Annotated in this window: 27 protein-coding genes and 1 pseudogene (2 of these 28 running past the window's edge); 13 read left to right on the plus strand and 15 right to left on the minus strand. The window is 72.6% G+C overall.

From position 1 onward, the window contains the following. From OHB09_RS29700 to eccD, 10 genes are all read right to left on the minus strand, one after another. A protein-coding gene (locus OHB09_RS29700; protein WP_328922824.1) for an RICIN domain-containing protein crosses the window boundary here: on the minus strand, positions 1-337 show its 5' portion. The gene continues 779 nt to the left of window position 1, outside the view; 337 of the gene's 1,116 nt are visible here — the first part of the coding sequence; its start codon is at positions 335-337; its stop codon lies beyond the left edge, outside the window. A 45-nt stretch (positions 338-382) separates the two neighbouring features. After that, the gene (locus tag OHB09_RS29705) at positions 383-24,208 is read right to left on the minus strand and encodes a lonely Cys domain-containing protein (RefSeq protein WP_328922825.1); all 23,826 of its coding nucleotides are present in this window, start codon (positions 24,206-24,208) and stop codon (positions 383-385) included. An 18-nt stretch (positions 24,209-24,226) separates the two neighbouring features. Further along, positions 24,227-24,592 carry a hypothetical protein gene (locus tag OHB09_RS29710; protein ID WP_040894216.1) on the minus strand — a complete coding sequence of 122 codons (366 nt, stop codon included), beginning with the start codon at positions 24,590-24,592 and terminating at the stop codon, positions 24,227-24,229. Between the two features lie 7 nt (positions 24,593-24,599). Beyond that, positions 24,600-25,049, minus strand: a complete 450-nt coding sequence (locus OHB09_RS29715) for a YbaB/EbfC family nucleoid-associated protein (protein ID WP_006138581.1) — start codon at positions 25,047-25,049, stop codon at positions 24,600-24,602. 131 nt (positions 25,050-25,180) lie between these two features. After that, positions 25,181-28,660 (minus strand): AAWKG family protein, encoded by a 3,480-nt coding sequence (locus OHB09_RS29720; protein WP_328922826.1) that lies wholly within the window; start codon positions 28,658-28,660, stop codon positions 25,181-25,183. Positions 28,661-28,736: 76 nt separating this feature from the next. Next, a complete protein-coding gene (locus tag OHB09_RS29725) occupies positions 28,737-29,186 on the minus strand; it encodes a type VII secretion system-associated protein (RefSeq protein ID WP_006138584.1) in 450 nt (149 codons plus the stop codon). Positions 29,187-29,307: 121 nt separating this feature from the next. Next, positions 29,308-29,631 (minus strand): WXG100 family type VII secretion target, encoded by a 324-nt coding sequence (locus OHB09_RS29730; protein WP_006138585.1) that lies wholly within the window; start codon positions 29,629-29,631, stop codon positions 29,308-29,310. Between the two features lie 133 nt (positions 29,632-29,764). Continuing rightward, positions 29,765-30,103 carry a hypothetical protein gene (locus OHB09_RS29735; protein WP_040894218.1) on the minus strand — a complete coding sequence of 113 codons (339 nt, stop codon included), beginning with the start codon at positions 30,101-30,103 and terminating at the stop codon, positions 29,765-29,767. Positions 30,104-30,336: 233 nt separating this feature from the next. Continuing rightward, a complete protein-coding gene (gene eccB / locus OHB09_RS29740) occupies positions 30,337-31,968 on the minus strand; it encodes a type VII secretion protein EccB (protein ID WP_191892269.1) in 1,632 nt (543 codons plus the stop codon). 81 nt (positions 31,969-32,049) lie between these two features. Further along, on the minus strand, positions 32,050-33,453 hold the full coding sequence (eccD, locus tag OHB09_RS29745) for a type VII secretion integral membrane protein EccD (RefSeq protein WP_006138588.1): 1,404 nt from the start codon (positions 33,451-33,453) through the stop codon (positions 32,050-32,052). Between the two features lie 360 nt (positions 33,454-33,813). On the opposite strand from eccD, the gene eccCa reads away from it, so the two are divergent. Beyond that, on the plus strand, positions 33,814-37,737 hold the full coding sequence (eccCa, locus tag OHB09_RS29750) for a type VII secretion protein EccCa (RefSeq protein WP_191853802.1): 3,924 nt from the start codon (positions 33,814-33,816) through the stop codon (positions 37,735-37,737). A gap of 84 nt (positions 37,738-37,821) precedes the next feature. Here the strand turns inward: eccCa and OHB09_RS29755 are convergent, their stop codons facing one another. Further along, positions 37,822-39,072, minus strand: a complete 1,251-nt coding sequence (locus tag OHB09_RS29755; RefSeq protein WP_191892270.1) for a S8 family serine peptidase — start codon at positions 39,070-39,072, stop codon at positions 37,822-37,824. 20 nt (positions 39,073-39,092) lie between these two features. Then, entirely contained in the window at positions 39,093-42,434 is a 3,342-nt protein-coding gene (locus tag OHB09_RS29760) for a right-handed parallel beta-helix repeat-containing protein (RefSeq protein WP_191892271.1), read from the minus strand. Positions 42,435-42,810: 376 nt separating this feature from the next. Here OHB09_RS29760 and OHB09_RS29765 point away from each other — a divergent pair, with 376 nt between their 5' ends. The 9 genes and pseudogenes from OHB09_RS29765 to OHB09_RS29805 all read left to right on the plus strand — a co-directional run bounded on the left by OHB09_RS29765 (position 42,811) and on the right by OHB09_RS29805 (position 52,819). Beyond that, entirely contained in the window at positions 42,811-44,376 is a 1,566-nt protein-coding gene (locus OHB09_RS29765) for a hypothetical protein (RefSeq protein ID WP_328922827.1), read from the plus strand. 150 nt (positions 44,377-44,526) lie between these two features. Continuing rightward, entirely contained in the window at positions 44,527-45,588 is a 1,062-nt protein-coding gene (locus OHB09_RS29770; protein WP_093600427.1) for an ABC transporter substrate-binding protein, read from the plus strand. 80 nt (positions 45,589-45,668) lie between these two features. After that, entirely contained in the window at positions 45,669-46,703 is a 1,035-nt protein-coding gene (locus tag OHB09_RS29775; protein WP_176945244.1) for a FecCD family ABC transporter permease, read from the plus strand. Then, a pseudogene (locus OHB09_RS29780) lies at positions 46,700-47,479 on the plus strand (ABC transporter ATP-binding protein); the annotation flags it as partial. The gene OHB09_RS29775 and the pseudogene OHB09_RS29780, both read left to right, overlap by 4 nt. Positions 47,480-47,686: 207 nt before the next feature. Then, complete coding sequence (locus OHB09_RS29785; protein WP_006138597.1) at positions 47,687-48,556, plus strand: hypothetical protein; 870 nt, start codon at positions 47,687-47,689, stop codon at positions 48,554-48,556. 152 nt (positions 48,557-48,708) lie between these two features. Beyond that, on the plus strand, positions 48,709-49,323 hold the full coding sequence (locus OHB09_RS29790; RefSeq protein WP_006138598.1) for a sigma-70 family RNA polymerase sigma factor: 615 nt from the start codon (positions 48,709-48,711) through the stop codon (positions 49,321-49,323). 291 nt (positions 49,324-49,614) lie between these two features. Further along, positions 49,615-49,875: a hypothetical protein gene (locus OHB09_RS29795; protein WP_006138599.1), complete on the plus strand. Its 261-nt coding sequence runs from the start codon at positions 49,615-49,617 to the stop codon at positions 49,873-49,875. After that, a complete protein-coding gene (locus OHB09_RS29800; protein ID WP_328922828.1) occupies positions 49,875-52,232 on the plus strand; it encodes a heavy metal translocating P-type ATPase in 2,358 nt (785 codons plus the stop codon). Before OHB09_RS29795 ends, OHB09_RS29800 begins: the two co-directional genes overlap by 1 nt. Continuing rightward, entirely contained in the window at positions 52,229-52,819 is a 591-nt protein-coding gene (locus OHB09_RS29805) for a copper chaperone PCu(A)C (RefSeq protein ID WP_318295384.1), read from the plus strand. The genes OHB09_RS29800 and OHB09_RS29805 overlap by 4 nt, the downstream gene beginning before the upstream one ends. A 28-nt stretch (positions 52,820-52,847) precedes the next feature. Here the strand turns inward: OHB09_RS29805 and OHB09_RS29810 are convergent, their stop codons facing one another. The 3 genes from OHB09_RS29810 to OHB09_RS29820 all read right to left on the minus strand — a co-directional run bounded on the left by OHB09_RS29810 (position 52,848) and on the right by OHB09_RS29820 (position 55,204). After that, entirely contained in the window at positions 52,848-53,117 is a 270-nt protein-coding gene (locus OHB09_RS29810; protein WP_328922829.1) for an SCO5389 family protein, read from the minus strand. Between the two features lie 144 nt (positions 53,118-53,261). Next, positions 53,262-54,224, minus strand: coding sequence for an ATP-binding protein (locus OHB09_RS29815; RefSeq protein ID WP_006138603.1), 963 nt, complete (start codon positions 54,222-54,224; stop codon positions 53,262-53,264). A gap of 206 nt (positions 54,225-54,430) precedes the next feature. After that, positions 54,431-55,204 (minus strand): MBL fold metallo-hydrolase, encoded by a 774-nt coding sequence (locus OHB09_RS29820; RefSeq protein WP_167796176.1) that lies wholly within the window; start codon positions 55,202-55,204, stop codon positions 54,431-54,433. A 248-nt stretch (positions 55,205-55,452) separates the two neighbouring features. Here OHB09_RS29820 and OHB09_RS29825 point away from each other — a divergent pair, with 248 nt between their 5' ends. The 3 genes from OHB09_RS29825 to OHB09_RS29835 form a co-directional block, all read left to right on the plus strand. Then, complete coding sequence (locus OHB09_RS29825; RefSeq protein WP_006138605.1) at positions 55,453-55,875, plus strand: PPOX class F420-dependent oxidoreductase; 423 nt, start codon at positions 55,453-55,455, stop codon at positions 55,873-55,875. Between the two features lie 115 nt (positions 55,876-55,990). Then, on the plus strand, positions 55,991-56,161 hold the full coding sequence (gene fxsA, locus OHB09_RS29830) for an FxSxx-COOH cyclophane-containing RiPP peptide (RefSeq protein ID WP_006138606.1): 171 nt from the start codon (positions 55,991-55,993) through the stop codon (positions 56,159-56,161). A gap of 7 nt (positions 56,162-56,168) precedes the next feature. After that, positions 56,169-57,671 carry the 5' portion of an FxsB family cyclophane-forming radical SAM/SPASM peptide maturase gene (locus OHB09_RS29835; RefSeq protein WP_328922830.1) on the plus strand. It continues 882 nt past the right edge of the window, so the window shows 1,503 of its 2,385 coding nt (coding positions 1-1,503); its start codon is at positions 56,169-56,171; its stop codon lies off the right edge, out of view.

Here is a 57,671-nt window from a genome sequence, read left to right on the forward strand (position 1 = left end):
CCCGGGACGGACGCCCGGAGGGGCGGGCGTCGGCGGTGGCCTCCTCGGTGCCGGCGGTGAGGCGGTCGGGGGTGTCGGCGGTGGCCGCGGTACCGGTGGCGGCCTCGGCATCGGCGTGCGGCTCGGGGTCCGCGACGGATGGGGTCGTGGTGACCGACGCCGTCGCGGGGATCGCCTCGGCTTTCGGGGCGGGAGCCGGGGCATCGGGGACGGTCTTCTCCGGTGCCGGGACCGGGGCCGGGGCCGGGGCCGGGGCCGGTGGCGGTTCCGCGACGGGTTCCGCCGCCTGCGCGGCAGAGGAAGGGGCGGGCTGCCGGGGGTCGTTCGTGCCGGACATGGGGTCCTTCCGGATCGGTGCGTGGGGGGAGGGGCCGCCGGACGGTCAGTCGTCGTCCGGGGCGGGCGGAGTGGTCGTGAACCGGTCGCCGTCGAAGTACACGGTGAGGGGAGTGCCCCCGGCGGGACCGAACTCGCGGACCTCGCCGCCACCGGGCGGCACCAGGCGGATCCGCCTGCCGGTGTCGCGGGCGACCAGGGCGGCCAGGGTGAGGACGTAGGCGAGGGTGTCGGGGTTCGCCAGTACCAGGGCGAGGCGGGCGGCGTCGTCCAGTCCGGCCTCCGCGACGGTCAGCGAGCCCTGCAGGATCGCCTGGGCGCGCAGTTGGTCGTCGTCGAGGACCTTGAGACGATCGAGGTCCTCGTAGCTCACGTCCGTGTCGCCATCGGGCAGTGCCGCGTCCGCGGGGACACCGCGGTCCGCCGCGTCGGAGAGCGCCCACCCGCGGAGCGCCTGCTGCGGGTCGCGGGCGCCGGCCCACGCCGGGGCGGTGCCGGGCCCGGTGAGGAGGGAGGCGAGCGAGGCCACGAAGGAGTCGGGGCGCTCGCCGTAGGAGACGGGAGCCGGACCGTCGTCCTCGCCGCGGGAGCCGTCGCCGACCGACCCGACGCTACTCCCCTCCATCGTGGGCGTGGGCGGCTCCATCGAGTCCTCGCGTGCGGACGAGAGGCTGGAGGGCGGGCCGGCCGTCGGCGGTGCCAGGGAGAGGTGCGTGGCCGCGGCGCTCGCGCTGTAGTGGTTCAGCCCGGTGTAGTGCACCTCCAGCGCGGGAGTGTGCGAATCGGGACCGTACCGGATGACGAAGCCCAGGGTGCCGCCTTCCGCGACAGGCCCGGGCGCGTGCGTGAAGACGTCGATCGGCGCGTCGAGGGTGTCCGCGAGGAGCGGCAGGAAGACGTCGCCCATCAGGCTGTTCCACTCGGTGGACCAGTTCCGCACGGCCCGGTTGAGCCTGTTCGCCTCGGGGGTGGTCAGTGGCACGGTGCTGTGGTGGTACTCGGTGATGAGCAGCTCCCGGCGCTGTTCCGGCGTCAGGTTCGGGAGCGCCGGAAGCGCGTTCCTCCGGCGCAGGTAGTCGAACATCTGCACGTTGCTCGGTGATTCGCCGGCCGCGGGGTGCGGCGCGTCCTGCCGGGACACCTCCACCGCGTAGAGGGTCTGCAGCTCCGTCGGATCGAGGTCCTCGGGCCTGGCCAGTCCCCCGATGCCGAACTGAATCAGCCGCGCGTCGACCCAGGCGTCGCTCTCGTCCCGCACCTGCGCCGCGAACTCGGTGACGAGGAGGCTCCGGAGCTGGCCGAGTACCTGGGGCGACAGCGGACGGGTGCCGTCGATCGCCGCCGCCAGCCGATTCTGCACCAGGTTCTGCAACTGGTCCTGCACGGTGCGCAGATGACGGGCGTCGCGGCCGCCGCCCGACTTGAGGGCCACGCTCCTCAGGGTCTGCTGAACACCGGTCGGCCGGCCGAGCCAGGTCGCGACCCTCGGGCCGACCGGCAGGCCGGCCTCCTGCAGCCGGGTGCGGACGAGCTGGGGTGCGCTGCCGATGACGGCGGACAGGAGACAGCGGTTGTCGCCGGGCGTCGGAACGAGGGCACCACGGGGCGCGATGTAGGGGGTCTCGCGCGTGACGGGCGCCGCGGCCGCCTCCTTGCCCTTGCCGGTCGCCACGGTGCCCGAGTGCGCGGGCATCGTGTGTGTCGGCTTGGAGGTGCCCGTGCGCGTGATCTTGGGGATGTCCGGGTGCGTCGGCTTGGCTGTGCCCGTGCGCCCCAGCTTGAAGGTGCTCTTGCGCGTGATCCTGGCCGGGTCCGTGGTGACCCTCGGGATGGCGGAGTGACTCTGGCCGGCGGCCGGGAGGGGGGCGAGACGGCCACCCGGCCGGGGCCATCGGGGCGAGGTCGTGGCGAAAGTGGTTCGCAGCGACTGCTCGGGGGCGGGGGCGTTGTCCCGGACGGCGGTGGACAGGTCCTCCAGCGCCTCGGTGGCGGAGGAGTGGTCGGACAGGGCGCGTGCCCGTGCGTCCGCGGCGGTGGCGAGTTGGTCATTGCGGCGGAGGACCTTGGTCTCGGCCCGCTCGACCCGCTTCTCGGCACGGCTCTCGCGCAACCGGGCGATCCGCACGTCCTCGCCCCGGCTGACCACGGCGGCCGCGTCCCGGCCGGCCTGTTCCACGGCCTCGTCGCGGGTCGTCTGCGCCTCTTGGACTCGCGCGGGCCCGTCCGTGACGATCTTCTGGGCCTTCCTCAGCTTCCCGCTGTTCTCCTCCAGTTGCTTCGTGACCTCCTGGAGGGCGTTCTCGGCGGCGGTGATCGCCGGGAGCACCGCACGCACCCGGGGATCGTCGGCGACATCGGCGGCGGGCCGGCCGGAACGCGGCGCCCCGGTGGCAGCGGGGCTCTCCGACGGGGCGGGCGGCGAGGGCCGCCCGGCCGGCGGAACGGCACTTCCCACGCCCTGTGCGTCCTGCCCGGTCCTCGTCGAGGAACCCTTCGCCGCGGCGGCCGCACGCTCGGCACGTACGATGTTCTCCACCTGCGTCAGCCGGTCCAGCGCCGTGCGCAGATCGCGGCGCGCGTCGGCGGCCGTCTTCTCGTTCGCGGCGATCACCGGCGGCAGTGTCGCGACCGTCTGCTGGGCGGTCTTGAGTCCCTGCTCCAGGGTGCCGACCAGCTTCCTGTGCTGTCGTGCGGTCTTGATGGAGAGGGCGGCTCTGGCCTTCGCCCTCTCCTCGGCGGTGATCGCGGTCCGCACCATGTCCCGAGCGCTCTCCAATGCCACCACGGCGTGGGTGAGTGCGTGGTCGGCGTGCCGGAGGGCCATGGTGAGCCGGCGCAGCTGGCCGGGGGCGTCGGCGAGAGTGAGGGTGGCGGAGTGCAGGAGCTGGGCCTGGGCGTGGAAGGGGGTCCACGCCTCGGTGAGCTGGGGATCGTCGGTGACGAGGGAGCCCTCGGAGTTGAATTCCCAGCGCCGGATCCCCTCCGGACCGCGGGTCATCAGCTCCACGGGACGGTTGCCGAGGACGGCGGCGCGGGAGGCTCCGTAGAGGACCCGGCCGAGCCGGACGCCGTCCTGGTCCGGGCCGAGGGACACCCACAGCTGCACCCCGTCCACCTCGGTGTTGAGTGCCGAGTGGAGGCGTTGAGACAGGTCGGACAGCTCGCCGGTGTCCCAGTCCGGGACGAGCGAGGGCAGGTCGCGCACACGGGGAGGGGACTCCTCCTCGGTGATCAGACCGTGGCCGAGCAGATCGCGTTCCTCGACGCGGAGCGTGGCGGTGCCGGTGACGTGACGGGTGCCCTCCGGACCCTCCACCAGCAGGTGGACGTCCGCGTCGATCGCGTAGCTGCGGGTGCCCCGGGCCCCGTCGCCGGGGGCGGAGGTACTGCCGTGCTTGAGCCAGTCACGGCGGCTGCCGGTGACCGTGCCTCCGAAGGAGGTGGGCTGGGCCGGACGCTGGACGAGGGGAACACTCATTCCGGCGAGCTGATGGCCGTCGGCGTCGGCGCTGAGGAGCTCGGTGAAGCCGACGGAGAACGTGTGGTCGGCTCCCGCCGCGGTGCTCAGCGTGTCGGTGACGTTGTGGAGCTGGTCGAGGGTGACGTCGTCACCGTGCGTGGCGCGGCGCGGGTTGTAGAGCGTGATCGTGAGCGACGGCGGCTGCGTGGGAGGCCCTTCGAGGGGCCGTGAGCCGGGCATGCGTCGGAGGAGGCCCGCGACCAGCCGGGGCCGGTCCAGGGAGATCCGTCCGGCCTGGACCAGCTGCCCGAGGCGTGCCGCCCGGCCTTCCAGCGATGCACCGGTGAGCTGCACGTGCCAGCCGCCCTCGCTGATCGGCGTCACCTCGTTCAGCGCGGTCTCGAGGTGGGCCCAGCCGTCGAAGTGGAACACCGGGGTGGGCCCCGTCGGGCTGAACATCTGGCTGTCGGTGAGGTACGGGGTGGGCGGGGGACCGGGCAGCAACCTGTTGCGCGGGTCGACGGTGGAGACCGCCGCCGGGGCGGTCACCGAGGCCGGCGTCGTGCGGGTGTTCGTCTCGGTGCCGGTGAACCGGAGAGCCAGCCGAACCGGGGTGGAGCGGGTCTGCGGACGCCCACGCTCCAGCAGTTCGTCCAGCCACCGCCGCGTGTTGACGCTCGCCTGTTCCCAGGCGATCACGCCGTTCTGGATCAGACCGCCGAGCACATTGGGCGGCCAGTCCATGACCAGTACCGAACGGACGGAGACCACGTAGTCGTACTCGAGGCCGTCGAAGTCCGCCCCGTTGTCGGTGCGCAGCCAGAACCGGTTGTCGGCGGTGGTCGCCCGCCGGGACGACTTGCTGGTCGCCGCCTGCGGGGTCAGCACCGGTGCTGACCGGTCCACCCGCGACTGGCCGGGTGGCTGGTTCCGTCGGAGGTGACGCGTGGTGAGGTTGACCCCCAACTGCTTCTGCCGCACCCACGACTTGGACGTGGTGCGGCCCGCGGCGGTGTGCGACTGCCACTGCTCGAATCCCGAACCCGGGTGCGAGACACCCCGGACGCCGGCCAGGTCCTGGGAACGCCGGGGCACCGCCGCCAACGCGACCTCGACCAGGCGTTCACCACCGAAGCCGTGGTGGCGGAAGTGGAAGCGGGTGGTGGCCCGGCCGAAGGTGCCGCCCGGGCCGCGTCCGGGCAGGCTGCGCAGTCCGGCGGTGGAGGTGATCTGCGCGATCCGACTGTGTACACCCGACTGGTAGCCCGGGTGCCCCGGGGTGGTCGCACCGGGGGCTTCGATCTCCACCAACTCCACCATGTCACGGTAGACCTGGCCGCGCCGCTCCCGCGGGGTGACCGGGCCCAGCGGTATCGCCGGGGTGGATGCCGGGGCGGCTGTTCCGGAGGTGGCGACGGGGGCGGGGGCGGCGGGGGGTGCGGCAGGGGCGGGCCGCTGGTACTCGATGACCGAGAGCACGGTGCCGAGCCCGAGTTCACGGTCGCGTGTGTACGACGACGGCAGCCCGGCGGTCAGCTTCGGCGCGGACTCCGCGGTGAGCCCCCGCACGGAGCTCATCCACCGTGCGTCCCGGAGGTGCTGCCCCCGTGTCATGAGGAACTCCAGTCCACCAGGGACGTCCGCGGCGAAGGTGACGGGGTCGATCGTGCCGAGTTCGCCGGGGCCGTTGAACGCGGTGCGGGAACCGGCACGGAGGGTGAGTACGTAGGTCAGGCCGGATTTCACCCGGTGCTTCTCACCGCTTTCCGTGGGGACCCGGTTGACGGCGGTGCTGGAGGAAAGGGCGTCCGACTCATCGGTGCGGAACGTGTAGCCGAACCGCGCGGACGGGTTGAACAGTCCCACGAACCGCTTCGTGCCGGCGCGGTTGGTGACCCCGATCGTCCCGTCGATCTCCGGGTTGACCAGCTCGGGCGAGTTCTCGTCGTTCTCCGGCACGGGGGGCGGGTTCTGCGAGGCGAGCCCCGTGAAGCCCACCTGGTGGGACTTGCCGAGGGACTTCGACTGCTGCGCGGTGTCGACCGCGCCGGCACCCGTCTCCGTGTACTGCTTGTCGGTGCCCAGGAGCTCGGGGTCGTGCGCGATGGCCCGCAGCTCCAGGGTGTACTGGCCGTCCGAGAGCGCGCCGGACAGGGTCAGCCCCTCGACGACGTAGGTGTTCTTCAGGAGCTCGTGCCCGTGGGCGATGAGACTGCCCGGGGTGGTGGCGGCGTACCGGGACTCGGCGGCGCGTGTCCTGGTGTCCGTCAGGCCCTGTCCGGCGAGCGGCGAGGTCCACTTCCTGGACTGCCGGCCGTCGCCGGTGCCCGTGGTCCTGCCGGCGTCGGCGGTGGTCAGCGGGAGGATCGGGCCGGTGCCCGAATCGTCGGCGGCCGTCTCACTGGCGCGCACCTGCCGGCGGATCTCGGCCGCGGCCCGCTGGAACAGCGAGTCGACCACGGCGGACCCGCGCATGACGTCGATCAGCGCGTCGTCCGGCACGCGCACCAGATTCGGGAGCGGGGCACCGGTGGCGTCGGTTCCCTCGAGACGAGCCATGTCGGTGGGGTTGGGCCTGCGCGGTACTCCGCCGGCGTGTCCCGCCCGCGGCCTGGGCGCGGGTTTCGGCGCGGGCGCCCGGGTGCGGCTGTGCGGAACCGCGAGCCACATCGAACCGGAGACGGTCGGCGGCGCGGGGGCGGCGGACGCGGTGGAGGCGGTCGGGACGGCGGGGGCCGCGGGCGTGGCGGCAGCGGCCGCCGCCGCGTTCACCTCCTCCCCGAACCGCACGCTCGGCCGGTCGCCGTCGTCCGCGAACAGGTCGAGGGCCAGCCGCACGGGGACCTCGAACTTGTGGGTGTCCTGTGCGGTGCCGATGAAGAACTGGTCGTGACCGGTGCTGCCGCCCACGCCGTCACCGTCGGTGTACTGGTGGACGTACTGGTAGTCACCACCGAAGCCGAAGCCGCCCCAGTTGCCCAGCGGCCCGCTGACACTGCCCAACGGTCCGGCCCCGCCACCGTAGGACTCGCCGAGCTGTTCGCTGTCACTGCCGACGCCCAGGGCCAGACCCATGACCTGGATGCCCGGCAGGACCTTGTCGTGGCGGCTCTCACGTGAGGTGTCCCGCTCCGCGGTGAGCTGCAGCCGGACCCGGCGGACGCCGGTGTCGGTGCCGGTGGGGATCTCGAAGTGGAGGGACTGACCGCCGTCGATCATGGAGTCGGACCCGGCGCGCCGCCCGACGCGGGAGCGCGCGTCGCGCAGCTTGCGCAGGTTGTTGAGCTGGGCGTGCAGCCGGATCTGGTGCTCCGGCTCGTGGTCGCGCGCCAGCTTCTTCAGCTTCGCGCCGAGGCCCGTCGCGGCCGGCGTCCCGGGGGCGGGCGGCAGGAAGCCCTCCCGGCGCAGCCACGCCTCCGCACGGTCGTAGAGGGCCGCCGTGCCGGTGACGTCGAGCGGCGCGGCGCTGAGACCGAGGCCGTCCAGGTGCTCCAGCGAGTCCGGCAGCTCCCGCAGTTCCTCGTCGGAGGGACGGTGGCCCTCGGCATCGGCCTTGGACAGGACGCGCAGGTCCATGCCGTGCTTGGGGGAGAACACGGGCGCGGGCGACTCGGTGCCGTCGGGCCGGATCAGGGTGACCCGGTAGCCGACGGCGGCCGGAGCGAGGAGGTGACTGCGGTTGGTGCGGACCGCGTGCATGGTGCCGGAGGAGCTTTCGGCGCCGTAGGTGTTGGAGACGTTGATCTGGGCCTGTCCGCGCGCGCCCGCACTGCCGCCGATGGTGTCCGCGGAGTGGGGGTGGCCCTCCGAGTGGTCACCCGTGAGGGCCGCGGCGACGTTGCCGGTGATCGCGATGCCGCTGGTGTACTTCGAGGAAAGGCTCACCTTGGAGTAGTTGACCACGTGGCTTTCGAGGTTGATCTGCCCCTCCACGCTCTGCCGCTGCGCGGGAGCCACGACGGGGGTGGTCTCCAGACGCAGCATGCCCACCACGTTGCCGCTCCCGTCGGTGATGACGGGGGAGTGCAACCCTTCGTCGATCTGCATGGGGAGGGTGCCCCGGAGGACCTGCTCGGAGAGGAAGGTGGAGACCTGCTCCGCGGCGGTGTCGTCGAGGTCGGCGCGGAAACTCTGGTGGACGTGCTCGTAGAGGGCCCCGGGGTCGATGACGGAGTCGACGCCGTACAGGGGGAGTTCGTGCAGGTCCGCGGGCTCGGGGAGGGAATCGGGGGCGGGGTCGGCGGCGGTGAGGTGGCGCGGGAACCAGATGGTGGTGGGGCCGTGCGACTGCGGGGCGCTCCAGCCCTCGGAGGCCACGCTCGTGGGGGCGGGCGTGCCGGTCCTGGCGGCCGACGCGGCGGCCTCGGGGACGTTGGGGGCATCGCGACGGACACGCCAGTGGGTGTCGAACTCGATCGGGTCCGAGGGTTCGTTGGAGCGCTGCGAGGTGGTGGTCTGGACGGAATACGTGACGGTGGCCGAGTCACTGGCCTGGTTGTGCGTGATGGAGGCCGTCGCCGCACCGTCCACGGCCCGTACCGCGGTCCCGGCACCGATGGGCCAGGAACCGGTCCAGGGTGCCTGGAAGGTGCGGTAGGTGCCGGAGGGCTGCCCGGAGTAGGTCTCACGGGTGCCGAAGCCGCGTCGCTCCACGTGCTTGTCTGGATCACGGGTGTCGAAAAGTCCCTGACGCGTGGAGGGACGCGGATGGGAGAGCGTGAGCTGAACGTCGATGGTGTGGTCGGTTCCGTCGACGCGGATGGTGACCCGATGGCCGCCGGCGCTGCGCACATAGGCCAGATTGAGCGCGAGCTGGGCGCCGCTCAGGCGGTCCTCCACCTGCTCACGCACGTCGGCGGGCGGGTTGTCCGGGTCGACGCCGAGTTCGCTGTAGACCTGCTCGTGCAGACCGGCCAGCACCTCCGGGGAGAAGGCGGGCAACTGGACCAGGCCGACCGACCCGTCGGGCAGCGCGCCGTAGCGGCGCACGTAACTCGACTCGACCTGCGTGCGGGGCGGCGGCGCAACGGTGGGGGGAGGGCCCTCCTCCGACAGCAGATCGGTGTGGTCCGCCACGTACCCGTCCTCGGCGTCGCTGTCGGGAGCCGTCGGTCCGGCCGTGGTGACCCCGCCGTCGGAGGACACGTACGGCAGACCGGCCGTGGGGGCGGCGGAATCGGTCGGGGTGGTCCCACCGGCATGGGTGGGGGGCGGCGGTGCGGCCGATGTGGTGGCGTTGGAAGCCCAGAAGTCGGGGAACACGGGGACGAAGTCCGAGGCCGCCTTCGTGCCTGGTGCGTCGAAGACACCGGTCAGCGACAGATGCCCGGTGCCCGGGAACTGGCGGACTTCGCTCGTGCCCTTGGGCGCCCACACGGTCCGCCCGGTGGCGAGGGCGACGGCGTGCTGAAGCGGCATGGTCGGGGCGAGAGGCGGCGGGGCGGTGGCCAGCGGGTCGCCCGCCGGCGCCGGGCTGCCGCCGGTCCGGGAGACGTTCAGCACGACCTGCGTCGTGGTCGCGTTGCGGCGGAGGAGGTCCGGATCGAGAGCGAGGAGTTCCGCCAGTTCGGCCCGCGGCACGTCGACATGCTGCCCGCCGCGGAGCGTGACCCGGTAGCGGCCGTGGCCGTTGTCCTTGGTGGACACGAGATAGGGATCCGTGTCCGGGCCGGCCCAGGGCGCCGTGTCCGGACCGCTCCGGGCGTAGCTGCCGTCGGCCCGTTGGGTCAGGGTGACCAGCGCGGAGCTGTCCAGCTGCTGGGTCTGGTGGGGGCGCTGCCTTCCCCAATTGCGGCCGACGACGCGGCCGGAGGGGTCCACGTACCGGGAGTGCGGGTCGAAAGCACCTCGCAATGTCAGTTGGAACGCGGCCAACTGCAGCAGGTTGTACGCGTCGTGTCCGGCGGCGAACGCCGTCGTCGCCAGATCGACCAGCTGCAGGCCCCGGGACGGCGAGGAGTCGGGCGCCGGAAGGTGCAGTGCTACGGCAGCGGTGGTACCCCTGTCCGGCAGCGACTGGAACCATTCGGAAGCCTTGACGAACGCCCAGTACGCCTGCGTCATCTCGGTCGTGCCCACCGGGGCCGAAGGGGGCAGCTGCAGCGCTCGTCGGGCGAAGGCCGCCGGGTCCCGCATCGTGCGGAACTGTCCCGCCACCCATACGGGCATGGGAAGCGTCACGAAGTCACTGAGGGCCGTGCCCGGCGGTGCGGTGACCGCCCTGGCGAGGAACGCTCGGTAGGCGTCGGCGCTGAGGAGGATCCTGCCGTCGCCGTGGTCCCGGCGGTTGGCCGCGGCAGCGCGCTTGAACAGGTCCAGGGTGAACGGAGCGACGTCCTTGAGCTGCGGATCGTCGCTCCGCATCCTCTCCACGGCCCCGATGCCGCGCACGAGGTCGTGGTAGGAGGGGTCCTCGCCGACGCGGGGACCGAAGGTCTGGCGCAGGGCGCGCACCAGGCGCAGGGTCGTGTCGAGGGTGTGGCCGGGCACGGGGTCGGGCCCGGTGTGCAGGCCGGCGGTGCGGGCGAGATCGGCCAGTTCCGTGTCGAGCGGCTCGGGATAGTACTCCACGGTGTGCGCGAGCCCGCCTCGCACGTCGTCGAAGACGAACCAGCGGGGTTTGCCGGTGTCGGGATCGAGGTCGTAACCATTGACGCGGTCGCCGGCCCGAACCCGCTTACGGGTGCCGTTGGCGACGACCTGGGAGAGGGGGATCGTGGTGAGCGGGTCGACGGCCCGGGGGAGGGGGGCGTCGGAGTGGGTCCGCTTGTACGCGCCGTGGCGGTAGGCGCCGCCGGTCCAGCAGGCGTCGAAGTTGATCCAGCCCCGGTCGCCCAGACGGCTCACGCTCGGTCGGCGCTTGAGCCAGCCGGTGATCTCCTCACCCGAGGCCGGGTAGACGGAACCGTCCTTCTGCGGCACTTGGACGTACTCCGGCGTGCCGTGCATGAAGACGTGATGGACCGGCTCGCCCGGTGCGGCGCCGACCCGTGGACGAACCCCCTGCTTCAGCGCCCTGGCGGAGGAGACGTAGCGGTGGAGCAGGTAGTCCTGGTTCAGCTTGCGGTAGGTGGCTTCCCGAGTGGCGAAGTCACTCGGGTCGAGGACGGCTCGTCCGATCTGCAGGGTGGGGTCGTCGTCCGCGACGACGGTGTAGCTGACCATGTCGCGTTCCCAGGCGGGCACGTCGGTGGTCTGCGTGGTCGGGTCGCTCATGACCTCGTCGGGACGGCTGGGGATCCAGTCGCCGACGGGCAGGCCGGTCCGCTTCTCGAGGAAGACGCGGACCTTTCCGTCGTCGGCCTTCTGGGTGTCAGGGTTGCCGCTGGTGGACCAGACCGGCCGGTTGAGCCGGTGGGCCAGGGCGCGGGGCAGCTCCAGTTGCCGGCCACCGGCGTGGGGGACCAGCAGTACGACCGGTACGTCCGGCGGCAAGGCGGTCAGTGCCGGGTCCAGGGCGAGCAGTTCGGCGAACACGTCCACCGGCACCGTCATGCGGTCGTCGTTCGGCGTGGTGACGGTGAGGGCGTAGGGGCTGCCGCCGGTCTTGATGACGTAGGGACGCGGCTTCCCCGCGGCCGGGCGCCACGGTGCCGGACGGGGATCCGTCGTCCGGGACCGCCCGGACTGCGCTCCGTTGTCCTGCCAGACCGAGTCCAGATCCAGGTCGACCGTCCGGTCGGCGGCCGCGCCGCTTCCCCAGTCGCGCCCGTACCGGGTGCCGTCGGGGGAGGTGAGCGCCAGCCCTCCGGACAGGGCCCCCCGCATGGCGAGCCCGATGGCGGCGATGGTGGCGAGACCGGAGGCCTGCGCCGCGCCCGGGGCTCCGGCGAACAGGAGTGCCATGTCGTAGTGCTCGGTGGTCAACGGCGTGGCCGCGTCCAGCACCAGCACCCGCCGGGTCACCGCGTCCAGGTCCAGCGGTCCCTGCCGCAGCGCGGGGTCGCTGTCGTTCGCCCGCAGCGTGTCAAGACGTCCCACGGCGTCGTGCAGTTGCTGGTATCGGGGGCTCTGGACGATGTCGGTGCCGAAGCTTCGGACCAGATGGTCCCGGTACGGGTCCTGCGGCTGGGACGGCGGTTGCGAGGTGACCGAGCCGTCGGAGTGGGTCGGTGCCAAGGGCGCGGCCGACACCGCGGCGGCCGGGATCCAGAAGTCGGGAGACGTGGGGACGAAGTCGGCGGCGGCCGTGGTGCCGGGCGTGTCGAATATGCCGGTCAGCGACGAGTGCCCGCTGTTCGGGAGGGGAGCCACCTGAAGCCTGCCCTGGGGCGCCCATACCGTCCGGCCCGTGGAGAGAGCGACGGCGAACCGCAGCGGCAGCGACGCGTCGATGGACGGCGGGACGGGAGGCATGCCGGTGGCCGGAGCCGTGCTGCCCCCGGAGCCGTGGACGGCCAGCACGACCTGCGTGGTGCGCAGGTCCCGAACGGCCAGCGCCGGGTCGAGAGCGAGGAGTTCGGCGACTTCGGCGTTCGTCACGTCGACGGGCGGCATGCCGGGAAGCGCGATCCGTACCCGACCCGGGCCGGCGTTCTGAGCGGACACGACGAAGCCGTGCTTGCCCTGGTCGACCCAGGGCGCCTGGGCCGATCCGGTGAGGCCGTAGGTGCCCTGGGGCTGTCGGGTCGCGGTGAGTACCGCGGAGGAGTCGACCACCTGGCCCGGTTGCGGCGCGCTCCAGTTGCGGCCGACGGGTCGCCCCGAAGGGTCGAAGTACAGCGAGTGATCGCCGAGAGCGCCTCGCAGGACCAGGTCGAAGGCTCCCAGTTCCGCCGGGTTGCGGGGATTGAGTCCGGCAGCGATCACCGCGGTGGCCAGCTCGACCAGCCGGCCCTGCAGTGCGGGGTCGGGTGTGGGCAGGTGCAGTGCCGCGGCAGCGGTGGCACCGATGTCGGGCACCGACTGAATCCATTCGGCCGCCTCGACGTACGCCCAGTACAGCCGGGTCATCTCCGCCGCCCCCACCGGGGCCGAGGGTGGCAGCTGCAGCAACCGTGTGGCGAGGGCCGCCACGTGCGGCAGGTTGCGCAGTTGATCCGCCGCCCGTACGGACAACGGTATCTGTACGAAGTCGCTCAGAGACGTGTTCGGCGGTGCGGTGGCTGCCCGTGTGAGCAGCCCTCGGTAGGTGTCGGCATCGAGGACGTCCCTGCCGTCGCCGTGGTCGCGGCGGTCGGCCCGGGCCGCGCGTGTGAACAGCTCCAGGGTGAACGGGGTGATGTCCCTGAGGTGGGGGTCGTTGTCCCGCATCTTCTCCAGGGCGCCGATGCCGTGCAGGAGGTCCGGGTAGGTGGGGTCCTGGCGGAAGCCGGGGCCGATGCCCGGGCCGAAGGCGTGGCGCAGGGCGCGCACCAGGCGCAGGGTCGTGTCGAGGGTGTGGCCGGGCACGGGGTCGGGGCCGGTGTGCAGGCCGGCGGTGCGGGCGAGATCGGCCAGCTCCGTGTCTAGGGGTTCGGGCCAGAACTCCAGGGCACGCGAATCGTTCCCTCGTGCGTCGGCATGCAGGAGGAACCGGGGAACGCCGGTGCTGGGGTTGACGGCGTAGGCGCTGACGCGATCGGCTGCTCGCACGCGCTTGCGGGTGCCGTTGGCGACGATTTGGGCGAGGGGAGGCTGGGCCAGTGGGTCCGTGGCCGGGGGGAGCGCGACGTTGGAGCCGATGAGCCTGGCCGCGCCTGGACGGTAGGCGCCGCCGGTGAAGCAGAGGTCGAAGTCGATCCAGTCCTGGTCGCGCAGACGCTTGACGCTCGGCCGACGCTTCAGCCAGCCGGTGATCTCCTCGCCCGAAGCCCTGTAGGTGCTGCCGTCCTGTTGCGGCACCGAGACGGCGTCAGGGGCGCCGTGCATGAGGACGTGATGGACACGCTCGCCCGGCGCGGCCCCCACCGTAAGGGGAGTCGGCGCCGTCTCCTTCCTGATGGCGGGGTAGAAACGGGCGTACAGGCGCGCCCGGTGGATCGTGCGGTAGATCGACTCCCGAGTGGAGAAGTCCTGCGGGTGGAAGGCGGCTCGTCCGATCTGCAGGGTGGGGTCGTCGTCCGCGACGACGGTGTAGCTGACCATGTTGCGTTCCCAGGCGGGCACGTCGGTGGTCTGCGTGGTGGGGTCGCTCATGACCTCGCCGGGACGGCTGGTGATCCAGTCGCCGACGGGCAGGCCGGTCCGCTTCTCGAGGAAGACGCGGACCTTTCCGTCGTCGGCCTTCTGAGTTTCCGGGTTGCCGCTGGTGGACCAGACCGGCCGGTCGAGCCGGTGGGCCAGGGCGCGGGGCAGCTCCAGCTGTCGGCCACCGGCGTGCGGGACCAGTAGCACGACCGGAACGTCCGGCGGCAGCGCGGTCAGTGCCGGGTCCAGGGCGAGCAGTTCGGCGAACACGTCCACCGGCACGCTCGTGGTGGCACCGTCGAGCGTGGTGACGGTGAGGGCGTAGGGGCTGCCGCCGGTCTTGATGACATAGGGACGCGGCTTCCCCGCGGCCGGGCGCCACGGTGCCGGACGGGGATCCGTCGTCCGGGACTCCCAGGACGGCGCTCCGTTGTCCTGCCAGACCGAATCGAGGTCCATGTCGAGTGAGCGGTCGGCGCCCAGGCTGCTGCCCCAGTCACGTCCGTACGGCGTGTCGTCGGGGGCCTTCACCGCCATCCACGTGGACATCGCTCCGCGCATGACCAGCCCGACGGCGGCGATGGCGGCGAGGCTGGGTGCCTGCGCCGCGTCCGGGGCGGTGGTGAAGCGGAACAGGGCGTCGTAGTGGCCGGTGCTCAACGGTGTGCCCGGGGGCAGCACCAGCACGCGCCGGGTGACGGCGTCCAGGTCCAGCGGACCCTGCCGCAGCGCGGGGTCGCTGTCGGTGCCGCGCAGGGTGTCCAGTCGTGCCAGGGCGTCGTGCATGTCCTGGTAGCCGGGAAGCTGCGTGACACCGGGGCCGAAGATCTGGATCAGGTTGCCTTCGTACGTGTCGACGGGAGCCTGGGGGTCCCCTCCGACCGTCGTCACGGTGAGGGGCGGTGTGTCCAGGCCCGCCTCGACCTGCGCGATGCGGAGCGTGGTTTCGAGGAGGTTGTTGAAGTCGTTGTAGGCGTCGAGGGCGTCGTCGGTGATGCCGCTGGTGGTCGGGATGGTCTGCAGGGCGCGGTCCACCGTGGCGTGGAAGTCGGTGAGGCCGGTGAGGGCGTCGTCGGGCAGGCCGGTGGGGAGTGGGGTGATGCGTGGCGTACTGGTGGGGAGGTCGCCGACGAAGCGGGCGATGCGGCCGAGGTTGCGGTCGCGCAGACCGCCTTGGGCCATGCCGTCGCCGGTGAGGGTGGGGCGTCCTTCGGCTGCTTCCCGTTCGTAGGTTTCCAGTTCGGCGGGGTCGATGGGCTCGTTGTAGCGGCCCATGAGGCTGCCGGAGATGTTGATGCCCTGGACGGGTTCGATGTCTTTGCTGGTGGACTTGTCGGTGTATTCGTCGGGGAGGCCGACTTGGTGGCCGAATTCGTGGGCGCCGATGCGGGAGCCCGCGCGGAGGTTGACGGGGATGCGGTGGTGCGAGGGGCGTTTGCCGGGGGCGGGTGTGTAGACGTCGGCGAGCCAGTCGGTGTCGGGGTCGCCATGGGCGACGCGGACGGGGGTGACGTGGAGGATGTCGCCGTTGGGGAGTTTGTGCCCGGGAGTGTTGTAGACGGCGTCGATGTCGGCGGACAGTTCGGTCCACAGGTCGGCGAGTTGCTGGGCGGTGAGCGGGTCGCGGGTGGTGAGGGCGGTGCGGACCTCGATGTCGGTGTAGTTGACGTCGTTGTGGGTGAAGCGGCGCACGCGGAAGGTGCCGTGGACGGTGGTGGGCTGGAGAACGCCGTTCATGTCCGGCGTCTGCCGGTTGACACTGGTCCAGGTGTGCTGACGCAGGACGGGGTCGCCGGCGGCGGCGCGCGCCCGCCACCAGTCCTGGCCACCGCGTTCGAGGACGCTCGTGGCGACCGAGTTGTCGACACCGTAGGGCACTCCAGGCGGGGGCAGTGCATCGAGCCCGCCGTCCGGGCGGGGGGTGGTGGCCGGGATGGTGAGGTCGGGGTTCGTGTCCGAGGTGTCGGTGGGTGCTTGCGGATCTCCGCCGGTGTTGGCGTTTGACATGCTGTGGATCAGCCAGCGCAGGCCGTTCCACGAGTCTTCCGGGTAGCCGTAGGCCTGGTTGTAGGGCTGGGAGAATTCCCGCAGCCAGGGCAGGGTGAGTGTTCCGGTGCCTCCCGCGTCGGGCCGCTGGGCGTCGATGGTTCCCAGCGCCTGCATGGTCGGGTCGAAGCCGGGGCTGCCGGGTCCGAAGTCCGGACCGTAGATCTCCCGCGCCGCCCGGAGCCAGGACAGCAACTGCTCGGGTGTCGGAGTCTGCTGGAGCCCGCCGCTGATCCGTTCTCCTATCTCGAGGAGCGCGTCGTGACTGGGCTCGGGGTAGGCGTAGTGCCAGCTGACGTCGACGGGATTGCCGATGTCGGCGGTTTCCAGAAGGTAGCGGTCCGGCTTGCCGTCGCGGGCCGGGGTGGCGAAGATCGTCTTGTTCACCGCGACGATGGGCTGGTCCACGCGGTTGCTGATGTGCTGGATGCCGCGGGGGAAGTGGAGGGGGTCGTTGGTTCCCGGCGGGTAGTCGGAGACCTCGCATGCCTCGGCCAGCACCATGTCACGGGGGCGCAGCCGTCGGAAACTTCCGCGGCGCCCGAAGAACCCGGCGATCTCGCCCAGTGACGCATACGTGACGTCGTCGTCCGTCGTCGGCACTTGTCCGCCCATCGACGTGCCATGGAAGCTCATGACGTAGGCCGGATCGAACGGCAGCGGATGCAAAGCCGACTCGCGAACGATGGTGCTCTCGCCGTTCGGCCCTTCCCGCACCTCGGCGTAGGCGAAGTGCCTGATCTTCCCGTCCAGTCTCCCCTGCTTCGCCCTGACGGGGTCGCCGGGTTGCATCATGCTGCGCCCGTAGGAAGTCTGCCCGTTGGGAAGGGTCATCGTCGTGGAGGCGATCTCACGGTCGTCGATCCGCCTACCGTGGATGTCGGTCACCCCACCCGGGACGGCACGGGTGCGCTGGCCGGGCCTGTTCGACACCCACACGATCGCCGTGCCCCCCACGCGCATCAGCGGGTCACCGCTGGTTGTCCGCCCGCTCCAGTCGACCGTGCCGTGCGTCGACCAGGTCCGTACCCCCAGAAGGTCCGAGACCGTAGCGGGTCCCTCCAGTGCCTGCGAGCCTGCCTGGGGCACCGCGATCACCAGATCACCTCGCTGCTGCCACGCCGGATCGTGACGCAGGAGTTCGGCGAACTCATCCCAGCCGTTGGGCACGAGTACGTTTCCGTCACGGTCGTTCAACCACGGCCCCTCGGGGCCGCCCTCGGCCGAGACGATCCACTGCCGCTGCTGCGGCCAGGGCGCGTCGACTCTGGTCACCCTGCCGCTCGGGCTCACCTTGAGATACCGGTCCACTCGCGGCCGGCCCGCACTCCCTGTCCAGTCACGGCCCACTCGACGCCCGCCGGTGTCCCGCACCAGCCACTGATCGTCCAGCGCACCACGCCGATCCAGGTCGAACGCACCGATCGCCGCCAGGCTCGTCGCACGACCCGCCCTGTCCGCGGCCACCACCAGCTCGTACAGCCGGTCGATGGTCGCCGTGTCGGTCGGCGCGCCGTAATCCAGATGCAGCAACCGCCTCGCCAGAGCATCAAGATCCGGCTGCTCGCCGACCAGATCCGTCAGCACATCGTCGGCCCAATCCGCCGTCTCCGGCGACACACCGGTGTAGGTCGCGTCATACGACTCGTACGGATCACCAGGAGCCTGAGGATCACCACCGACCGTCAGGGGCCTGCCCGTGCTGGGCGTCGGGTCCGAGTCGTTCGACGTGGTGGGCGCGGGGCGCGGGCCGTCGGGGGCGGTGCCCGGCGAGAAGGAGGACCGGATGCCGGAGGAGGTGGACGGATCGGAGCCGAGTGGGTTCGGGGCGATCGAACCCGCGCCGGGGGACTGGGTGGGTACGGAGTAGGGGGACGGAGCGGCGACCCAGTCGGCGGCGGCCGTGGTGCCGTTGACGGCGGGCAGACCGGCCAGCGCGTAGGGCCCGTTGCTCCCGATCCGGGCGACCATGCTCGCGCCCTTGGGAGCCCAGACGGTCCGGCCGGTGGAACGGGCGATGGCGGGTTGCAGCGGCGGGGGCGTGTGGGGCTGCGCCGTGTCGCCTCCGGAGTAGGACATGTCCAGCGCCACGTCCGTCGTCTCCGGGTTCAGCTCGTTGAGATGCGGATCGTTCGCCAGGAGTTCGGCGACCTCGACGTAGGGCACGACGAACTGGCGCCCGCCGGGCACCGTGATCCTGACGTGGTCCGCTCCCGCGTCCTCGGCCGACACGACATAGGCCTGGTTGCCCTGGCCGATCCAGGGTGCAGTCTCCTGGCCCAGGTTGTCGTACGTGCCGTCGGGCCGCTGGGCCAGGGTGTGCACGGTGGAGAGATCCACACGTTCGCCCGGTGGGACGGGTGTCCGCCAGTTACGACCGTTGGGGAGGCCGGAGGAATCGTAAGTCAGCGACTGGTAACCGAGAGCGCCTACTTCCTCCAGGTGGAAGGCCGCGAGCTGGACCGGATTGTACGGGTCGCGCCCGGCGGCGATCGCCCTGGCGACGAGCATGCCCACGGGCGCGTGGGGGTCGGGCGCCGGCAGGTGCATGACTGCCATGGCCGCGGCACCGATGTCCGGTACGGAATCGATCCACTCGGACGCCTTCACATTCGTCCAGTACAGCCAGGACACCTCAGCCGGTCCCACCGTGGCCGAGGGTGCCAGAGGCAACACGCTCGCCGCGGTGGACGCGAGGTCCGGCAGGCTCCGGAGCTGCTGTGCCACTTGGGTGAGGACGGGGATGCGGACGGCGTCGGTGAGCCGGGTGCCCGGAGGCGCCCCCGTCGCCCACGCGAGCACGGCGCGGTAGGCATCGGTGTCCAGGGCGGGGGCGCCGCCGTGGAACTGCCGGTGCGCCCGGGTCACTCGCTCGAACAGATCGAGGGTGAACGGGGTGAAGTCCCTGAGGTGGGGGTCGTTGCCCCGCATCGTCTCCAGGGCGCCGATGCCCCGCAGGAGGCCGGGGTAGGAGGGGTCCTGGCCGATGCCGGGGCCGAAGGTGTGGCGCAGGGCGCGTACCAGGCGCAGGGTCGTGTCGAGGGTGTGGCCGGGCACGGGATCGGGGCCGTTGTGCAGGCCGGCGGTACGGGCGAGGTCGGCCAGTTCCGTCTCGAGGGGCTCGGGCCAGTACTCCATGACCTGGCCACCACGCGCCTGGCCGTCGGTGATCACCTGCATCCAGAGGTCCGGGTCGTCGTTGAACCCGTAGCCGACGGAGCGGTCACCCGCCCGTACCCGCTTACGGGTGCCGTTGGCCGCAAGCTGTGCGATGGGTATCTGGGCGAGCGGGTCGGGAGGCGAAGGCAGGGCGACACCGGAGTGGTAGGCCCGCCCGTCGCTCCGGTAGGAACCGCCGGTCCAGCAGGCGTCGAGGTAGATCCAGTCCTGGTCGCGCAGGTTGCGCACGCTCGGCCGCCGCTTGAGCCAGCCGGTGAACTCCTCCCCCGAGGCCTTGTAGACCGAGCCGTCCTGCTGCGGCATGGCGACGATGTGCGGGGCACCGTGCAGGACGACGTGGTGGGCCCGTTCGCCGGGCGCGGCCCCCACCGTCAACGGCTTCCTCCCCAAGCCCGAATAGGTCGCGGGGTGCAGGCGCTCCAGGTCCTTCGCCAGGTGCAGGCGGCGGTAGTGCTTCTCGCGATCCCCGGCGAACTCCGACGGATGGAACGCGGCCCTCCCGAGCCGCATGGTGTTGTCCCCCTCCGCGACGAGGGTGAAGCTGACCAGGTTGCGTTCCCACGCGGGAACGTCGGCCGCGCGCGGGTCGGTGTCCTGCGGGACTTCGCCGGGATTGCTCGGTATCCAGTCGCCGTCGGGGAGACCGGGCGACTTGCGGAGGAAGAGTGTCACCGTCCTGTCGGACCTGACGCCCGGGACGGGGTGCCCACTGGTGGACCACACCTGCCGGTTGATCCGGTGGGCCAGGGCACGGGGCAGCTCAAGCTGCCGGCCGCCGCCCTCCGGAACGAGCAACAGGACCGGCACGTCCGGAGGCAGGGCGGTCAGCGTCGGGTCCAGGGCGAGCAGCTCGGTGAACACGTCGATCGGCAGGTCCGTGCGGGTGTTGTCGCTGGTGGCGACGGAGACGGTGTGAGGTCCGCCGTCGGCCATGATCACGTAAGGGCGCGGTCGGCCCGGGGCGGGACGCCAGGGCGCCGGGTGGGGGTTGGTCGTCTGCCGCTGGCCGGCCGGCCGGCCGGTGTGGTCCCAGACGGTGTCCAGGACGAAGTCGAGTCCGTGGCTGTCGCCCGGGTCACCGTCCCAGTCCCGTCCGTAAGGGGTGCCGTCGGAGGCGGTGATCGCATGCGGCTGGGACAGGGCTCCGCGGAGCACCAGGCCGTATGCGGTCAACGAGGCGAGACTCCGCGGTTGCTGCGTCGCCGGGTCGAGGGCGATGCGGAACAACTGGCCGTACTCGTTGCTGCCGACCTGGGCGGCCGGGTCCAGGAGCAGTACCCGTCGTGCGACGGCGGCCAGGTTCAACGGCCCTTGTCGCAGTGCGACATCGCCGTCACCACGCCGTAGGAAGTCCAGGCGCGCGGTCGCGTCCCGCAGTTGCGGGTACACCGGGTTCTGGATGATGTCGGCACCGAAGGCACCGACCAGGAGGTCACGGTGCGGGTCCGGCAGTACGGAGTGCGGGTCGGGATGCGGAGCGACGGTGGCCCCGTCACCGTGCGTGTCGACGGACATGGCGGAAGGTTCGGGTGCACTGTCCGAGGTCAGGGGGCCGGTCGGGGCCGGGCTCGACAACAGGTGGACCGTGGGTACGTTCGAGGGGCCGACCGGGTTGGTCACGTGAGCCGGCGCCGCCGCGGTGACGGTGGGCACCGTCGCGTGCGTGGGAGGCGCGACCTCCGGGGGTGCCACCGGATCGGTGGTGACCGCGGGGGCCGGCGCGTTCGACGTGGTGGGGACCGGCTGCGGGCCGTCGATGGTGGCCGTCGACTCGGGCGCCCCGCCGCGGACCCGGAAGGGCAGGCCGAGGTCGGTGCGGAGTTGGTCGGCGCGGGTGACGGCGGCGGGGCGGCCGGAGCCGCCCGCCAGCAGGTCCGCGACCTGGCGCACCGCGTCCCGGAACGGGCCCGTGGTGTAGCGGGAGTCGGCGCGCACCGGGTGGAGTTCCAGCGGCAGGACGAGGCCGGTCGCCCTGTCCCACGCCTCCCGGGCGGACCGGGGATCGGTGCCGGGTGGCAGGGAGCCGGTGAAGTCCTCGTAGGAGTCCTGCCAGATCCGCCGGGAGGTGTCGGCGGCGACGGTGTCCAGGGACTGGGGCCACGGTCCCGGGCGGTTCATCAGGACCTTCACCTGGTCCACGGGGTCCAGTCCGGTGTCCCTCAGGGACACCTCCCCGTTGTTCAGGGCGAGTTGCGTGTGCAGGGCGGGGCCCACGGTCACGCCCGCGGCGGTCAGGTCCCGCAGGGTGACCGTCGTGTGCGGGTCCAGCCCGGTCGGCAGCCCGTCCGGGAGATCGTCGGCGGTGACCTGGGAGGCGATCCACTGGCGCTGGTCGCTGTCGCGCTCGACCACGGGGGCGGGGTGCGGGAACGATTCCGGGGCGTGGGGGTCGATCCCGAGGTCCCGCAACCGGTCCTCGCTGTCGTGCAGGTGCTGCTCGGCTCGGTCCACCCGCTGCTGTGCCGCGTCGAGGGCGTCGAGGTCCCGGCTGCCGCCCTCACCGGCGTCGATCCGCGTCCTGATGCGTGCGGCGTCGTCGGTCGCCTGCTTGAGTTCCCGTACGGCGTCGATGTGCTGATCGCGGGCCTCGGAGACGTCGAGGTCGGAGACGTCGGCGCCGCGGGGACCGTCGGGGGCGGTCGTGGTGCTCGTGGTGTCGGTGTCGGTGCCGCGGCCACTGGTGTCGGTGTCCGAGGAGGTGTCCAGGGCCTTGCCCTTGTCGTGCACGTCCTGCGGGGTGCCATTACCGGTGCCGGTGGTCGACGGGGCGCCGCGTCCGGTGGTTGCGACGGGGGCCGGCGCCGGGGCGGGCGCGGTGCCGGTGGTGTCGACGGGGGAGCCGGTGTCGCCGCCCTCGGTACGGGTGACGTCTCCCGGGGTGTTGCCGATCGGACCGCCCTTGAGGTCCGTACCGGCGGTCGTGCCGGGGTCGTTCGCACCGGACGTGGTGTCGATGCCGGACGTGTCGGGCGTGTCCGTCGCCTCGTCGAGGTCGGTGGCGCCGTCCGTCCCGGTGGCGTCGGTCGTGCCGTCCGTGTCCGGAGCCGTGCCGTCCGTCCGCACCGGGGCGGGCGGACGGGTACCGCCGCCGGTAGGGGAGGACGAGGGGGACGAGGAGTTCGGGGCGCCGGACGACTGACCGCCCGTACCCGCCCCCGTGCCGTTGGCGTTCGAGGCGTTGCCGGGGGCAGGTGCGGGGGAGCCGGTGGGCGAGGTGACGTGCGGCAGGGGCGCACCGGTGGTGGGCAGGGGAGTACCGGAGGTGTCCCCCGGGTCCGGGGTCCCCTTCGTGTGGTCGGTCCCCGGTCCTGCGGTCTGCGTGACGGCGTCGTCGTCGCCGAAGAGGCTCTCGGTGTCGCTGTCGCTGTCTCCGGGGTTTCCGTCGAAGACGCTGTCGATGTCGGTCTCGGTGTCGCTGTCGTCGAAGAGGCTGTCGTCGTCGTAGACGCTGTCGGCGTCGTCGAACGTGTCGTTGTGGTCCTGGTTGTTCCCCTGGCCCTGGCCCTGCGTCGATGTCGAGCCGGGTCGGATGCTGCCGGGGGCCGTCCCGTTCTGGGGTGTGCCGTTCGCGGGTGTTCCGGTGTCCGCGTGCTGTCCGTTGCCGTCGGTGCCCGGGGAGGTCTTCGGCGGGACCGTGTCGAGGTGGCCGGGGTCAAGGTGTCCGGCGCCGGGCCGGGGTCCGTTGAGTTCGAGGTCGTCGAGGTCGACGCCGGGGACCTCGGTGGTGATCCCGTTGCCGTCGGCTCCCGTCTGCGAGGAGCCGGAACCCGGACGGTTCTGCCCTCCGCCGGGTGCGGAGGACGTCGTGCTCGGGGGCACGGTGAGGGAAGACCCCGGCCCGGGAGAGGGGGCGCCGCCGCCGGGGCTGTCGGAGGAGCCGGACGACGAGGAGGAGGTGTCGTCGTTCTTCGAGCCCAGGATGTCGTCGGGGCCGACGGTGTTGACGTTCGGCGGCTTCTTGAAGTTGAACTTGCCGCCCAGCCACGAGGCGCCCTGGCCCAGGTGGCGCTCGCTGACCGAGCTGAGACCGCCGCCGAGGAAGGTCGTCAGGCCCTCGGTGGGGAAGTGGAAGATGGCCGCCGTGGCCAGCTCACCCAGCGCCTCCGCGCCGCCCTCGGTGAGGAAGTGCCCGGCGTCCTCGCCCAGTTCGTGCTTGAACCGGTCGATCGGGCTCAGTTTGACCGGCGTGAAGGACGGAGGCGGCACGGAAGTGAGATCCGGGTGCGGGTTCGGCCTCGGCTCCGGACCCGGGTGGGGATCGGCGTGCGGGTGGGGAGTCGGATTCGGCGAGTTGTTGTTGTGCGAACCGTCGATCTTGATGTCGAACTTGTTGTTGCTACCGGGAACGTCCTTGAACAGACCACTGTTCGACAGGTTCTTGAAGTTCTTCTTGAGACCCTTGAGGATGTCGTTGAGGAATCCGTAGAAGAGTCCCGTGAACGCGCCGAAGACACCGTCCTGGACGATCTGATTCCAGTCGAAACCGTCCGGCCGCCGCCCGGGAGGCGCGCCCTTCATCATGGCCAGACGCACGGCGAAGGTCTGGAACGCCTCCTCGAACATCTCCGAGACCGCCGGCACGGCATGGGTACGCTTGTTCAGCTCATGCATCACCGTCAGGATGGCGACCGTGCTGCGCGCCCTGGCCACCGCTGCCTGGCTGGAGGCGGTGCCGCCGGTGAACGCCGACAGCACCGCGATGACCATGAGCTCGATCAGCAGCCGGACCAGTTCGGCGATGATCTGCCACTTGGCCTCCATGATGTCCATGCCGGACTTGACACGTGACCGCTCCAGGTCGTCGAGCTGCTTGGCGAACGCCTTGAGGTGGTTGACACCGCCGTCGTCGAGGAACATGTGCATCGCGCGCACGTAATTGTTCCCGACCCGCGGGGGCAGTGACCGGCCCACGCCCCCGGCGACCGCCCCGATCAGGTCCGACAGTTCCCGCATGCGCCGGGCCAGCCGCCCGTAGGGCTTGCCGTTGGCGTCGGCCTTGTCCTCGTCCCCCTGCAGCATCCGCTCACCGATCAGCACGAACAACAAATTGTTCAGCTTCTCGGAAACGTGAATGCTCATGGGACGAGGACCGTGCCGTCAGTGCTTGCCGCTGTGCGTGCCGTTGTTGCCGTCACCCGTGTTGATGTGGGAGTTACGGATGCCGTCGAGCACGCCACCCTGGGTGCCCACGACGTTGTGCAGGTTCGCCATCGTGCCGTCGCCGATGGCCACGAGCGCGTTCACGAACTCCCTGCAGGTCGAGATGGCGCCCTCGCGCCCTTCCCGCTCCTTGGGGATCATCTGCTTGGCGTAACTGTCGTCCTTCCCCGGCCAGTCGGACGTCGCCGACACGTCGGTGATGAATTCCTCGAGCATATTGACGGCGAACTGGCTGATCTGCATGACCTGCCGAGTCCCGTTCGCCAGGCCATCGGGACTGGCGAAGTACGCGTTTTCCGACATCGTTGCCTCAGTCCTCCGGGTCCTCGCTGATCTCGTCACGGAGCCGGCCGGCACCGCGACGTCGGTCACTCCTCGGACCCTCCAGCACACCGGGTCCGAAGATCTTGTTCCAGTCCACGTCGAAGCCGCTGATCTCGGGTGCCTCGGGGTTCGGCTTGGTGAACGGTTCGAACGTCGCCATGACCTTCCGCGCCATCCGTGCCCGCGCCTCCTGAACCGCCTCCAGAACACTCGCCGCCAGCTGACCTGCAGGCATATTACGGTACTTGCCGTCGAGAAAGGTCACGGAAGTGAGGTCACCTTGGGCGGTGACCGTCACCTCCACCGCTCGGTCGGACGAGCGCACCGTTGCCTCCGCGTGCGCGAGTTGACCCTCGGCCTCCGCCACCGCGGCCTCCGTGGCCTCCAGTTGGGCCATGGCCTTGGCCAGCCGCTTCTCGATCGACTCGCTGTCCATCGCGCACCCTCCCCGTTCGTTCTGGGTCGTTCGCTGTAGTTGGCTGTTGTCCGGCGTCTGCCGGGTCCGTGAACCACGCCGCGCGGTGACGGACGGCCACATGCCGTCCGTCACCGCGCGGGAGGTCTGCGTCAGCGGCCGAGAACCGCGGGCGCACCGCCCTCGTCGGTGCCCCAGACGTCCTCGTCCTCGGCGAGCCATGCCTCCCGGGCCCGGTCGCCGCTCTCCGTGGACCGGCCGTTCTGGCCGGCCGCGCCGGGTCCACCCACCGGATACGGGGAGCTGGACGTGGTCGGCCGGGTGTACACGATGTCCTCGTCCTCGTCGACACCCGCCGCCCTGCCGGCCATCCTGCCACGTCGGCCACCGGTGGGATCGGTGAGCACGGCGCGGGTACGTTCGCTGTTGCCGCCCTGGCCGCCGCCACCGCCTCCCATGCCACCCATCGGCATGCCACCACCCATGGGCGCGCCGCCGGCCCCGCCCATGGCCATCGGGTTCATGGGCGTGCCGCCCGGTGCGGTCTGCGCGTCCTGGGCGTCGGTGCCGAAGCCGGCGTTGAGTGAGACGCCCTGGTTCGCGCCGCCGGAGCGGAGCGAGCCACCGCCGTACGGGGTGCTGTCGTAGTCGTCGTATTCGCCGTCGAGGTCGGAGTCCAGGCCGTTCGACGTGAGCGAATCGCCGCCGAGGCCGCCGCCGTTGAGCGAGTTGGGGCCGCCGCTGAACGAGAAGGAGTCGGGGTTGCCGTTCAGGTTGCTGAAGTCCGGCGTGGAGTGTGAGGTGAGGCCGTCGAGGTTGAGACCGTCGGTGTTGAGCGAGGAGTTCGGCAGACCGGGACCGTTCAGGTCGGTGGTGGTGGTGTGGCCCTGCGGGTCGGTGGTGGTGAGTTCCCCGGTGTCCGGGTTGAGGGTCTGCTTGGAGCCGTCGGGGAAGGTGGTGGTGAGGGTTCCGTCGTCGTTGAGCTTGACGGTCGAGCCGTCGGGGTTGGTGAAGGTGTCGCCCGGGTTCAGGTGGGTCGTGGTGGTGTGCCCGTCGGAGTCGGTGAGGGTCAGGTCACCGGTGTCCGGATCGAACTTCGAGTGCGAACCGTCGGGGAAGTCCGTGTTCAGGCTGCCGTCCGCGCTGAGGTGTGCCGTGCCGCCGTCCGGCGTGGTGAACGACCCCGCGTTCGGCACCAGGTCGGTGGTGGTGGTGTGGCCCTGCGGGTCGGTGGTGGTGAGTTCCCCGGTGTCCGGGTTGAGGGTCTGCTTGGAGCCGTCGGGGAAGGTGGTGGTGAGGGTTCCGTCGTCGTTGAGCTTGGTGGTGGAGCCGTCCGGGTTGGTGAAGGTGTCGCCCGGGTTCAGGTGCGTGGTCGTGGTGTTCCCGTCGGAGTCGGTGACGGTCAGGTCACCGGTGTCCGGGTTGAACGTGGAGTGGGAACCGTCGGGGAAGTCGGAGCTCAGGCTGCCGTCCGCGTTGAGCTGCGAAGTGCCGCCGCCGGGCGTGGTGAAGGCGCCGTCGGTCGGGTCGAGGATCCCGCTGTCGGCGAGGCTGCCGTCCGGATTGAGCGTGGTGACCTGCCCGGTGGCCGGGTCGAGGGTCTGCTTGGACCCGTCCGGGAAGGTGGTGGTGAGGGTGCCGTCGTCGTTGAGCTTGGTGGTGGAGCCGTCCGGGTTGGTGAAGGTGTCACCCGGATTGAGATGTGTCGTGGTCTTGTTGCCGTCGGCGTCGATGGTGGTGAGGTCACCGGTGTCCGGGTCGAACGTGGTGTGGGAGCCGTCGGGGAAGTCGGTGCCCAGGGTGCCGTCGTCGTTGAGCTGAGTGGTGGCTCCGTTGACGGACTTCAGCTTCGTCTTGTCGTCCGTGCCGTCGCCGCCGTCGAACAGGCTCCTGTTGAGGAGCATGGCCGGGTTGAGCGGGTTGTTCGGGTCGTCGTTCAGTAGTTTGTTCAGGTCGGAATTGCCGCCGAGCGCTTCGTTGAGGTTGTCGTTACCCGAACTGAACGCATCGTTGAGATCGTCGCTGAACGTCTTGAAATTGTCGCCGATTCCGTCGTTGAGACCCTTGAGGTTGTCGTTCAGGCCCTTGTTGAGGTCGTTGAAGCTGTCCCCGAAGCTGTTGAAATTGTCGCCGAGGTTGTCGAAGCTGTCGTTGAGGCCGTCGTTGAGGTCCTTGAAATTGTCGCCGATGTTGTTGAGGTTGTCGTTCAGGTCGTCGTTGAGGTCGTTGAAGTTGTCCCCGAGCTTGTTGAAGTTGTCCCCGAGATCGTTGACTCCGTCACCGAGGTCGTCGAGGTACTTGTTGAGCTTGTCGTTGTTCTCGTTGGCCTCGTCCTTGGCGATCTGGTTCTCTTGCTTCGTGTAGACTTCCTGCAGCGTTTCCGTGTTCTTGTTCTTGATTTCTTTCTTGACGACGTCGAGCGCCTCGGCCCAGGCGTTCTTCATGCGGCTGAGTGCCGTCATGGACGCGGCCACCACCGTCGCGTCCGCGTGCTTCTCCCAGTCCGCGACGGCGGCGTCGGCTATCTTCTGCCAGGTCGTCTTCTGGGTGAGGTCGCCGTACGCCGAGACCTGTTTGAACCCATCCTCCGTGGAGTAGGACGTGCTCGTGGAGGTGCCACCGCCGTAGTTGCCGTAGGTGGTCGTGTGCGACTTCACGTGGTTGATGTTGTTCTGGATGACGAACTTACTGACCTCGTCGAGCTTTTTCACGAGGTGGTAGTGGGGGTCGTGCTTGCCGTCCTTCGCCCACGACTCCCACCCCTTCTGCACATCGAGGACCGCCTGCCGCGCGGCTATCATCGCGCCGAGCAGTGCGTTGCTCACATTGGTCTTCGGGTGATAATCGTTGAAGCCGAAATTCGGTGAGAAGTTGCGGCCGCCCAGTTGGGTGACGTATCCGTCGTAGTTGGTCTTGAGCTCCTTCAGCAGGTGCCAGAAGAGGCTGGCTGCCTTTCCTTTCCAGGCGGATTGGTCCTCGCCGAGCGACTTCATCCACGAATCGATGGTGTCCGCGTGGGCGATGAAGAAGTTCATCACCCGGTCGAAGGACTGCCCGACGGTGATGAAGGAGTTCAGGTCGACGGCGTTCGCGTCGGAGACGCTGGCCCCGGCGTATTCGAAATCCTCGGTGGTGAGGCTGTCGATCATTCTGTCGAGGGCGAGTTTGCTGCCGGAGATGTACTGCGCCATCGGCCCGGAATCCCACTGGGTGTGCGAGTACGATCCCTCGAACTTGCCGCCGCCGCTGATCTGCTTGTCGCCCCAGAGTGTGGCACGGCCGTTCTCGTCCACACCGACACCGATCATGATGATCCGCGCCTTCTTGAAGCTCACGCTGCTGTGCGCCCCGTCGCCGCCGGCGTCGTAGAAGGCGAGAACGTAGTCGTCACCGCCCGTGTGCCGCTGCTGGTAGAGCGCCGAATAGTCGGCTTCGGTCACCGACCGCATGCCTTCGCCCGAGATCTCCATGCGGAACAGCTTGAGGTCGGAGAAGTCGTCGCTGCTGGAGCTGCTCAGGCTGTTGAACAGGGAGGACCTGGACGGGACGGGGTAGCCGGTGAGGCTGATGACCGCCTGGGCGAAGTAGTCGCCTTCGTCGTATGTCGGGACACCGGACGTGCTGTCGGCCATGGGACGGAGCTCCGCTGCTGAGAGAGGTGGGGGAAGGGAGGGCGGTGAGCGGGCGGCGGGGGTGTGTGCGCCCGCGTCAGTCGTCGTTCTTGTTTCCGGTACCGCTCATGTCGTCCTCGACGGATCCGAAGATGTCCAGCAGCTTCTCGCCGTCGATCGAGGTGAGGCTGTCACCCTGGGTCTTGAGCAGAGTGGTGAGCGTCGTCTCGAGGGCCTCGTCGATGTCGTCGAAGAGGGTCCCCTGGGAGACGAAGAGGTCGTCCAGGCCGGTCGCCTTCTTACCGAGCGCCGACAGCAGCGCGCCGCCACCGAGCGGATCCGAGCTGTCGCCTCCGCCCATGATGCCGATCCGCAGGATGGACTTGTGCTTGATGGAGTCGTCGCCGTTGTTGGTGATCAGGTTCTTCAGTGACTTGACGCCCGCCGCGTCCTCGCGGACGTCCTTGAGGTCCTTCTTGAACGTCGCGACATCCTGGTTCTTGAAGGTCTTCAGCGCGTTCGAGTCCAGATGGGTCAGGTCTGTCATGAGTGTCTCCGCTGGCGGTGTGCGCCGGCCGAGGGGAGCGGCGACGGCGACGGAAGGGGGAATGCGCACACCGCGCCGGCGGCGCGAGGGCCGTTCCGGCGCGGTGCGGTGGCGAGCCGGATCAGCGGCCGATGGTGACCTCGGACCACATCTGGCTGAGCGACTTCTCACTGTGTGAGTAGGAGTCGTGAATGTCCTGCAGAAGCTTGCCGTTCGAGTTGAGGAGCATCTTCATCTGCTCCACCGCTCCGTGCCAGGCCTTCTGTTTCCGGTGGTACTCGTCGGCGTCGGTGCCGTACCAGGTCTTGGAGAGCTCGTTGAGTTCCGCCTCAAGGTTGGACAGCGTCTCCGAGATGGCCTTGGTCTGCATGACCATGTCGTCGGCCGCGTTCGCCATGTGGTTGTAGCTGACGTAGATGTAACCGTCGCTCAGATTGTCTGCCACGGTCTGCCTCTTTCACGAGGGTGTGCGGGGGTGTGGATGTGGATGTCGCCACGAGTGCGACCGGTGTGGGGCGCCGGTGCCCGTGGCACGACCGTGACCGGAGGTGCCGGGGAAGGGGCCTGGCGTCCCGCGTTCAGCCCGCCAGCTGGTCGAAGGCCGACTGGGAGGCGCTGTACGCCTGGTTGATCTGGTCGTTCGAGGAGCCCTGGGTCTTGTTGTGCTGCACCAGGCTCTGGTTCAGTCGGTCGACCATGGTCTCGAGGTTCCGGAGGATGACGCTGCACTGCTCGTCCCACTGCCTGAGCAGCTGGCCGTACTGGCCACCGTCACTTCCCTGGTAACCGGCGCCCAGGGTGGCACGAGTCCCGTCGACGTCCTGGCGGATCTTCATGATGCCGCTGAAAGCGCTCTCGAGGGCCTGAATGCCGTTCCGGGTTGAATGTTCGCTTGACTGCTGGCCGTCTCCCGCCATCGTCCCACCTTTCGTGTGTCGGGTTAGTGTTCGGGGCACCGCGAGCCTAGAGTGCGAAAAGTTGCGCTGCCAACCGCCTGAGGAAAATCTGAGGTTACTGACGCCGGATCGTCAAGTTCTGTTGCTCAGCGGTTACTTGGACGCAACCCTCACGTCCCGGGGCGTACCGGCGTGGGCACGCAGGGTGCCCCGGGAAGCGGTCGTCAAGCGGGCGCGGAGAGTGCCGCAAACGGTCACGAACCACTGCCCGCGGTGCCCGATCCCGCGGTCGTGCCGGTGGCCGTTTCCACGCCGTTGCCCGTGCCCGTGCCCGTCCCCGTGCCCTTCGACGAGTCCTTCTCCGTGCCCTTCGACGGCGCCTTGGCCTCCCCGGCCACCGCGGTGCCCGCCTTCGCGGGGCCGCTCTCGCACTGAGCCGCTCTCCCGCGCGCCGTGGAACCGGCCGCCACCGGTGTGACCGACTCCGAGGCCGCGGCCGCCGGGTCCAGTTCGGGCCCGGTGGGGAGCATGGACAGCAGGGTGGAGGGCACCCGTACGGCGGACCCCTCGTCGTAGCCGAGCGCGGTGAGTGCGTCGGAGTTCGGTATGCGGTACTTCACCCCGTCGTCGCTCACCAGGAACGTGGTGTCACCGACCGGCGCCCCGGCTGCCCCCAGCGCCCGCACCAGCGTGCCGTGCCCCGGACGCATCACCACGCCGTTCACCGGCACGCACGCCGCCGTCAGCGCCGTCGGGTCGGGCTGGGTCACCGGGGACAGCGCCGACTCCGCCACCCGCACCGACCGCACCCGCACCCGGCCGTCGACCGAGTCGACCTGCGCGCACACCGCCTGCCCCGTCTCCGTCCGCGCCGCACGCGGCGGACTGTCCGGCAGTCCCGCCACCGAGGGGTCCTTCGCCGTGGTGCCCGGCGCCTGATGGGCCCGCAGGTCGGAGACGCCGATCGTCACGACCTTCGGGGGCTGCCCGGCGTACGCCTTCTTGCGGGTGCCGGGGTCACCGACCAGCAGGGCCGACTGCGTGGCCGTCACCGGGTGCAGCCCGTCCTTCTGCAGCACGTACTCCTGGCTGCCGGAGCCCGCCACCACCCGGAACACCTGCCCCACCCGGGTGCCGCGGCCGCCCAGCTCCGGGCCCTGCGCGCCCTGTTCCCGGACGGGGAGCGTGGCCAGCTTCGGGCCGCTCACCAGTGCGTTGAGGAACGCGGCCGACACCGGCCTGGGCTTCACCGCCCCGTAGCCGAGGGACTCCGCGGCGCCCGAGGCGTCGTCCAGCTCCAGCCGGCTGCCCTGCCACACGAGGTACATCCGCCTGTCGGGACCCCGGACCACCAAGGCGGAGTGCTCACCGACCGGCTCGTTCTCCAGCGGGGCACCCGGCACCAGCGCGGTGGTCGTCCCGGTACCCGCCGAGCACACCTCCCACGCCGAGTCCTCCAGGTTCCCGCCGCCCGGCACGGTGTCCGGGGCACCCGTGATGCCGACCGGCCTGCCGACCGGGGTGCCCTCCAGGGACGCCGACCCCACCGTGGTGGTCTTCAGGTCGGAGCCGCCGATGAGCATCGCCGAGGCGTAGTTGCGCACCGGGCGCAGCCGGCCCCCGACGTACAGGTAGCGGGCGCCGGTGTCCTTGTTGACGATGAGGGTGTCGCCGCCGCGCCAGCTGTCGTTGCCGCCCGGCTTGAGCAGCCCGAACACCACCGCACCGCCGCACACCAGCGCCCCGACCACCACCCCGATCAGCGCCCCGCGGGTGGTGCGCCCGAGCGGGCTCTCCGGGGCGTCCGGGTCGGCCAGCAGCATGCCCGCGGTCAGCCGCCCCATCATGAACGTGTGCGCCTGCACCTGATCGCGCTTGGACCGCACGGTTGCCTCCTGGCTCGTTCTGGTTCGTACTCGCTTGAGGGGAGGGCCGGCCCCGGGAGGGCGCCGGCCCGGCCGCCGGGGTCAGCCCGTCATGCCGCGCAGATGACCGAACACGCCGAGCAGCCACAGCGTCAGCGGCAGCAGCGCGATCGCCAGCAGCGAGTGCAGCAGTTCCGCCGCCCGCCCCCAGTACGGCACCAGCCGTCGGCCGGGCACCGTCCACAGCGCCACCGTGAGGGCCGTCGCCACCGCCAGCATTCCGGCCACCAGCAGCGCGCGGTCGGTCCCGGACAGCTCCAGGCCCCAGCCGAAGGACAGCAGCAGCAGACCCCACGCGCCGGGCAGCACCAGCACCAGACGCTGGGCGGTGTTCACCAGACCGCGGCCGTGCAGGAGCAGCAGCAGCGACAGCGACAGCGCGCACAGCAGCGCCGGCAGGTTCGGGTGGTAGCCGAGACCCACCAGGCAGCTCGACGCCAGCACGCCCGTCGCCCCGTAGAGCGCCGTCATCCACTCGCTCGCCAGCTCCGTGCGGACCGTCACGTCCTCGCCCCGGTAGGGCTCGATGCCCTCCTGGAGCTGGCTCGCGTTGGTGGGCAGGGCCGGCATCCGCATTCCCGCGAACCGGAACGACAGCGCCGGCACGAGGCCGCCCATGAGCACCGTGAGCGCCGCCACCACCCCGGCCGCGGCCGCCGGACGCACATCGAACACCGTCATCAGCGTGCCGCCGACCGCCGTGGCCAGCGCCACCACCGCCGAGGCCAGGAACAGCGGCGTGCGCACCGCGGCCGCCGCCAGCGCCAGCACCGCACCGCCCGCCCAGGCCGCCGCCGCCCCGAGCAGCCGCGCCCCCAGCACCTGGTGGGCCTGCGGCCCGCTCAGTTCACCGCCCGGCACCAGCCAGCCCGCCAGCGCCAGCGCCGGGGAGGCCAGCAGGCCCAGCACCGCGCCGGTCGCCGCGTCGTCCACCGCACGGCTCGCCGAGGCCGAACCGGCCAGCAGGAGCAGGCCGGTGGCGCAGGCGGCGCCCGCGCGCAGCGTCACCGACAGTCCCCCCGGCCAGGCCAGCAGGGTCAGCCCGGCCAGCACCGCCAGCGCCACCAGGCCGCGCAGCAGCCGCCGCGCGGCCTCCTCGCTCCAGCCGTGCAGCCGGTCCCGGGTGACCGCCGCGATCCCGTCCACCAGGTCGTCCAGCCGCACCTCCGGCAACGCCTCGGTGCGCGGCCGCAGATGCAGCGCCTCGCCGTCGGTCAGGTCGAGCGAGGCCAGCGTCGCCTCCTCGTCCAGCGGTCGGCCGCCGAGGCGCTGGAGTATCCAGCCGTCGTGCTCGAGGCCGTTCTCCTCGATGTCCTCGCCCGCGTAGCGCAGCACCGTGGGCAGCAGGTCGGCGACCGGCACGTCGGAGGGGACGGCGAGGTCGATGGTGCGGCTGGGGGCGCGCACGGTCAGGTGGCACAGTCCGGCCACGGAGGTGTCGGTCATACCGGGACTCACGTCTCCTGAACGTCGAAAGGGGGAGGGAGTGGCGAGAGGGGGGAGGGGTGACATGGACGTACGGAGTTGACGGGTGCAGACTACTGACACTTCCGGTGACTGTGGTCAACGGGAGCCAGGGCACAATGGTGTTCACATCTCGTCACCCCCGCGGGTGCGTCCGAGTACACCGCCGTATCGTACGGTCCGGCCTACCGGCCTTCTTCGCCCGGCCCACGATGGCGGCGTGCCGTCCCCGGGCGCGCCCGGCTGCCTCCACGTGCCGCCGACGTGCGCGACAAACCGTAAGGAGCTCCAGCGTTGAGCGTGGTCCTGTTCCGTCGTCCGGCCCGCCGTCGCGGCCCCCACATGCCCAGCGGCGAGCTGACCCTGCAGGAACCGCCGACCCTGCAGGAGACCGTCCCGGACACCTCCGCGATATGGACCTACATGCCGATGGCCATGATGTCGGTGTCCATGATGCTGATGTTCCTGCGCAGCGGTGGCGGCAACGGCGTCTTCATGTACATCGCGCTCGGCATGATGGTGCTGGCCGCCGTCGCGATGATGGTCGGTCAGGTCATGCGCAAGGCCGGCGACCGCAAGCAGCGGCTGCGCGGCGAGCGCCGGGACTACCTGCGCTACCTCGCGCAGAGCCGGCGCACCGTGCAGCGCGCGGTGGTCGAGCAGCAACTCGCCCTCGCCTGGCGCCACCCCGACCCGGCGGTGCTCCGTACCATGGTGCGCACCACCCGGCTGTGGGAACGCCGCCCCAAGGACGAGGACTTCGGCGAGGTGCGGATAGCCGTCGGCGACCAGCAGTTCGCCATGCGGCTCACCCCGATCTCCACCAAGCCGGTCGAGGACCTCGAACCGCTCAGCGCACACGCCCTGCGCCGCTTCATCCGCGCCTACAGCACCGTCCCCCACCAGCCCATCGCCCTCTACCTGCGGTCCTGGTCACGGGTGCTGATGCGCGGCGACCGGGAGGCCGCACGTGCGATGATCCGCGCCGCGCTGTGCCAACTGGCACTGTTCCACCCGCCGGAGGAGATGTGGATCGCCGTCTGCGCCGAGGACGAGGTGCGCGGCGAGTGGGAATGGCTGAAATGGCTGCCCCACAGCCAGCACCCGCACGAGACCGACGGCGCCGGCGCCCTGCGCATGATCGCCACCGCCTTCACCGACCTGGAGGACCAGCTCGGCAGCGAGTTCGCCGAGCGGCCCGCCTACGACCCGGACGCCGCGCCCGGCCGTGACGAGCCGTTCGTCGTGGTCGTGGTGGACGGCGCCGCCGTCCCCGGCGGGCACCGCTTCGACGGCCCCGGCTACCGCAACGCCGTCGTCATCGACCTGTCCGAGACCCTCACCTGGCGTCCCGGCCGCACCACTCTCCGCCTCGACGTCGCCCGCGACACCGTCTCCCTGGTCCGCACCGACCGCAGCCGCCGGGAACAGACCACCACCCTCGGCCGCCCCGACCGGGTCGGCCCCCGCGCCGCCGAGTCGCTCGCCCGGCTCATCTCCCCCTACCGGATGAGCCTGACCACCGACTCCGTCGAGCCGCTCCTGGCCGACATGGAACTCACCACCCTGCTCGGCGTCGCCGACCTCCACCGGCTCGACCCGGACACCCTGTTCCGCAAGCACACCGGCTCCGCCCGGCTGCGGGTGCCGATCGCGGTCGGCGCCGACGGGCGACCGGTCGAGCTCGACATCAAGGAGTCCGCGCAGGGCGGCACGGGCCCGCACGGCATGCTGATCGGCGCCACCGGCTCCGGCAAGTCCGAGCTGCTGCGCACCCTGGTCCTCGGTCTCGCCCTCACCAACTCCTCCGAGACCCTCAACTTCATCCTCGTCGACTTCAAGGGTGGCGCCACCTTCCTCGGCCTGGACGAACTCCCGCACACCAGCGCCGTCATCACCAACCTCGCCGACGAGGCCGCCCTGGTCGAACGTATGCAGGACGCCCTGCACGGTGAACTGATCCGCCGCCAGGAACTGCTCCGCGCGGCCGGCAACTACACCTCCGCCCTGGACTACGAGCGGGCCCGCGCCTCCGGCACCCCCCTCGACCCGCTGCCCAGCCTCTTCGTCGTCGTCGACGAGTTCAGCGAGCTCCTCGCCGCGCACCGGGAGTTCATGGAACTCTTCGTGATGATCGGCCGTCTCGGACGGTCTCTCGGCGTGCATCTGCTGCTCGCCTCGCAGCGCCTGGACGAGGGCCGCATGCATCAGCTCGAGTCCCACCTGTCCTACCGGATCGGCCTGCGCACCTTCTCCGCGATGGAGTCCCGCGGCGTCCTCGGCGTGCCCGACGCCTACGAGCTGCCCTCCCAGCCCGGCAGCGGCTACCTCAAGAGCGGTGTCGAGGCACTCACCCGGTTCCGCGCCGCCTACGTCTCCGGCCCCTACCGCAGGCGCGGCGGCGCCGTCGCCCAGGCCCGGGTCGCCACCCAGGTGGTGCCCTGGTCCGCCGGGTACGTCGTGCCCCGCGCCCCCGCCCCGGCCGCGATCGAACCGGAGCCGGAGGCCGAGGAGGAGAGCCGCAGCCTGATGGAGGTGGCCCTGGACCGGCTGCGCGCTTCCGGGCCGCCCGCCCACCGGGTGTGGCTGCCGCCGCTGGGCGACCCCTCCCCGCTCGACGAACTCCTCGGCGGCCTCACCGTCGACCCGGTGCGCGGCCTGACCGCGCCCGGCTGGGCGGGCACCGGAAAGCTGCGGGTGCCGGTCGGCCTGGTGGACAAGCCCTTCGAGCAGCGGCGCGACCCGCTCCTCGTGGACCTCGCGACGGCCGGCGGCCACGTCGCCGTCGCCGGCGGTTCGCAGAGCGGCAAGTCGACCGTGCTGCGCAGCCTCATCATGGCCCTGGCGCTCACCCACACCCCGCGTGAAGTCCAGTTCTACTGCCTCGACTTCGGTGGCGGTACGCTCTCGCAGCTCACCAAGCTGCCGCACGTGGCCGGCGTCGCCGCCCGCCTCGACAGCGAGCGGATCAGCCGTACCGTCGCCGAGGTCACCGCCGTCCTCACCCAGCGCGAGCAGTTCTTCCTCGACCACGGCATCGACTCGATGGCCACCTACCGGCGCCGCCGCGCCGCCGGGGAGTTCGCCGAGGAACCGCACGGCGACATCTTCCTGGTGGTCGACGGCTGGTCCGAGGTCCGGCAGAACTTCGACCAGTTCCTGCCCACCTTCAACCAGATCGCCACCGGCGGACTCAACTACGGCATCCACCTCATCGTCGCCACCGCCCGGTGGCTGGAGCTCACCGCCCCGGTCCGCGACCAGGCCGCCACCCGGCTCGAACTGCGGCTCGGCGACAACATGGACTCCGTGGTCGACATCCGCAAGGCCAACGCGGTGCCCCGCATCCCCGGCCGTGGTCTGACCGTCGACTCCAAGCTGCACTTCCTGTCCGCGCTGCCCCGCGGCGACGGCTCCAACGACCCCGAGACGCTCAGCGAGGGCGTCGCCGAGCTCGTCGAGCGGATCGCGGACGCCTGGCAGGGCCCGCGCGCCCCGCAGGTGCGGATGCTGCCGCATCTGCTGCCCGCCGCCGAACTGCCCGCGCCGGACCTCGGCGACGGTCTCAGGGTGCCGCTCGGCCAGGACGAGGAGACCCTCGGCACGGTCTGGCACGACTTCTCCCGCACCCCGCACATGGTGGCCATCGGTGACACCGAGAGCGGCAAGACCAACCTGCTGCGGGTGGTCGCCGACGCGATCGTCGCCCGCTACCAGCCCGACGAGGCCCGCGTCCTCGTCGTGGACTACCGGCGCGACCTGGTCGACGCCGTGCCCGAGGAGTACCGGCTCGGCCACGCCGTCGCCATGGACGCGCTCAAGCAGCTCGTCGGCGGCTCGGCCAAGGCGCTCCGCACCCGGCTCCCCGGCCCCGAGATCACCCCGGCCCGGATGCGGCTCGCCGACTGGTGGACCGGACCCCGGCTGTTCGTGCTCGTCGACGACTACGACATGGTCGGCGGCGGCACCATCGTGGACCACCCGTTCGCCCCGCTCTTCGAGCACCTCGCCCTCGGGCACGAGCTGGGCCTGCACATGGTCGTGGTCCGCTCCGCGATGGGCGCCGGCCGCGGCCTGAACGACCAGTTGCTGCGGCGGCTCGACGAGGTCAACACGCCGGGCCTCATGCTGTCCTGCCCGCCTTCCGAGGGCTACATGTTCGGCAACGTCAAGCCCAGGGTCCTCCCGCCGGGGAGGGCGCTGCGGATCGTGCGGCGCAAGCCGACGCTCATCCAGACGGCCCTGGCCGCCGGAACGGCGGAGTAGCCCGCACGGCGCCGCCCGGCACACGGAAGGGGCCGGTCGCGACCCGCGTGGTCGTGACCGGCCCCTTCCGTGCGCGTGCCGCGCTCAGCTCTCCGACTCGGCCGCCCGCGGGGTCCCGCCACGGGTGGGCCGCCAGCCGAGCCGGCGCCCCCGGGGGATGACGAGCCCGAGCCAGACCACCGCGACGATCGCGCCGAAGCCCGCCGCCGCCGGCCACATGGCGCGGCGGATCGGCCCGGCCGCCTTGTCCTCCGGCATCCGCACCGGCGCCCCCGCGGTCTCCGCGCGCACCCCGGCGCCGCCGGAATCCGCGCGGGTGAGGACGGCGGTCACGGCCGCGTAGGGGTCCAGGCGCGGCACGTCCGCCGGGTACGCGGAGGACCGCAGCAGTCGCGCCGTCGCCGCCGCCGACAGCTCCGGGTGCACGGAGCGCACCAGCGCCGCCGTCCCCGCCACGAACCCGGCGGCCAGCGAGGCGCCGGAGCCGATGTAGTGGCCGTCCTTGGCCGGGCCGATGCCGACGACGCCGTCGCCCGGCGCGGCGAGGTCGGCGCTCTCGGTGGTGAACGAGCCGACCGGGCGCTTGCCCTGGACGTCCAGGTCGAGGACGGAGAGCACCCCCTTGCTCGCGGCCGGGTAGAAGTCGCGCGGTGGCAGGTCCTTGGAGCCGGGCTGGTCCGGCAGGTCCGGCACCGCCGCGGCGACCACCAGGACGTCCTTCTTCGCGGCCAGTGCCAGCGCCGAGCGCAGCGCGGCGGAGTCGCCCGGCAGCGCCGCCGACACCGTCACCACGTCCGCGCCGCCCGCGACCGCCGTCTGTATGCCTGCGGCGACCCGGTCGGCGCTCGTGGTGCCCTTGGTGTCGCTGCCCCGCGCCGCGAGGACGCGGGCCCGGTGGGCGACGCCGGTGAACCGCACGCCGTCCTGGGCGGCGGCGGCCACGAGACCGGCGACGAAGGTGCCGTGTCCCACGCAGTCGGTCCCGGCGTCGCCGCCCGCCGTCACCCGCCCCTTGAGCGCGGGCGCGGAGGTGGAGACGCCGGTGTCGACGACCCCGACGGTCACCCCCTCGCCCGCCGTGACCTGCCAGGCCCGGTTGAGCTGGAGGCCCGCCTGCTCCCACGGCACCGCCGTGGCCCGCTGGGTGGAGCCCGCCGTGCACGGATCGTCCGGGGCCAGTTTCGACGGCAGCACCGGCAGCCGCACCGAACTGCCCCCGGCAGCGGCGGCCGGCGCGGCGGCGGCACCGCCCACGACGGCCGTCACCAGCAGGGCGGCGCCCAGCGCGCGGGCCCGCCGGGCCGGGCGGGACCTGCGCGCGGCGGTATCCCTCATACGTGTGCCCTTCCCCTCGCTCATGCGCCCGCCCCGCTGGAGGCGGGCGAGGCGGAGGCCTGGTCGACGAGGTCCTCCGGCAGCAGCAGCCGCAGGTCGTCCAGGCTCGGCGCGGCCAGCCGGCTGAGCCGACCCGCCTGCCGGGTCATCATCCGCTCCAGCACCTGTCGGGCGGTGCGCGCGTTGCCGAACGACCGGTCCCGGGGCAGCGTGTCGAAGTGCTGCCGCAGCACCGAGCCGAGGCCCGCCCCGCACTCGTAACCCGCCTGCAGCGCGTGCTGGCGGACGATGGTGACCAACTCGTCGGAGGAGTAGTCGGCGAACTCCACCCGGCGGGAGAACCGCGAGGACAGACCCGGGTTGGAGGACAGGAACGCCTCCATCTCGCCGGTGTAGCCGGCCACGATGACGACCACCTGGTCGCGGTGGTCCTCCATGAGCTTCAGCAGCGTGTCCACGGCCTCCTGGCCGAAGTCCGAGCCCGAACCCCCGCGCGGGGTGAGGGTGTACGCCTCGTCGATGAACAGCACGCCGCCCAGGGCCCGGTCGAAGACCTCCCGGGTCAACTGCGCGGTGTGGCCCACGTACCGGCCGACGAGGTCGGCGCGGGAGACCTCCACGAGCTGGCCGCGCGGCAGCACGCCCAGCGAGACGAGGAGTTCGCCGTACAGCCGGGCCACGGTCGTCTTGCCGGTGCCGGGCGGCCCGGTGAACACCAGGTGGTGACTGATCCGGGGCACCGGGAGCCCGGCGGCCTCGCGCTGCCGGGCCGTCGACACCAGGTTGACCAGATCGGTGACGTCCCGCTTGACCGCCGAGAGCCCGATCAGGGCGTCCAGCCTGCTGAGCGCGTCGTCGCCGGCGTCCGGCGCGTCCGGTCCCGCGGCGGCCTCCTGTGCCGCCTCCTCACTGATGTCCTGCGGCAGCAGCAGGGTGAGGTCCTGCTCCGAGACGTTCGTCAGCGAGGAAAGCCGTACCGCCTGGCGGTCCACCATCTCCTCGAACACCTGGCGCGCCGCACGGCCGTTGCCGAACCCGGCGTCCTTGGGTATCCGATCGAAGTGCACCGCGAGCGCCTTGCGGGTCTCGTCGGCGAGCACGTACTGGTGGCGCCCGCACATGCTCTCCATGATCTCCACCAGCTCGGGCACCGAGTAGTTCTCGAACTCCACGGTCCGCGAGAACCGGGAGGCGAGGCCCGGGTTGGAGGTGAGGAAGCTGCGCATCTCGTTGGAGTAGCCGGCCACCACGACGACCACGTCGTCGCGGTGGTCCTCCATGAGCTTCAGCAGCGTGTCCACGGCCTCCCGGCCGAAGTCCGCGCCCGAACCGCGGGAGTCGGAGGTGAGCGTGTACGCCTCGTCGATGAACAGCACGCCACCCAGGGCGCGTTCGAAGGTCTCCGTGGTCTTGATGGCGGTACCGCCGATGACCTGGGCGACCAGATCGGCGCGGGAGACCTCGACCAGGTGCCCGGAGCGCAGCGCCCCCAGCTCGGCCAGGATCGTGCCGTACAGCCGGGCCACCGTGGTCTTACCGGTGCCGGGCGGCCCCGCGAAGATCAGGTGACGGCTCATCGGCGGCGCCTGCATGCCGAGCTGGGCGCGGCGCCGGGCGAGCTGGGTGAGGTTGACCAGCGTGCGGACCTGCTCCTTGACGTTCTCCAGGCCGATCAGGCTCTCCAGCGCGGCCATCGGCCCGTCCGGGCGCTCCGGGCCGTCGGTGTCCGGCACGGTGCCGGCCGGGTCGGTGCCCTCCGCCTCGCCGAAGCCCCAGGCGTCCCGGGACTCGTTGCCGGTGCTGGTGAGGTTCTCCACCGCGAGCCGGCCGCCCGTCTTGGACTGCACGAGGCCGGAGCCCTTGTTCTCCCGCACGGTGCAGTTGACCACCGAGACCGGTGCCTCGGACTCGACGCGGATGCCGTCGCGGGTGGAACCGGCCGCCTCGCAGCCGTTGAGCGAGGCCCGGCCGCCCTCCCGGATCAGGAAGCCGTGCTCGGTGGCCGCCGCCGCCCGCACCCGGGTCGCCGTCAGCTCACCGCCGTCCTCCACCAGGACGCCGCAGCCGCCCGCCGACACCAGCTCGCCGTCACGGATCGACACCGTGCCCTCCGAGCCGATCTCCAGACCGGCCCCGCCCGGGCCGCTCACCGAGAACCCGGCGAGGTAGACGTCGCCGCCCGAGGCGATCTGCGCGCCGGCGCCGCCCGGTGTCTCCACCGTGCAGTCCTCCACCCGGCCGCGGCCGCCCTCGCGCACCACCACGCCCGTGCCGCCGGCCCCGGTGATCCGGGCCCGCCGCACCAGCGGATTGGCGCCGCCCTTGATGACGACGCCGACGCCCTTGACGTCGACGATCTCCATGCGCTCCAGCTCGGCAGCCGAGTCCTCCTCGAGCAGCACGCCCTCCGCGTCGCCGTCCCGGACGGTCAGCGAGGTCAGCGTCGGCGAGGAGGCCCCCGCCACCCGCAGCGCCGGCACGTGCGCCCCGGTCAGCCAGCAGTCCTCGTAGGTGCCGCGCGAACGGTCGGTCACCAGCAGTCCGTGGCCCTGCGTCCGGGCGGTGCGGCAGCGGCGCAGCACCGGGTCGGCGCCGTGCGAGACCACGATGCCGGGACCGCTGGTGCCGCTGACCCGCAGCTCCTCCAGCTCGGTGCGGCCGGAACTGGTCAGGTGGGCGCCGATCGTGGTGTCGTGGATCACCGTGCGCAGCACCTTCAGCGCGCTGCGCTCCTCCAGGGCCAGCGAGGGCTTGTCGGTGGAGGACACGTCGCAGTCCTCGACGGAGCCCTGGGCGTCGCCGTTGGCGAGGATGCCGTTGCCGCGGGCGTCCCGGATCGTGCAGCCGCGGATCGTGGCCCGGCCGCGTTCGCCGATCACCACGCCGGTGGTGCCGAGGTGCTCCAGCGTGCAGGACTCCAGCGAGCTCTCCGTCGAAGAGGTCACCACGACGCCCGCGCCGGAGCGGCTCGTCACCCGGCACTCGCGCATCGCCAGCGAACCGGAGTTGCGGGCCAGCACCGTGGTCCAGGCCGCACCGGACACTTCGCAGCCCTGCATCGCGACCTGCCCCTGCGAGGCGTCCACGACGGGGAGTTTCTCGTCCTGGCCGTGTATCACGAGGTCGGTCAGCATCACCGCGTCGGCCCGCAGGGAGATCGCGGTGCCCTGACGCGGTGTGATGCGGACGCTGCCGCGGGACTGCTCGGCGACGATGGTCACCCGGGTGGTGACGACGAGGTTCTCCTCGTACGTCCCCGGGCGCACGCTCAGCACCGCGCCTCCGCGCGCCCTGGCCAGGGCCTCTCCGATCGTCCGGGCGTCCCCGGTGCCCTCCGGACAGACCGTCACTACCTGGCGCACTCCGCTGACCTCCTCGTGTCGGCACCCGTGGGTTGCGGTGGGCACCATCATGCCGTCCCCGTACGCGTGTTCCTACTCCGGTCCGGGTTCCGTGACGACCGGGGCGGGTGGGGCACGCGGTGTGGCGAGTGTTTCCGTGTGTCGAATTATGGGCCGCGCGCAACGCTCTTACCAGCGGGGAGACTTTCCGACGCCCTTTGGTAACCCCGGTGACATGACGAGCCGTCGGAAGTTGTGCGTGAATGGAGTCGCACACACAGGCGTACGACGAACTGCGGGACGGATGGCGCGGATGGCTGATCGGACGGAATCACCTGTCGGGAAGAGGACGGCGGGGACTTCGACGGACGACACTTCGGCGGCCGGGAACCCGACCGTGAAGCCCCCGAAGCCGGAGGCTGCGCGACCGGGAGCCGGGGACGGGGCCACGGACGGCGGGTCGCAGGATCCCCGTGAGGCGTGGCCGGGCACCTCGCCTACCGGCGCCTCGGACGCGGCGGGGGACGAGGCCCCCGAGGAGGGCGCGGCCTTCCAGGCGCTCACCGGCGCCGGGACGGGGCCGGGGACCGCGGAGGCCCCCGGCCTGGGGGACACGGACGACACCGACGCCGACGCGGTGGCCTCCGGTGTCCTCGGCAGGTCCGCGCGCACGAGCGGCGCGAAGGACACGCCGGACGCCGAAGGCCCGGACGCCGAGGACCCGAAGTCCGCGGCCCCGGGCGCCGGGCCGGCCGGTGCCGAGGGCGGCACGGGTGCGGGCGGTGCCCCCGCGGGACCCGCCGCCGACGGGACCACCGTCGCCCTGGGCTCCGCCGCCGGACGCCGCACGGCCGGGACGGGCGTGTTCGGCGCCCGGAAGCGGAAGCGCGCCGCCGCCGCGGCCTCCGAAGCCACCGGGAATGCCGCCGTCGCCGTGGACGCCGGGGGCGGAGCCGCGGCGGCCGTCGCGGCGAGCGCCGCCGCCGAACCGGCCCCGGCCGCCACCGCACCGCAGGCCGCCGCCGCGGCCGAAGCACCGGCGAGCACCGCCCCCGGGCAGGCCGCCGGCGCGGCCGGCCCCTCCGCCGCGGCCACCGGCACCCCGGCGTCCGGGGGCGGCGGGACAGGCGCCGAGGCGCGGGCCGCGGCGGCGCCCTCCCCGGCCGAGGCACAGATGCTGGCCGCGAGCCTCCCCGACGACCCCGGCTCAGGTACCGCCGCCGCGGTGCCCACCGGCCGTCCTGGACGCCCCCTGCTGGCCGGCGCGGCCGTGCTCGGCGCCGTCCTGGTCGCCGTGCCGGTGCTGCTGGTCAACCGGGACCGCACCACGGACACCCACAACGGCGTCGTCGCCGACCAGGCGGGCACCGTCCTCGGCGAGGACGGCGCCGAGGGCCCGGGCGCCCCGTACGCCTCCTCCACCGCCTCGCCCAGCTCCTCCTCGACGGGGTCCGCCCCCGCGAAGATCAAGAAGGAGCCGGGCGGACAGGCGTTCCCGGGCGCCCCGACCGGACCGGTGACCTCCAGCTCGGGCCCGGCCTCCTCGCCGACCAGGACGACCTCCTCGAAGACCACCAAGGTCACCACCAAGAAGAAGAGCACCACCAAGAAGGCGTCCAAACCCAGCTACCCGGCGTCCATCAGCGTCTCGGCCACCCGGGTGCTCAGGGCGGGGCAGAGCCTCAACGCCAAGCGGGCCCGGCTGCACATGCAGACGGACGGCAACCTGGTCGTGTACGACGAGAACAACCACGCCCGCTGGGCCACCATGACGTTCGGTTCGAACTACCAGGCGGTCTTCCAGGCGGACGGCAACCTGGTCGTCTACACCTCGTCCAACCGCCCCGTCTGGGCCAGCAACACCTACGGCCACAACGGCTCCGTCCTGAAGATCCAGGAGGACGGCAACGTGGTGATCTACGAGAACGGCAGGGCCATCTGGGCGAGCAACACCAAGCACTGACCGCCCGGACGGCCCGCCGGGCCCACCTCCTGTGACGACCCCCCGCGAACGCGCGGACGTCACCGGGAACTCCCGCGGTGCCCGCCGCGACTACTGGACCGAGGGTGGCGAGAAGCCGCCCGCGCACCGAATCGATCCAGGAGTACTGCGATGCGTATCCGCGCGGGGTGGGGCACGACGGCCGTGCTGGTGGGCGGCCTGCTCGTGACGGGCTGCGGAGACGGGAGCGGGGGCGGCGGCGCTCCCGCCGCCGGACGGTCCGTCACCGGCCGGTACCCGGTCACCGTCACCGACTGCCGGGGGGCGAGGACCACGTTCTCCCGGCCGCCGGAGCGGATCGTCACGAGCAACGCCTCCGCCCTGGACCTGCTGCTCCGCCTCGGCGCCGGCGACAGGGTGGCCGGGACCGGATTCCCACCCGGCCCCGGCACCCTCCCCGGCGCCCTCGGCGAGCGCGGCCGCCGCGTCCCGGTGCTCAGCAGGTCGGTGATCCCGAAGGAGAAGCTCCTCGCCTCCGGCGCCGACCTGTACATCGACTCCTTCGCCGCCATGAGGATGAGCGGCATGGGCGACGCCCCGACCGAGGAGGAGTTCCGGGCCGCCGGCATCAAGCACATCTACCTCAAGTCGACCGCCTGCGCGGCCACGCGCGAGGGCCCCGTGACCGACCTCTCGGCCGTGGAGGCCGACCTCACGGCGCTCGGCGCGATCACCGGAACCCGCGCGAAGGCCCGGCGGCTCGTCGACGGCATGGAGGACCGCGTCCGGGCCGTGCGCACGGCGATCGCCGACGTCCCGCACGAGAAGCGGCCCAGCTACTTCTTCTTCGACTACGACGCCGGCACCAGGCAGCCGACCGCCCTCTGCAACCGCCAGGTCGGCCACGCGGTCATCACCCTCGCCGGGGCCCGCAACATCTTCGCCGACTGCGACACCACCTACGAACAGGTCGGCTGGGAGGACGTCCTCTCCCGCGACCCCGACTGGATCCAGCTCGGCGTCCGCGACCGGGGCGGCCGGGCCGCCACCGAGAAGGGCTTCGACGAGGCGCGGAGGTGGCTGGAGACCAACCCCGCCACCAAGGGACTGAAGGCCGTCAGGAAGGGCCACTTCCTCCGCATCCGCTCGGAGCGGACCACCCTCGCGGGAGTGGAGAACGCCGAGACCGTCGAACGCATCGCCCGCACCCTGTACCCGTCCGAGGTCGGCTGACCGTGCCCGACGTCCTCCCGCGCGAGAAGACCACTCCCTCCGACGGCCTCGTCGGCTCCGACGGCTCCGCCCCGCCCCGCCTGGCGCGCCGACCCCTGCCCACCGTGCCCCTGCTCTGTCTCCTCGGGATCGCCCTGCTCGCCGCCCTCACCGCGGCCGTCTCCCGGGGCTCCACCCCCATCCCGCCGCAGGAGGTGTGGGCAGTGGTGTGGCGCAGGACGACCGGAGAGCCGCCCCGCCCCGGCACCGAGGACCTCATCGTGTGGCAACTGCGGCTGCCCAGGGCCCTGCTGGCCGCCCTGGTGGGCGCCGGCCTCGGCCTCGTCGGCACCGCGGCACAGGCCCTGGTGCGCAACCCGCTGGCCGACCCCTACTTCCTCGGCGTCTCCCAGGGGGCCTCCCTCGGCGCGGTCGCCGCGCTCGTGCTCGGCCTGGGCGCCGGCGGCGGGCTGGGGCTCGGCCTGTCCGGAGCCGCCTTCGCGGGCGCGCTCGCGACCTTCCTCCTGGTCTGGGCCATCGCCCGGCGCGGCGGCGGCTTCGCCCCGCTCCGCCTGGTGCTCGCCGGAGTGGCCGTCGGCCAGTTCCTGTCCGGCTTCACCAGCTACCTCGTCCTGCGCTCGGGGGACGAACAGCAGACCCACGGTGTGCTGTTCTGGCTCATGGGAAGCCTCGGCGGCGCCACCTGGCCGCTGCTGGCCGCCCCCGCCCTCGCGGTGCCGGCCGTCTGGCTCCTGCTCCAGGCCCGCGCCCGGCGCCTCAACGCGCTGCTCATGGGCGACGAGAGCGCGGCCGGCCTCGGCATCGACGTCGTCCGGCTGCGCCGCGAACTGTTCACCGCGACCAGCCTGCTCACCGGTGTCCTCGTCGCCGTCTCGGGTGCCATCGGCTTCGTCGCCCTGATGGTCCCGCACGTCTGCCGCCTCGTCGTCGGCGGCGACCACCGGCGGCTGCTGCCGGTGGCGGCCGTGTTCGGCGCGCTGCTGCTCGTCGTGGTCGACCTGGTGTGCCGCACCGCCATGGACACCCGGGAACTGCCCGTCGGCGTCGTGACCTCACTGCTCGGCGCCCCCACACTGCTGTACCTCCTCGACCGCAGGCAGGGGAGCGCCCGGTGAGACTCGACATCGAGGACCTGCACGTCGCCTACGCCGGCCGTACGGTCGTGGCGGGAGCCCACCTCCTCGCGGCACCCGGCGAGATCACCGGCCTCGTGGGCCCCAACGGCAGCGGCAAGTCGACCGTCCTGCGCACCGTCTACCGCCACCTCCGCCCTGTGGCGGGACGCGTCCTGCTCGACGGCACCGACCTGCGGGAGCTGAGCCCCGCACGGTCGGCCCGGCACGTCGCCGCCCTGCCGCAGGAGCGCGGCGGCGACTTCGAGCTGACGGTGCGCGAGGTCGTCGTCATGGGCCGCATCCCCTACAAGCGGGCCTTCGCCGGTGACGACGCCGTCGACCGGGACATCGTGGCCGGTGCCCTCGCCGACGTCGGCATGACCGGGCACGCGGACCGCCGGTTCGCCGAACTCTCCGGCGGGGAGCGCCAACGTGTGCTGCTGGCGCGCGCGTTCGCGCAGCGGCCCGACCTCCTCGTGCTCGACGAGCCGACCAACCACCTGGACGTCCGCCACCAGGTCGAACTCCTCGCCCTGCTGCGCGGCCGGGGCCGCACCACGCTGGTCTCCCTGCACGACCTCAACGCGGCGGCCTCCGTGTGCGACCGGCTGCACGTCCTGCACGAGGGCCGCGTGGTGGCCTCCGGGCGCCCGCGCGAGGTGCTGCGGCCGGCACTGCTGGCGGAGGTGTTCGGCGTGCGGGCGGCCGTCCTCGCGCACCCGCTGACCGGCGATCCCCTGATCGCCTTCGACCACCACCGCCCGGCGGACGGCCCGGACGGCGGGGCCGAGGGGGACGGGAACGACGGGAGCGGACGCGGAACGGACGGCACCGGCGAAGGCGAGGGAGACGGCGGGGGAGTCGGCGAGGGCGAGAGCGAAGGCGACGGGGCGAGCGCGGCGGAGGGCCCGGCACGCCCGGCCGCGACCGGTTCCGCGGTCCGGTGAACCGGGCCCGGGTTCCGGGTGTCAGGATGAGGCGGGATGTCTGCCGGCGGGGTACTGCGCGCACTGCGGGCCGCGATGTTCGCGGCCGTGTGCGTCGTGCTCGCCGCCACCGGACACGTCCTGATGTCCGGGGCACCGGTGCCCTCGTGGGCCCTGGCCGCCGCCCTCCTCGCGGTCGGCGGCCTCGGCTGGGCCTGCGGGGCCGGGGAGCGCCGGCCCGCCGCGGTGGCCGGGCTCACCGTCGCCGTACAGGCGGCACTGCACCTCGGGTTCACCCGGGCGCAGTCCGCGATGCGGGCACCGGGCACCGGGGAGACCTCTCCGGTGCGGCAGTGGGCCGACCATGTGCTGTGCGGCGCCGATCCCGGGTCAGCCGCGGCCGTCCGGGCCTACGAGGTGGCCCTGCGGGCCGGGCTCCTCCCGCCCGCCGGGGGCACGCACCCCGGGCTCGGCAGCGGCGGCCCCTCGGCGCCGGCCGCGCACGCCCCGCCGATGGACCCGACGGGTTCGACGGACGCGGTGGGGTCCACCCGGTCCATGACGTCCATGGGGCACGACATGGCCGTCGGCATGCCCGGAACGCACGACGGTGTGCACGGCGCAGGCGCGCACCTCATGGCGCACGCCACGGGCACCGCCTCCTGGGGCATGCTCACCGCCCACCTGGTGGCCGCCGCCCTGTGCGGACTCTGGCTCGCCCTCGGCGAGCGCGCGGCCTTCGCACTGGTCCGGGCCTGCGCCGACCGCGCCTTCGTCCCGCTGCGGCTCGTCCTCGCCGTCCTGCTGCCGCCCGAGGCCCCGGCCCCGCCGCGGCGTCTGCGGGAGCGGGCCCGTCGGCCGCGGCCGCGTCCGCACGTCCACGCCTTCACCACACGGGGCCCACCCGGGGCGACCGCTGTCCTGTGACAGCCGGAACCCCGACGCCGTGGACATCCGCGGCGCGGGCCGCCGTTCGCGCGTCCGCGCGACCGGCTCACCCACCCGTGCGGCCGCCCGCCCCAGGGCCCCGCGGCCCTTCGCCGCGCCCGCGCGGGACCCGAGTGAAGGACCCAGGCACCATGACCACCCCTGCCCTGCCCGCGGTGACCGACGAGACGGTCACCGCCTGGGCGCTCGCCGCCGCCGGCGGCGACAGCGAAGCGGTCGACCGCTTCGTGCGCGCCCTCCAGCACGACGTACGCCGCTACGTGGCCCACCTCGCCCACGACCCCCAGGCGGCCGACGACCTCACCCAGGACACGTTCCTGCGGGCCCTGACCGCCCTGCATCGCTTCGAGGGCCGCTCCTCGGCCCGGGTCTGGCTGCTGTCCATCGCCCGCCGGGCCGTCGCCGACAGCCTGCGCCGCGCCGCCGCCCGGCCCCGCAAGTCCGACACCGACGACTGGCAGCTCGCCGTGGAACGCGCCCAGCCGCTCGGCCTGCCGGGCTTCGACGAGGGCATCGCCCTGATGGAACTGGTGGACGCGCTGCCCGGCGACCGGCGCGAGGCGTTCGTCCTCACCCAACTGCTCGGCCTGCCGTACGGGGAGGCCGCCGAGGCGAGCGGCTGCCCGGTCGGCACCGTGCGCTCCCGGGTCTCCCGGGCCCGGGGCGCCCTGGCCGGCATGCTGGACGCCGATTCCGGCCCCCCGGCCACGGCGGCGCCCGCACCGGAGCCGCTCGCGATGACCTAGGGCCTTTCGTTCGGATCGGGCCGGCGGGGAGGCGCGGTCGCCTTCCGGCCGGCCCGAGCGGGGTCCGGTGCGCGCGGCTGCACAGCGGAGGAGGGCGCCAGGGCGGAGCCCCGGCAACCGACGACAACGCCGCGGAGGCGCGTGCCGGACCCCGCGACGCCGGAACGATCCGAACGAGAGGACGTAGGTCACAGCGACGCCGGGGAACCCGGCCGGCCCCTTCTCCGACTCCTGCACCGGTACGGCTCCGTCCCGGGGCCGTACGAGGTGAGGCGTAGGGAGTCGTGACAGATGCCAAGGACCCGCCGACCCGCCCCCGCGGCGGGTCCTCTCCTCCGCCGGGCGCTGCCGCCGCCGGCCCTGTGCGGATTCCTTCTGCTGCTGGCCCTGGTCTTCGCCGCGGCCTACGTCGTCGGAACCGGCGCCGGGCCGGTCGCGCCCGGCATGCACGGTTCCCGGGTGAGTCCGGACGGCGGCGGAGCGGACACGGGCGGCATGAACATCGACGACATCGACGACATGGGCGACATGGGAGAGGGAGGCGGTCACTGATGGCCACCGGACCGCGCACGGCCGCGGCCGCGCAGGACGCCGCGGAGGTCGTGACCGATCTTCTCGTGGGCGGGATGACCTGCGGGGCGTGCGTGCGGCGCGTGGAGACGAAGCTCGGCCGGCTGGCCGGCGTCACCGCCGCGGTGAACCTGGCCACCGGCCGGGCCCGGGTGCGGCACCCGTCCGCCCTCCGCCCCGAGGATCTGATCGCCACCGTCGAACGCGCCGGATACACGGCCGCGCTCCCCGCGCCGCCCACCGCGCCGGGGCGCGAGAACACAGCGGACACAGCGGACACAGCGGACACAGCGGACGCCGCGGATGCCGAGGACACAGCGGCGCGGGCATCACGGCGCGCACGCGACCGGCTGTCGGTCACGGTGCTGCTCGCCGTGCCGGTGCTGGTCCTGTCGATGGTCCCCGCGCTGCAGTTCCGCAACTGGCAGTGGCTCTGCTTCGTGCTCGCCGCGCCTGTCGTCGCCTGGAGCGCCCGCCCCTTCCACGTCCGGGCCGCCCGGGGGCTGCGGCACGCGACGGCGACCATGGACACCCTCGTCTCGCTGGGCGTCCTCGCCTCCTTCGCCTGGTCCTGCTACGCCCTCTTCCTGGGCGGCGCGGGCGAGCCCGGCATGCGGATGCCGTTCAGCCTCCTCCCGTCCGCGAGCGGGGGCGAGGCACCGGTGTACCTCGAAGTGGCCGTGGGCGTGCCGCTGTTCGTCCTCGTCGGCCGGTATCTGGAGGCGCGGGCACGGCGGGGGACCGGCGCGGCCCTGCGCGCGCTGGCCACACTCGCCGTCAAGGAGGTGTCCGTGCGCGAGGGCACGCGGGAACGCCGTGTCCCCGTCGCGGAGTTGCGTCTCGGGCAGGTCTTCGTGGTGCGGCCCGGGGAACGGCCGGCGACCGACGGCGTCGTCGAGGAGGGCAGCTCCGCGCTCGACCTCTCCCTGGTCACCGGGGAGAGCGAACCGGTGGAGGTGGGCCCCGGCGCCCCGGTGACCGGCGGCGCCGTGAACGTCGGGGGACTGCTGCTGGTGCGGGCCACGGCGGTCGGCGCCGACACCCGGCTCGCCCGGATCACCGCGCTCGTGACCGAGGCGCAGGCGGGCAAGGCGCGGGCGCAACGGCTCGCGGACCGGGTCGCCGGGATCTTCGTCCCGGTCGTGCTGGTGCTCGCCGTGACGGTGCTCGGCTTCTGGCTCGGCGCCGGGGCCGAGCCGCAGGCCGCTCTCACCGCCTGCGTGGCCGTCCTGGTCGTGGCCTGCCCGTGCGCGCTGGGCCTGGCGACCCCCACCGCGCTGATGGCCGCGACCGGCCGGGGCGCCCAGCTCGGCGTCCTGGTCAGCGGGCCGAGGGCGCTGGAGCGTCTGCGGCACCTGGACGCCGTGGTGCTCGACAAGACCGGCACGCTCACCTCCGGGCACATGAGCGTCGCCGCGGTCACCGCGGTGCCCGGCGGGGTGGGCGAGGGGACGGCGGTGCGGCTGGCGGCGGCGGTCGAACAGGGCTCGGAGCATCCGCTGGGCCGGGCCGTGGTGGCGTACGCGCGCCGCACCGCGCCCGCGCGCGAACTCCCGGCGGTGGCGGGCTTCGAGGCCCTGCCGGGGCGGGGCGTGCGCGGGCGGGTGGAGGGCCGGACGGTCGAGGTCCTCGCCCCGGACGACACGCTGCCCGAGGTCCTCGCCGAGGCGCTGACCGCCGGGGCGGGCGGTGCCCGCACCCCGGTCGTGGTCCGCGTCGACGGCCGGGCCGAGGCCCTGCTCCTGATCGGCGACACCCTGCGGCCCGGCAGCTACCGGGCCGTGGAACGGCTGCGGCAGCTCGGGGTGCGGCCCGTCCTGGCCACCGGCGACCGCGAGGAACCGGCCCGCGCCGTCGCCGGGGAACTCCGCATCGAGGAGGTCCACGCCCGCTGCTCGCCCGAGGACAAGGCCGCGCTCGTGGAGGAGTTGCGGGCGCGGGGCCACCGGGTCGCGGTCGTCGGCGACGGCGTCAACGACGCGGCCGCCCTGGCCGGCGCCGACCTCGGCATCGCCATGGGCACCGGCACGGACGTGGCGATCGGCGCCGCCGACGTGACCCTCGTCCGAGGGGACATCGAGGCCCTCGCGGACGCCGTGCGGCTGGCCCGCGCCACCCTGGGCACCGTCCGCGCCAATCTCCTCTGGGCGTTCGGCTACAACCTGGTGACCGTGCCGCCGGCCATGGCCGGCCTGCTCAACCCGATGTTCGCCGCGGCGGCCATGTCCCTCAGCTCGCTCCTGGTGGTCGGCAACAGCCTGCGGCTGCGTGCCTGGCAGCCGTCACCGGCCGCCCGGCGGCGGACGGTGCCCGCCCCGCGTGCCCGGGCGGCACGGTGACCTCCGGGGCGGCGCCCGCCGCCGCGCCTCCGGTTCCCGACTCCCGCACGGGGAAGGGGGCGCAGACGCCCCCGCACCCCTGGCGGCCCACCCGACGCGGCCTGGAGGACGCCGCCCTGGCCGCCCTCGCCCCGGTGTGCGCCGCGGTGCTCGCGCTCGGCGGGCTCGCCGTGTGGACCGCCTCGGGCGGGGCCGGCAGCCCCGCCAGGGTGGCGGTCGCCGACGCGCGGCTGTATCTGCCCGCCCCGGGCGCCGCCGAGACCGCCGCGTTCTTCCGGGTCACCAACACGGGCGGCGCGCCGGACACGCTGGTCGAGGTGACCTCGTCCGCCGTCGGCCCGGGCATCGCCCTGAGCCGCCACCGTATGACCGAGGGCAACGCGGCCTACCGGGAGCCCGCCGAGTCTCTGCCGGTGCCCGCGGGCGGCACCCTCGACATGTCGCCCCTCAGCAGCGACGTGACCGTCCCCGTCCCCGACGCGGCACGCTGGCGCACCGGCGATCTGGTGCCCTTCGTGCTGCGGTTCGCGGACGGGGAACCGGTCGGGACGCTCGCCGTGGTGGTGCGCCCCGGCGCGCGCGAGTGACCGCCGTGCCCGGGCGCCGTGGAGGCGGTCAGGAGGCCAGGACGACACCGAAGTGCCGCTCCAGGCTGCCGCGGATCGCCTCGCTGGACAGCGCGCACCGCACCTGGCCGCGCTCCGCCTCCGAGGGGGCGGGCGCGTCGGCGAACTCGGCGGTGCCGGAGCGGAGTTCGTCCGCGAGAGCGGCGACGAGCCGGTAGGCGTGCGGCAGGGACGCGCGGACGGCGGCGACGACGTCCTCGTCGCGGGCCGTCCGGGCCCCGACGTCGGCGAGTGGGTGCGGGGTGACGTCGGAGGACATGGGGAGGTGTGTCCCGTCTGGTGAGGGAGGAGCGGGAATGCCCGGTGGGGGAGCGGGGACGCCCCGGCGGGCGAGGTGATCCGCCCGCCGGGCCGGTGAGGGCGGTCCGGCGGGCGGGGCCCGGCCCGGCAGGTGACGGCCCGCTCAGCCGGTGAGGGCCCGCAGCGCGGCCGGGCCGTGCCGGAAGCCGGGGTCGACCTGGGCCGCCAGGTCCGACCCGGTGGCCCGGTCGCCCCAGGCGGCGGCGTTGCGCAGATGGAACTCCACGGCCTGCCGCTGGAACGTCTCCCAGTCCTTCGGGCGGGCGTCCACCGCCCGGCGCAGCTCGCCGAGCGCCCGCAGCAGCGCCGGCTCGGGCCCCTCGTGCGTACGGCCCTGTTCCCGGGCGCGGACATGGGCCGACTGCGGGCAGTGCGCCAGCAGGTCGTCACCGACGTGCTCCTTGAGGAAGAGCAGGTCGTCCTCGCCGTTCACCTTGTTGCCGACCACCCCGACGGCGACGCCGAACTCGGCGGCGTACTCGCGGTACTGACGCAGCACCGAGACGCTCTTGCGGGTCGGCTCGACGACCAGGAACGTCATGTCGAACCGGGTGAACAACCCGGAGGCGAAGGCGTCGGCGCCCGCGGTCATGTCGACCACGACGTACTCGCCCGGGCCGTCGACGAGGTGGTTGAGGTACAGCTCCACCGCGCCCAGCTTGGAGTGGTAGCACGCCACTCCGAGGTCCTCCTCGTCGAAGGCGCCGGTGACCATCAGCGGCACCCCGGCCACCTCGCGGACGTGCCGTGCGTGGATCTCGTCCTCGCCCAGCAGGCGCAGCAGACGGGAGCCGCGGCCCGGGGGAGTGGTCTTGAGCATGGCCTCGCGGGAGGCGATCCGCGGGTTGCTCCCGCGCAGGAAGTCCTTGATCTCACCGGTGCGGGCACTGAGCGGAGGGGCGCCGAAGGACGCCTCCTCGGGCAGGCCGAGGGCGTGCGCCAGGTGCTGGTTGATGTCGCCGTCGAGGGCGAGGACCGGCGCGCCGGAGCGGGCCAGGGAACCGGCGAAGAGGGCGGACAGCGTGGTCTTGCCGCTGCCGCCCTTGCCGACGAACGCGACACGCACTACGAGCCCCCTTCGCCGGCGCCGGTGAGGGCGCCGGGGAAGACGCCGACAGGGACGCCAATGGAATTGAAAACGGCTTTCATGATCTCATCGTGGAGAGGCCGCTCTCCGGCTGTCAAGCCGGCGTCCCCCGACTGGCGGACCCGGCCCCCTCGCCAACCGGCCCGGACGGCGGGCCCGTTACGAGGGCGGCTCGGCCCGCCGGGTCAGCGCGCGCGACGGTCCGCCCGCTCACGGGCCACGGCCGCCGCGTCCCCCGCGCTGCCGTGGTGCACCGGGCCGTGCCCCGGGACGAGGACGTCCGCATCGACCGCTTCCAGGGCCGCCAGGGAATCCCGCGCGCGGGCCCGGTCGGCGTGGAACATGCCCGGCAGCAACTGCGGCCCCCGCGTGCGCGAGGTGGGGTGCCCGGTGACGAGGGCGTCCCCGCTGACGAGGACACCGCTGCGCGGCAGCAGATAGGCGCAGTGCCCGCGGGTGTGCCCGGGGGAGTGCACCGGAACCGGGGCGCCGGGCAGGTCCAGCGGGCCGTCCGCCGGGAACGCGCGGGGATCCGCCACCGGGAGGTGCGCGGTCCCGCCCGCCCGCAGCGCGCGCAGGGCCCACGGCGCCACGCCCGGCCGCCACGCCCGGGCGAGCACCTGGCCGACGCTCACCTGGTGCAGGAAGTCGCGCCGGGCGTGCGGCACTTCGTCCTCGTGCATCAGCACCGGCGTCCCGTGCGCGGCGCGCAGCCGCTCGGCGGAGCCGAGATGGTCGTTGTGCGCGTGGGTGACGAGAACGGCGGCCAGCGCCCCCGGAGCCACCCCGACGGCGGCGAGCGAGGCGAGCAGCCGCTCCCGGTCGCCGGGATACCCGGTGTCGATCAGGACGGCGCTGTCGCCCTCCTTGACGATCACCCAGTTGGTGTCGCCGCCCCTCACCGCGTGCACGTGCTCGTCGATCCGGACGACGTCCCCGGTCCGCAACGCGGATGTCATGCCCGCTCCTCTCCCCGCCGGCGCACCGCTCGGTGTCCGCGGCGTCAGCGGGACCGTACTACCGAGGCACCCGCACCGGATCACGGGGCGGCGGACCGCCACGTGTGACACGGTGGCACCGGACGAGTGATCGACCGGGCACCGGGGGAACGGGTCCACCCACCACGCACGCATGCGGCCCCCGTCCGACGGACACTCGACCCGCACGAGCGACACCCGACCCGATCGTGGAAACAGGAGGCACCCCCATGTCGAAGCCGCCGCTTCCGGACTCCGCCGTGGCCATGCTGCGCAAGGCGAACCCGGCCGTCATCACCACCCTGCGCTCCGACGGCCAGCCGGTGTCCACCGCGACCTGGTACCTGTGGGACGAGGGCCGGATCCTGGTCAACATGGACGAGGGCCGCAAGCGCCTCACGCACCTGCGCAACGACCCCCGGGTCACGCTCACGGTGCTCGACGAGTCCGACTGGTACAGCCACGTCACCCTCATCGGCCGGGTCGCCGAGATGAAGGACGACGAGGGCCTGACCGACATCGACCGGCTCTCCCGGCACTACCTGGGTCAGCCCTACGCCGAGCGCGGGCGCGCCCGCGTCAGCGCGTACCTCGAGATCGACCGCTGGCACGGCTGGGGCGGCTTCCGCGACAGCGACCAGGCGGCCACCTGAGCCCCTCGCGCCCCTGAGGGGACACCGGGGGTTGGCCGGGGAGTGCCTTGCCGGGCCCCGGACGGAACGTCACGATGGCTGTGCCACCCGGTGCCCCATGCCCGAGGAGACGCCTGTGGACAGCTACGAACGGCAGCCCGCGGCCACGAGCACGGTCGAGGACTACCAGGACACACCACTGGACGAGGTGCCCGAGGCCGCCCTCAGGACGGCACTGGCCAGGTCGCTCCCCGGCGAGGAGGAGCCCGTGGCCGGGTTCCAGTCGGTCCAGTCCTCCCTGCTCTGACCGGACCGTGACCGCGGCGACGGGATCCTTCCGGCAGTTCGTGATCAAGGTGCACAGCCGCTGCGACCTGCGCTGCGACCACTGCTACGTCTACACCCACGCGGACCGGAGCTGGCGCGGGCGGCCGGTGACCATGTCGGAGGAGACCCTCCGGCTCGCCGCCGCCCGCATCGCCGAGCACGCCGTCGCGTACCGCCTGCCCCGGGTCCACGTCGTCCTGCACGGCGGTGAACCGCTGCTCGCCGGACGGGAACGGCTGCGCGGTTTCGCCCGCACGCTGCGCTCCGCCCTGCGCGGCACCGCCGCCCTCGACCTGCGGATGCAGACCAACGGGCTCCTCCTGGACGACGCGTTCTGCGCGATGCTCGCCGAGGAGTCCATCCTCACCAGCGTCTCCCTCGACGGTGACGAGAGGGCCCATGACCGGCACCGCGTCCGCGCCGACGGCTCCGGCAGCCACCGGGACGTCGTGCGCGCGATACGGCGCCTCAACGCCCCCGCCCACCGCCGGGCCTTCGGCGGACTGCTCTGCACGGTGGACGTCGAGAACGACCCGGTGGCCGTCTACCGCGCCCTCGCCGGGCTCGACCCGCCCGCGCTCGACTTCCTGCTGCCCCACGCCACCTGGGACCGCCCGCCGCCCCGCCCGCGCGGGGCGACCGGGTCCACCGGGGCCACCGAGTACGCGGACTGGCTGATCGCCGTCCACGACCGGTGGGCCGCCGAGGGACGCCCCATGCCCATCCGGATGTTCGAGTCGATCAGCCGGCTCGCCGAGGGCGGCACCAGTTTCACCGAGGCGCTGGGGACGGACGGCACCGACCTGCTGGTCCTCGAGACCGACGGCGCCGTCGAGCAGGCGGACTGGCTCAAGACCGCGTACCCCGGCGCCCCGGAGACCGGACTGCACCTGGCCACCCACCGCCTGGAGGAGGCCGCCGCCCACCCCGGCATCAGGGCCCGCCGCACCGGGACCGCCGGACTGAGCGCCGCCTGCCGTTCCTGCCGCGTGGTGGAGGTCTGCGGCGGCGGCCTGTACGGGCACAGGTACCGCGCGACCAACGGCTTCGACAACCCCTCCGTCTACTGCGCCGACCTCCTCAAGCTCATCGACCACGTGCGCGCCGCCGAGCGGAGGCCCACCGGCACGCAGCCCGCCCCGGCCACCGGCGTGCTCAGGAACCGGCACACCCTGCCCTGGCCCCGCTTCGACGCGCTGGCCGCCGGCCTGGGCACCGCCGAGGACGTGCGGGAACTGGCCGCCGCCCAGCGCAGCCTGCGCACCACCGCGCTGGCCGCCGCCGCCCGGACCGCCGAGCGGCGCCCCGACGCCTCCGCGGCCGGCTGGAAGGCTCTCGCCGCACTGCCCGCCGAGGTCCGCCGGCTGCTGCTCGCCGACCCCCATCTGAGGAGCTGGGCCCTCTCGCACGCCCGGCTCGAACGTCCCGCCGGGGGACGCCCCGCCGAGGCCGCGCTGTCCGCCACCGCCCGCACCCGCGGCCGGCTCACC

Source organism: Streptomyces griseoaurantiacus, from assembly GCF_036189845.1.
Lineage (GTDB): Bacteria > Actinomycetota > Actinomycetes > Streptomycetales > Streptomycetaceae > Streptomyces > Streptomyces griseoaurantiacus.

Excerpts from the sequence above, each read along its gene's own strand:
- OHB09_RS29705 (WP_328922825.1), bottom strand. The coding sequence starts at position 24,208 with ATGAGCATTCACGTTTCCGAGAAGCTGAACAATTTGTTGTTCGTGCTG.
- OHB09_RS29710 (WP_040894216.1), bottom strand. The coding sequence starts at position 24,592 with ATGTCGGAAAACGCGTACTTCGCCAGTCCCGATGGCCTGGCGAACGGG.
- OHB09_RS29715 (WP_006138581.1), bottom strand. The coding sequence starts at position 25,049 with ATGGACAGCGAGTCGATCGAGAAGCGGCTGGCCAAGGCCATGGCCCAA.
- OHB09_RS29720 (WP_328922826.1), bottom strand. The coding sequence starts at position 28,660 with ATGGCCGACAGCACGTCCGGTGTCCCGACATACGACGAAGGCGACTAC.
- OHB09_RS29725 (WP_006138584.1), bottom strand. The coding sequence starts at position 29,186 with ATGACAGACCTGACCCATCTGGACTCGAACGCGCTGAAGACCTTCAAG.
- OHB09_RS29735 (WP_040894218.1), bottom strand. The coding sequence starts at position 30,103 with ATGGCGGGAGACGGCCAGCAGTCAAGCGAACATTCAACCCGGAACGGC.
- eccD (WP_006138588.1), bottom strand. The coding sequence starts at position 33,453 with ATGACCGACACCTCCGTGGCCGGACTGTGCCACCTGACCGTGCGCGCC.
- eccCa (WP_191853802.1), top strand. The coding sequence starts at position 33,814 with ATGCCCAGCGGCGAGCTGACCCTGCAGGAACCGCCGACCCTGCAGGAG.
- OHB09_RS29755 (WP_191892270.1), bottom strand. The coding sequence starts at position 39,072 with ATGAGGGATACCGCCGCGCGCAGGTCCCGCCCGGCCCGGCGGGCCCGC.
- OHB09_RS29770 (WP_093600427.1), top strand. The coding sequence starts at position 44,527 with ATGCGTATCCGCGCGGGGTGGGGCACGACGGCCGTGCTGGTGGGCGGC.
- OHB09_RS29785 (WP_006138597.1), top strand. The coding sequence starts at position 47,687 with ATGTCTGCCGGCGGGGTACTGCGCGCACTGCGGGCCGCGATGTTCGCG.
- OHB09_RS29790 (WP_006138598.1), top strand. The coding sequence starts at position 48,709 with ATGACCACCCCTGCCCTGCCCGCGGTGACCGACGAGACGGTCACCGCC.
- OHB09_RS29795 (WP_006138599.1), top strand. The coding sequence starts at position 49,615 with ATGCCAAGGACCCGCCGACCCGCCCCCGCGGCGGGTCCTCTCCTCCGC.
- OHB09_RS29800 (WP_328922828.1), top strand. The coding sequence starts at position 49,875 with ATGGCCACCGGACCGCGCACGGCCGCGGCCGCGCAGGACGCCGCGGAG.
- OHB09_RS29810 (WP_328922829.1), bottom strand. The coding sequence starts at position 53,117 with ATGTCCTCCGACGTCACCCCGCACCCACTCGCCGACGTCGGGGCCCGG.
- OHB09_RS29820 (WP_167796176.1), bottom strand. The coding sequence starts at position 55,204 with ATGACATCCGCGTTGCGGACCGGGGACGTCGTCCGGATCGACGAGCAC.
- OHB09_RS29825 (WP_006138605.1), top strand. The coding sequence starts at position 55,453 with ATGTCGAAGCCGCCGCTTCCGGACTCCGCCGTGGCCATGCTGCGCAAG.